Source organism: Streptomyces barkulensis, assembly GCF_002843305.1.
Taxonomy (GTDB): Bacteria; Actinomycetota; Actinomycetes; order Streptomycetales; family Streptomycetaceae; genus Streptomyces; species Streptomyces barkulensis.
In genome coordinates this window covers 1-57,671 of sequence record NZ_PGSG01000119.1, presented here as the reverse complement: position 1 = coordinate 57,671, position 57,671 = coordinate 1, and the positions used below count along the sequence as shown (strand labels likewise).

The 57,671-nt window shown below is 73.5% G+C and carries 46 protein-coding genes and 1 riboswitch (1 of these 47 running past the window's edge); of the genes, 30 read left to right on the top strand and 16 right to left on the bottom strand.

Annotated features, from left to right (window positions below):
* Window positions 1-504, top strand: the 3' portion of a protein-coding gene (locus tag CUT83_RS28200; RefSeq protein WP_240958471.1) for a MurR/RpiR family transcriptional regulator. 357 nt of this gene lie to the left of the window's left edge; the window shows 504 of its 861 coding nt (coding positions 358-861); its start codon lies beyond the left edge, outside the window; its stop codon occupies window positions 502-504.
* A gap of 192 nt (window positions 505-696) precedes the next feature.
* Window positions 697-1,323 carry a hypothetical protein gene (locus tag CUT83_RS28195; protein WP_101258638.1) on the top strand — a complete coding sequence of 209 codons (627 nt, stop codon included), beginning with the start codon at window positions 697-699 and terminating at the stop codon, window positions 1,321-1,323.
* On the opposite strand, the gene CUT83_RS28190 is transcribed toward CUT83_RS28195, so the two are convergent.
* On the bottom strand, window positions 1,304-2,851 hold the full coding sequence (locus tag CUT83_RS28190) for a type III PLP-dependent enzyme domain-containing protein (protein ID WP_101258865.1): 1,548 nt from the start codon (window positions 2,849-2,851) through the stop codon (window positions 1,304-1,306). The two genes, CUT83_RS28195 and CUT83_RS28190, sit on opposite strands and share 20 nt — an antisense overlap.
* A gap of 111 nt (window positions 2,852-2,962) precedes the next feature.
* Here CUT83_RS28190 and hutU point away from each other — a divergent pair, with 111 nt between their 5' ends.
* From hutU to hutI, 4 genes are read left to right on the top strand one after another with little or no spacing between them, the layout of a single operon-like run.
* Window positions 2,963-4,696: a urocanate hydratase gene (gene hutU, locus CUT83_RS28185; protein ID WP_101258637.1), complete on the top strand. Its 1,734-nt coding sequence runs from the start codon at window positions 2,963-2,965 to the stop codon at window positions 4,694-4,696.
* 23 nt (window positions 4,697-4,719) lie between these two features.
* A complete protein-coding gene (locus tag CUT83_RS28180; protein WP_101258864.1) occupies window positions 4,720-5,958 on the top strand; it encodes an allantoate amidohydrolase in 1,239 nt (412 codons plus the stop codon).
* A gap of 11 nt (window positions 5,959-5,969) precedes the next feature.
* A complete protein-coding gene (locus CUT83_RS28175; protein ID WP_173915168.1) occupies window positions 5,970-7,361 on the top strand; it encodes a formimidoylglutamate deiminase in 1,392 nt (463 codons plus the stop codon).
* A complete protein-coding gene (hutI, locus tag CUT83_RS28170; protein WP_101258636.1) occupies window positions 7,361-8,599 on the top strand; it encodes an imidazolonepropionase in 1,239 nt (412 codons plus the stop codon). The genes CUT83_RS28175 and hutI overlap by 1 nt, the downstream gene beginning before the upstream one ends.
* A 221-nt stretch (window positions 8,600-8,820) precedes the next feature.
* On the opposite strand, the gene CUT83_RS28165 is transcribed toward hutI, so the two are convergent.
* On the bottom strand, window positions 8,821-9,735 hold the full coding sequence (locus tag CUT83_RS28165) for an RNA polymerase sigma factor SigF (RefSeq protein WP_101258635.1): 915 nt from the start codon (window positions 9,733-9,735) through the stop codon (window positions 8,821-8,823).
* Window positions 9,736-9,991: 256 nt separating this feature from the next.
* Between CUT83_RS28165 and CUT83_RS28160 the strand changes: the two genes are divergently transcribed.
* Together CUT83_RS28160 and CUT83_RS28155 are read left to right on the top strand one after the other, a co-directional pair.
* Window positions 9,992-10,375 carry an STAS domain-containing protein gene (locus CUT83_RS28160; RefSeq protein WP_101258862.1) on the top strand — a complete coding sequence of 128 codons (384 nt, stop codon included), beginning with the start codon at window positions 9,992-9,994 and terminating at the stop codon, window positions 10,373-10,375.
* Between the two features lie 275 nt (window positions 10,376-10,650).
* Window positions 10,651-11,166, top strand: a complete 516-nt coding sequence (locus CUT83_RS28155; RefSeq protein ID WP_101258634.1) for an ATP-binding protein — start codon at window positions 10,651-10,653, stop codon at window positions 11,164-11,166.
* Between the two features lie 268 nt (window positions 11,167-11,434).
* Here the strand turns inward: CUT83_RS28155 and CUT83_RS28150 are convergent, their stop codons facing one another.
* Window positions 11,435-12,934 (bottom strand): peptide MFS transporter, encoded by a 1,500-nt coding sequence (locus CUT83_RS28150; protein ID WP_101258633.1) that lies wholly within the window; start codon window positions 12,932-12,934, stop codon window positions 11,435-11,437.
* Between the two features lie 418 nt (window positions 12,935-13,352).
* On the opposite strand from CUT83_RS28150, the gene CUT83_RS28145 reads away from it, so the two are divergent.
* Together CUT83_RS28145 and CUT83_RS28140 are read left to right on the top strand one after the other, a co-directional pair.
* Window positions 13,353-14,030, top strand: coding sequence for a response regulator transcription factor (locus CUT83_RS28145; RefSeq protein ID WP_101258632.1), 678 nt, complete (start codon window positions 13,353-13,355; stop codon window positions 14,028-14,030).
* A gap of 115 nt (window positions 14,031-14,145) precedes the next feature.
* Window positions 14,146-15,495, top strand: coding sequence for a sensor histidine kinase (locus CUT83_RS28140; RefSeq protein ID WP_101258631.1), 1,350 nt, complete (start codon window positions 14,146-14,148; stop codon window positions 15,493-15,495).
* Here CUT83_RS28140 and CUT83_RS28135 read toward each other — a convergent pair.
* Complete coding sequence (locus CUT83_RS28135) at window positions 15,421-15,963, bottom strand: GtrA family protein (protein ID WP_101258630.1); 543 nt, start codon at window positions 15,961-15,963, stop codon at window positions 15,421-15,423. The genes CUT83_RS28140 and CUT83_RS28135 overlap by 75 nt on opposite strands.
* Window positions 15,964-16,095: 132 nt before the next feature.
* Here CUT83_RS28135 and CUT83_RS28130 point away from each other — a divergent pair, with 132 nt between their 5' ends.
* From CUT83_RS28130 to CUT83_RS28115, 4 genes are all read left to right on the top strand, one after another.
* The gene (locus CUT83_RS28130; protein WP_101258629.1) at window positions 16,096-17,280 is read left to right on the top strand and encodes a 5-(carboxyamino)imidazole ribonucleotide synthase; all 1,185 of its coding nucleotides are present in this window, start codon (window positions 16,096-16,098) and stop codon (window positions 17,278-17,280) included.
* Window positions 17,277-17,828, top strand: coding sequence for a 5-(carboxyamino)imidazole ribonucleotide mutase (gene purE, locus CUT83_RS28125; protein WP_093846471.1), 552 nt, complete (start codon window positions 17,277-17,279; stop codon window positions 17,826-17,828). The genes CUT83_RS28130 and purE overlap by 4 nt, the downstream gene beginning before the upstream one ends.
* A gap of 1 nt (window position 17,829) precedes the next feature.
* The gene (locus CUT83_RS28120) at window positions 17,830-19,026 is read left to right on the top strand and encodes a dipeptidase (RefSeq protein WP_101258628.1); all 1,197 of its coding nucleotides are present in this window, start codon (window positions 17,830-17,832) and stop codon (window positions 19,024-19,026) included.
* A 284-nt stretch (window positions 19,027-19,310) separates the two neighbouring features.
* A riboswitch (cyclic di-AMP (ydaO/yuaA leader) is annotated at window positions 19,311-19,528 on the top strand.
* Window positions 19,529-19,559: 31 nt separating this feature from the next.
* A complete protein-coding gene (locus CUT83_RS28115) occupies window positions 19,560-20,843 on the top strand; it encodes a transglycosylase family protein (protein WP_338154119.1) in 1,284 nt (427 codons plus the stop codon).
* 204 nt (window positions 20,844-21,047) lie between these two features.
* Here CUT83_RS28115 and CUT83_RS28110 read toward each other — a convergent pair whose 3' ends face one another.
* Both CUT83_RS28110 and CUT83_RS28105 read right to left on the bottom strand, forming a co-directional pair.
* Entirely contained in the window at window positions 21,048-21,428 is a 381-nt protein-coding gene (locus CUT83_RS28110) for a VOC family protein (RefSeq protein ID WP_101258626.1), read from the bottom strand.
* Between the two features lie 143 nt (window positions 21,429-21,571).
* Window positions 21,572-22,912, bottom strand: coding sequence for a UDP-glucose dehydrogenase family protein (locus tag CUT83_RS28105; RefSeq protein ID WP_101258625.1), 1,341 nt, complete (start codon window positions 22,910-22,912; stop codon window positions 21,572-21,574).
* A 240-nt stretch (window positions 22,913-23,152) separates the two neighbouring features.
* On the opposite strand from CUT83_RS28105, the gene CUT83_RS28100 reads away from it, so the two are divergent.
* Window positions 23,153-24,331 carry an acyl-CoA dehydrogenase gene (locus CUT83_RS28100; protein WP_101258624.1) on the top strand — a complete coding sequence of 393 codons (1,179 nt, stop codon included), beginning with the start codon at window positions 23,153-23,155 and terminating at the stop codon, window positions 24,329-24,331.
* Window positions 24,332-24,446: 115 nt separating this feature from the next.
* Here CUT83_RS28100 and CUT83_RS28095 read toward each other — a convergent pair whose 3' ends face one another.
* On the bottom strand, window positions 24,447-25,646 hold the full coding sequence (locus tag CUT83_RS28095) for an LCP family protein (RefSeq protein WP_420882505.1): 1,200 nt from the start codon (window positions 25,644-25,646) through the stop codon (window positions 24,447-24,449).
* Window positions 25,647-25,812: 166 nt separating this feature from the next.
* Here CUT83_RS28095 and CUT83_RS28090 point away from each other — a divergent pair, with 166 nt between their 5' ends.
* Window positions 25,813-26,364, top strand: coding sequence for an acyl-CoA thioesterase (locus tag CUT83_RS28090; RefSeq protein ID WP_101258622.1), 552 nt, complete (start codon window positions 25,813-25,815; stop codon window positions 26,362-26,364).
* Between the two features lie 24 nt (window positions 26,365-26,388).
* Here CUT83_RS28090 and CUT83_RS28085 read toward each other — a convergent pair whose 3' ends face one another.
* Window positions 26,389-28,062, bottom strand: a complete 1,674-nt coding sequence (locus CUT83_RS28085; RefSeq protein WP_101258621.1) for an LCP family protein — start codon at window positions 28,060-28,062, stop codon at window positions 26,389-26,391.
* Between the two features lie 147 nt (window positions 28,063-28,209).
* Between CUT83_RS28085 and CUT83_RS28080 the strand changes: the two genes are divergently transcribed.
* A complete protein-coding gene (locus CUT83_RS28080; protein WP_439145014.1) occupies window positions 28,210-29,253 on the top strand; it encodes a glycosyltransferase family 2 protein in 1,044 nt (347 codons plus the stop codon).
* Between the two features lie 118 nt (window positions 29,254-29,371).
* Here CUT83_RS28080 and CUT83_RS28075 read toward each other — a convergent pair whose 3' ends face one another.
* From CUT83_RS28075 to CUT83_RS28060, 4 genes are all read right to left on the bottom strand, one after another.
* Window positions 29,372-31,012, bottom strand: a complete 1,641-nt coding sequence (locus CUT83_RS28075) for an LCP family protein (RefSeq protein ID WP_101258620.1) — start codon at window positions 31,010-31,012, stop codon at window positions 29,372-29,374.
* Window positions 31,013-31,140: 128 nt separating this feature from the next.
* On the bottom strand, window positions 31,141-32,961 hold the full coding sequence (locus CUT83_RS28070) for an LCP family protein (protein ID WP_101258619.1): 1,821 nt from the start codon (window positions 32,959-32,961) through the stop codon (window positions 31,141-31,143).
* Between the two features lie 252 nt (window positions 32,962-33,213).
* A complete protein-coding gene (locus CUT83_RS28065) occupies window positions 33,214-34,455 on the bottom strand; it encodes an LCP family glycopolymer transferase (RefSeq protein ID WP_101258618.1) in 1,242 nt (413 codons plus the stop codon).
* A gap of 185 nt (window positions 34,456-34,640) precedes the next feature.
* On the bottom strand, window positions 34,641-35,432 hold the full coding sequence (locus tag CUT83_RS28060) for a TIGR03089 family protein (RefSeq protein ID WP_101258617.1): 792 nt from the start codon (window positions 35,430-35,432) through the stop codon (window positions 34,641-34,643).
* A 137-nt stretch (window positions 35,433-35,569) separates the two neighbouring features.
* On the opposite strand from CUT83_RS28060, the gene CUT83_RS28055 reads away from it, so the two are divergent.
* The 3 genes from CUT83_RS28055 to CUT83_RS28045 all read left to right on the top strand — a co-directional run bounded on the left by CUT83_RS28055 (window position 35,570) and on the right by CUT83_RS28045 (window position 39,173).
* The gene (locus CUT83_RS28055) at window positions 35,570-36,913 is read left to right on the top strand and encodes a peptidoglycan recognition protein family protein (protein WP_101258616.1); all 1,344 of its coding nucleotides are present in this window, start codon (window positions 35,570-35,572) and stop codon (window positions 36,911-36,913) included.
* A 156-nt stretch (window positions 36,914-37,069) separates the two neighbouring features.
* Window positions 37,070-38,152: a mannose-1-phosphate guanylyltransferase gene (gene manB, locus CUT83_RS28050; RefSeq protein WP_101258615.1), complete on the top strand. Its 1,083-nt coding sequence runs from the start codon at window positions 37,070-37,072 to the stop codon at window positions 38,150-38,152.
* Window positions 38,153-38,219: 67 nt separating this feature from the next.
* A complete protein-coding gene (locus tag CUT83_RS28045) occupies window positions 38,220-39,173 on the top strand; it encodes a DNA-3-methyladenine glycosylase family protein (protein WP_101258860.1) in 954 nt (317 codons plus the stop codon).
* Window positions 39,174-39,198: 25 nt separating this feature from the next.
* Here the strand turns inward: CUT83_RS28045 and CUT83_RS28040 are convergent, their stop codons facing one another.
* From CUT83_RS28040 to CUT83_RS28030, 3 genes are read right to left on the bottom strand one after another with little or no spacing between them, the layout of a single operon-like run.
* Window positions 39,199-40,584: a coenzyme F420-0:L-glutamate ligase gene (locus CUT83_RS28040; protein WP_101258614.1), complete on the bottom strand. Its 1,386-nt coding sequence runs from the start codon at window positions 40,582-40,584 to the stop codon at window positions 39,199-39,201.
* A complete protein-coding gene (gene cofD, locus CUT83_RS28035) occupies window positions 40,581-41,543 on the bottom strand; it encodes a 2-phospho-L-lactate transferase (protein WP_101258613.1) in 963 nt (320 codons plus the stop codon). The genes CUT83_RS28040 and cofD overlap by 4 nt, the downstream gene beginning before the upstream one ends.
* 44 nt (window positions 41,544-41,587) lie before the next feature.
* On the bottom strand, window positions 41,588-42,121 hold the full coding sequence (locus tag CUT83_RS28030) for a cysteine dioxygenase (RefSeq protein WP_101258612.1): 534 nt from the start codon (window positions 42,119-42,121) through the stop codon (window positions 41,588-41,590).
* Between the two features lie 811 nt (window positions 42,122-42,932).
* Here CUT83_RS28030 and CUT83_RS28020 point away from each other — a divergent pair.
* From CUT83_RS28020 to CUT83_RS28010, 3 genes are all read left to right on the top strand, one after another.
* Window positions 42,933-43,196, top strand: a complete 264-nt coding sequence (locus CUT83_RS28020) for a WhiB family transcriptional regulator (RefSeq protein WP_003950432.1) — start codon at window positions 42,933-42,935, stop codon at window positions 43,194-43,196.
* A 382-nt stretch (window positions 43,197-43,578) separates the two neighbouring features.
* Entirely contained in the window at window positions 43,579-47,319 is a 3,741-nt protein-coding gene (locus tag CUT83_RS28015; protein WP_101258611.1) for a glycosyltransferase, read from the top strand.
* Complete coding sequence (locus tag CUT83_RS28010; RefSeq protein WP_101258610.1) at window positions 47,316-48,869, top strand: DUF5719 family protein; 1,554 nt, start codon at window positions 47,316-47,318, stop codon at window positions 48,867-48,869. Before CUT83_RS28015 ends, CUT83_RS28010 begins: the two co-directional genes overlap by 4 nt.
* Window positions 48,870-48,951: 82 nt before the next feature.
* On the opposite strand, the gene CUT83_RS28005 is transcribed toward CUT83_RS28010, so the two are convergent.
* Window positions 48,952-49,431, bottom strand: a complete 480-nt coding sequence (locus CUT83_RS28005) for a metallopeptidase family protein (protein WP_101258609.1) — start codon at window positions 49,429-49,431, stop codon at window positions 48,952-48,954.
* Window positions 49,432-49,884: 453 nt separating this feature from the next.
* On the opposite strand from CUT83_RS28005, the gene CUT83_RS28000 reads away from it, so the two are divergent.
* The 7 genes from CUT83_RS28000 to ahcY all read left to right on the top strand — a co-directional run bounded on the left by CUT83_RS28000 (window position 49,885) and on the right by ahcY (window position 57,671).
* A complete protein-coding gene (locus CUT83_RS28000) occupies window positions 49,885-50,280 on the top strand; it encodes a DUF3499 domain-containing protein (RefSeq protein ID WP_237880924.1) in 396 nt (131 codons plus the stop codon).
* Between the two features lie 50 nt (window positions 50,281-50,330).
* Window positions 50,331-51,689, top strand: a complete 1,359-nt coding sequence (locus tag CUT83_RS27995) for a phosphomannomutase/phosphoglucomutase (protein WP_101258607.1) — start codon at window positions 50,331-50,333, stop codon at window positions 51,687-51,689.
* A 254-nt stretch (window positions 51,690-51,943) separates the two neighbouring features.
* On the top strand, window positions 51,944-52,114 hold the full coding sequence (locus CUT83_RS27990; protein ID WP_101258606.1) for a Trm112 family protein: 171 nt from the start codon (window positions 51,944-51,946) through the stop codon (window positions 52,112-52,114).
* A gap of 34 nt (window positions 52,115-52,148) precedes the next feature.
* Window positions 52,149-53,321 (top strand): SIS domain-containing protein, encoded by a 1,173-nt coding sequence (locus tag CUT83_RS27985; protein WP_101258605.1) that lies wholly within the window; start codon window positions 52,149-52,151, stop codon window positions 53,319-53,321.
* A gap of 129 nt (window positions 53,322-53,450) precedes the next feature.
* Window positions 53,451-54,659 carry a mannose-6-phosphate isomerase, class I gene (manA, locus tag CUT83_RS27980; protein WP_101258604.1) on the top strand — a complete coding sequence of 403 codons (1,209 nt, stop codon included), beginning with the start codon at window positions 53,451-53,453 and terminating at the stop codon, window positions 54,657-54,659.
* A gap of 140 nt (window positions 54,660-54,799) precedes the next feature.
* Window positions 54,800-55,741, top strand: coding sequence for a cation diffusion facilitator family transporter (locus CUT83_RS27975; protein WP_101258603.1), 942 nt, complete (start codon window positions 54,800-54,802; stop codon window positions 55,739-55,741).
* A gap of 415 nt (window positions 55,742-56,156) precedes the next feature.
* Window positions 56,157-57,671: an adenosylhomocysteinase gene (gene ahcY / locus CUT83_RS27970; RefSeq protein ID WP_101258602.1), complete on the top strand. Its 1,515-nt coding sequence runs from the start codon at window positions 56,157-56,159 to the stop codon at window positions 57,669-57,671.

Sequence of the window (57,671 nt, the reverse complement as noted above, 5' to 3'; positions counted from 1 at the left end):
GACCCGGCCCCCGTCTCCGAGGCCGGGCGGCTGCTGGCCGCCTCCCGGCCGCTGCCCGTCCTGGGACTGCGGGCCGCCGCCGCGCAGGCCCGCGGCTTCGCGTACTTCGCCGCCAAGGTGCACCCGGACGTACGGCTGCTGGACGAGGGCGGCTCGATGCTGGACGACCGCCTCGACGCCGCGGTGCGGGCCGGGGCGAGCGCGCTGCTGTGCTTCGCGCTGCCCCGCCATCCGCGCGAGACGGTGGCGGCGCTGGAGCACGCCCGGGAGGCCGGGCTGCGGATCGTCACCGTCGCCGACAGTGTCTTCGCGCCCGTCGCCCGCCCCGGCGACCTGCTGCTGCCCGCCGCCGTCGGGACCACGCTGTCCTTCGACACCGCCTGCTCGCCCATGATGCTGGGACGGGTGCTGCTGGAGGCGATGTGCGACGAACTGCCCGACGCGCAGGCCCGGCTGGAGGAGTTCGACGCGCGCGCCGCCCGGCGGGGCCTGTTCGCCGAATGACCGGCCCCGGCCGATCGGGGCCGGCCGGGGCCCGGGCGATTTCGCCGGAAACCGGACCGGATCCGCCGCTCTCTCAGGCGAATCTCATCATCCCTCAGTACGCTTTCGCACCGAGCGAGCCGTCACGCGGTGACGCGGTGGCGGCACACAGCCGAACGGAGAACGTCGCCGGAAGGAACGAGGAGGGCTGTCGTGGGACGGGGAGCGTACGCGCTGGCGAGGGTCGCGGTGTACACGCGGACTGCGGGCACCGCGCTGTGGTGGACCGGCCTTGCGGCCGCGGGCGTCGGCCTGGCGGTGCCGGGGCTGACCGGGCGGCGCGTCGGGATCCTGGGCGGGGCCGCGCTCTTCGCCGTGGCGGCCGCCGCGGCCTTTCTGGCACGCCGCCGACGCTGCACCGGGCTGATCAAGGCGTCGACCGCGGCGGGCAAGTGGGTGGTGCTCCACGACCGGGCGGTGACCGTGCGCGCCTGGCTGCGCGGGCGCCGCTGGTGGCTGGTCGCCGCCTTCCTGGCCGCCGTGGCATCGTCCCTGGCCGCCCCGGCCGCCGGCGGCCTGCTGCTGGCCGGGGCCGGCGCGGGGCTGTGGGCCAAGGCGGTGTGGCTGGGCCGCTGGGAGCGGCGCAACGAGAAGCTGCTGTGGGTGCGCCCGGAGTGGGCGGACGGGCGCAGCCCGTCCCGCAAGGACGTGCGCGGCTGGATGACCACCGGCCCGCTGGCCGGGGACGCCGCGCCGGGCGGCGCCCGCCGCCGGACCCCGGTGCCGGGCGCCGCCCGGGAGCGCCGCCCCCGGGCGCGGGTCACGGCCGCGGCGCGGTGAGCGCGTCGCGCTGAGCGCCGCCGGACGCGGCGACGAGGTCGTCGAGGGTCTGGGGCGGGCGTACGGTCGCGAAGCGCACGGCGTCGATGTCGATGTCGATGTCGCCGTCGATGTCACCGTCTTCGCCGTCCGCCCCGCCCGTCCCGTCCGCCCCGCCCGCCGCGGCGCTCGCGGTGTCCCCGGTGGTGAAGCCGTACACGCCCGGCCTGGGCAGGCTGTTGTAGTCGAACGGGGTGGAGAAGTAGTACGCCCCCGTGTCCAGCAGCGCCACCAGATCGCCGGAGGCCAGCTCCGGCAGTTCCCGGCCGCGCGCCACGAGGTCGCCGGCGAAGCAGCAGGGCCCGGCGATGTCCTGCACCACGGGCGCGCCCCGCTTGGGCCGGCCCAGCCCGTCGTAGGCGGCGACCCGCAGCGGCCACGCCTCGGGCGCGAAGACCGTCCGCACGGCGACCTGGGCGCCCGCGTGGGTGACCGCTATCGGACGGCCCCCGGAGCTCTTGGCGTACTCCACCAGGGCCAGCACCAGCCCGCACTTGGCCAGCACCGACCGCCCGAACTCGGTGACCAGCCCGTAGCGCCCGTCGAACAGGCCGGGGACGGTGTCGCGCAGCAGCCGGGCGTACTCGGCGAAGGTGGGGGAGACCTCCTCGGAGTCGAAGTTGACCGGGAGGCCGCCGCCGATGTCGAGGGTGTCGATCCGCCGTTCCCCGGCGGCCCGGTTGATCTCCTCGGCCAGCTCGTAGGTGGCGGCCACGCCCGCGGCCATCTTCTCCAGCGGCATGCCCTGGGAGCCGACGTGGCAGTGCAGCCGGGTGATCCAGGGACGCTCCACGCAGGCGCGTACGACGAACTCGCGCGCCCCCTCGTCCTGGAGGGCGAACCCGAACTTCGAGGTGGCCGTCGCGGTGCTCATCGCGCCGATGCTGCCGCCGCCGAGCTGCGGGTTGACGCGCAGGCCGACCGGCGAGGCGGACCGGCCCCCGGGGAGGGAGGGCAGGGCCCCGGGGGCCATCAGGGCGTCCAGGCGCTCCAGCTCCTGGCGGTTGTCGGCGTTGAGCGCGATGCCCAGCTCCAGGGCCTCGCGCAGCTCGCCGGCGGTCTTGGCGGGCGAGTCCAGGACGATGCTCTCCGGCCCGACCCCGGCGGCCCGGGCCAGGGCCAGCTCGCCGGGGCTGGCGACCTCGCAGCCCAGCCCGCAGTCGGCGAGCAGCCGCAGCACGGGGACCAGGGAGGACGCCTTCACCGCGAAGGAGTGCAGCACCGGCTGGCCGGGGGCCGTCACCTCGTCGAAGGCCGCGTGCAGGGCCGCGGCCGTCTCCCGTACGGACGCCACGTCCAGCAGGGCCGCGACCGGGTGCTCGTCGGAGAGCAGCCCGCGGGCGACGGCGGCCCGTACGGCGGCGTCGCGGCGGGCGACGGCCGCGGCGGCCCGCGGGCTCCCGCAGGCGCCGGGGTCGCCGGGGGTCTCGGCGGGGTCCGGGGCCGCGGGGGACTCCGGCTGGACGGCGGCGTGGTGCGTGTAGGCCATGGACACAAGACAAACACGGCCGGAGCAGGCGGACGACACCACCCGTTGACTAGTTCTATTCAGTGCATAGAGTTGATGTAGTAACCAATTCACATCCGGAGGCAGGGGACCATGGCAGACCTCTCAGGGCCCTCAGGGCCGCGAACCGTACGGGCCCCGCGCGGCTCCGGGCTGACCGCCCGGGGCTGGCAGCAGGAGGCCGCCCTGCGGATGCTGCGGAACAACCTCGACCCCGAGGTCGCCGAGCACCCCGAGAAGCTCGTCGTCTACGGCGGCACCGGCAAGGCCGCCCGCGACTGGCGCTCCTTCGACGCCATGGTCCGCACCCTCACCACGCTGGGACCGGACGAGACGATGCTCGTCCAGTCCGGCCGCCCGGTCGGCGTACTGACCACCCACGAGTGGGCGCCGCGCGTGCTGATCGCCAACTCCAACCTGGTGGGCGACTGGGCCAGCTGGGAGGAGTTCCGCCGCCTGGAGGCGCTCGGGCTGACCATGTACGGCCAGATGACGGCCGGTTCGTGGATCTACATCGGCACCCAGGGCATCCTCCAGGGCACCTACGAGACCTTCGCCGCCGTCGCCGCCAAGCGCTTCGGCGGCTCGCTGGCCGGGACGATCACCCTCACCGCCGGACTCGGCGGCATGGGCGGCGCCCAGCCGCTGGCGGTCACCATGAACGGCGGCGTGGCCATCTGCGTCGACTGCGACCCGCGCGCCATCGAGCGCCGCATCGAACACCGCTACCTCGACGTGCGCGCCGACTCCCTCGACCACGCCCTGCGGCTGGCCGGCGAGGCCCGCGACGCCCGGCGCCCGCTGTCGATCGGAGTCCTGGGCAACGCCGCCGAAGCCGTGCCGCGCCTGCTGGCCATGGGCGCGCCGGTCGACATCGTCACCGACCAGACCTCCGCCCACGATCCGCTGGCCTACCTGCCGCTGGGCGTCGACTTCGCGGACATGGCCTCCTACGCCGCCGAGAAACCCGCCGACTTCACCGCGCGGGCGCGGGAGTCGATGGCCCGCCACGTGGAGGCGATGGTCGGCTTCCAGGACGCCGGCGCCGAGGTCTTCGACTACGGCAACTCCATCCGCGGCGAGGCACAACTGGCCGGATACGAGAGGGCGTTCGCCTTCCCCGGCTTCGTGCCCGCCTACATCCGGCCGCTGTTCTGCGAGGGCAGGGGGCCCTTCCGCTGGGCCGCGCTCTCGGGCGACCCGAAGGACATCGCCGCCACCGACCGCGCCGTACTCGACCTCTTCCCCGAGAACGAGTCCCTGGCCCGCTGGATCCGGATGGCCGGGGAACGGGTGCGCTTCCAGGGCCTGCCCGCCCGCATCTGCTGGCTCGGCTACGGGGAGCGCGACCGGGCCGGGGAGCGCTTCAACGACATGGTGGCCTCCGGCGAGATCTCCGCCCCGCTGGCCATCGGCCGCGACCACCTGGACTGCGGATCGGTGGCCTCGCCCTACCGCGAGACCGAGGCCATGCTCGACGGCTCCGACGCCATCGCCGACTGGCCGCTGCTCAACGCCATGGTCAACGTGGCCTCCGGGGCCTCCTGGGTCTCCGTCCACCACGGCGGCGGCGTCGGGATGGGCCGCTCGATCCACGCCGGGCAGGTCACCGTCGCCGACGGCACGCCACTGGCCGGGGAGAAGATCCGGCGGGTGCTCACCAACGACCCGGGCACGGGCGTCATCCGCCATGTGGACGCCGGGTACGAGCGCGCCGAGGAGGTCGCCGCCGAGCGCGGGGTGCGCGTCCCGATGCGCGAGGACGGCGCGGACGGCGCGGACGGCGCGGACGGCGCGGACGGCGACGGATCCGGGAGCGCATCATGAGGCCGGGCGCCTCCTTCCACCGGATGTGGCGGGAGCTGCTGCCCGTCGGACGGTCGGCGGCCACCGGCGGCTACCGGCGCCACGCCTGGACCGGGGCGGACGCCGAGTGCCGGGCGTGGTTCCGTGAGCAGGCCGAGGCACGCGCACTGGCCTACGAGACGGACCGCAACGGCAACCAGTGGGCCTGGCTGGAAGGCCCCGACGGGGCTGCCGGGAACGCCGGGAACGCCGTGGTGACCGGCTCGCACCTGGACTCCGTGCCCGACGGCGGAGCCTTCGACGGACCGCTGGGCGTGGTGTCGGCCTTCGCCGCCCTCGACGAGCTGCATGGCAGGGGAGCGCGCCCGGCCCGGCCGCTGGCCGTGGTCAACTTCGCCGACGAGGAGGGCGCCCGCTTCGGCCTCGCCTGCGTCGGCTCCCGGCTGGCCGCCGGACAGCTCACCGCCGAGCAGGCCCGGGAGCTGCGCGACGACGACGGCGTCTCGCTGCCGCGGGCCATGGAGCGCGCCGGGCACGATCCCGAAGCGATCGGGCCCGACCCCGAACGGCTCGCCCGTATCGGCGCGTTCGTCGAGCTCCACATCGAGCAGGGCCGCAACCTCGCCGCTGAGGACGCGCCGCCCGGCGCGGCCGGCGCGCCCGCCGCCGGGCGCGCGGTGGGCGTCGCCTCCGCGATCTGGCCGCACGGCCGCTGGCGGTTCGACTTCCACGGCGAGGCCAACCACGCCGGGACCACCCGCCTGGAGGACCGCCGCGACCCGATGCTCACCTACGCCAACACCGTCCTGGCCGCCCGGAAGAAGGCCCGGCTGGCCGGGGCGCTGGCCACCTTCGGCAAGGTCGCCGTCGAGCCGAACGGCGTCAACGCCATCGCCTCCCTGGTGCACGGCTGGCTCGACTCCCGCGCCCCCGACGAGGAGACCCTGGCCGCCGTCGTCGCCGAGATCGAACGCTCGGCCGCCGAGCGCGGCGCGCGCGACGGCGTGCGGGTGGCCGTCACCCGGGAGTCCGCCACGCCCGTGGTGGAGTTCGCCCACGGGCTGCGCGACCGCATCGCGGCCCGGCTCGGCGGCGCGCCCGTGCTGCCCACCGGCGCGGGGCACGACGCGGGGATCCTCTCCGCCGAGATCCCCACCGCCATGCTCTTCGTACGCAACCCCACCGGCGTCTCGCACTCGCCCGCCGAGTCGGCCGAGGAGGACGACTGCGTCGCCGGGGTGCGGGCACTGGCCGACGTGCTGGAGGACCTGGCGTGTCCCTGACCCCCGACGCCCTGACCCCCGACGCCCCGGCCCCCGACGCACCGCCCCCCGAGGCCGTGTACTGGGCCGAGTACGCCTGGATCGGCGGCACCGTCGAGCCCGGCACGGTGATCGGGACGGCCGGAGGCCGGATCACCGCCGTGCGCACCGGGGAGCCCGCCCCGCCGCCCGGCGCCGAGCCGCTGCGCGGCCTGACCGTCCCCGGCCTGGCCAACGCGCACTCCCACGCCTTCCACCGCGCCCTGCGCGGCACCGTGCAGATCGGCTCCGGCACGTTCTGGACATGGCGGCAGGTGATGTACTCCGTCGCCGACCGCCTCACCCCCGACAGCTACTTCGCCCTGGCCCGCGCCGTGTACGCCGAGATGGCGCTGGCCGGCATCACGGCCGTCGGCGAGTTCCACTACCTGCACCACGCCCCCGGCGGCACCCCCTACGAGGACCCCAACGCCATGGGGCACGCCCTGATGGCGGCGGCCGCCGAGGCCGGCATCCGCATCACCCTCCTCGACACCTGCTACCTGGCCTCCGGCCTCCTGTCCGCCCGCCGCGGCGGCGCCCTGGACCGCCACCAGCTCCGCTTCGGCGACGGCAGTGCCGCCGCCTGGGCCGAGCGGGCCGCGGCCCTGCGGCCGCCGGGCGACCGGGCCCGCGTGGGCGCCGCGATCCACTCGGCGCGCGCCGTGCCCGCCGCCGAACTGGCCGCCGTCGCCGACTGGGCCCGGGAGCGGGACGCGCCCCTGCACGTCCACCTCTCCGAGCAGCCCGCCGAGAACGACGCCTGTCTGGCCGTCCACGGCCGCACCCCCACCCGGCTGCTGGCCGACCACGGCGTGCTCGGCCCCCGCACCACCGCCGTCCACGCCACCCACCTCACCGACGCCGACATCGTCCTCCTGGGAGACTCCGGCACCCGGGTGTGCATGTGCCCCACCACCGAACGCGACCTCGCCGACGGCATCGGCCCGGCCGCCGCGCTGATGCGGGCGGGCTCGCCGCTGTGCCTGGGCAGCGACAGCCACGCCGTGATCGACCTGCTGGAGGAGGCCCGCGCGATGGAACTGGACGAGCGGCTGCGCACCCGCGCCCGCGGCCACTGGACGGCCTCTCAACTACTGCGTGCCGCAACCGAGTTCGGTCAGGCGGCCATCGGCTGGCCGGAGGCGGGACGGCTGGAGGCGGGCCGGCTCGCCGACTTCGCCACCGTCGCCCTGGACACCGTGCGCACCGCCGGGCCGCCGCCCCGGCTGGGGGCGGAGACGGCCGTGTTCGCCGCCACCGCGGCCGACGTACGCCACACGGTCGTCGGTGGTCGCCATGTGGTGCGCGACGGGGTACACCGGAGCGTGCCGGACGTCCCCGCGGCCCTGGCGGAAGCCATCCAGCAAGGAGCAGCCCGCTGATGAGCAACCCGAACACCCCCCTCGACACCACCACCGCCGGCACCACCGCAGGCACCACCGCAGGCACCCTCGTCACCAACATCGCCACCCTGGTCACCAACGATCACCACTCCTCCGAGGCCGCCCAGGACACCCCCCTCGGCCTGATCCGGGACGCGGCCGTCGTCATCGAGGGCGACCGCATCGCCTGGGTCGGTACGGAAAGTGAAGCACCCGCCACCGACAGTCGCGTCGACGCGGGCGGCCGGGCGATGATCCCCGGCTTCGTCGACTCCCACTCCCATCTGGTCTTCGGCGGCGACCGCACCGAGGAGTTCGGCGCGCGCATGTCCGGCCGCCCCTACTCCGCCGGCGGCATCCACACCACCGTCGAGGCCACGCGGAAGGCCACCGACGAGCAGCTCGCCGCGAACCTGGCCCGCCACGTACGCGAGGCGCTGCGGCAGGGCACCACCACCCTGGAGACCAAGTCCGGCTACGGCCTCACCGCGAGGGACGAGGCGCGCGCCCTGCGCATCGCCGACGACCACGTGGACGAGGTCACCTACCTCGGCGCCCATGTGGTGCCCCCCGAGTACGCCGGTGACCCGGACGGCTACGTGGACCTCGTCACCGGCCCGATGCTGGCCGCCTGCGCCCGCTGGGCCCGCTGGGTGGACGTCTTCTGCGAGCGGGGCGCCTTCGACGGCGACCAGGCCCGCGCCGTCCTCACCGCCGGGATCGCCCACGGCCTGGTCCCGCGCGTCCATGCCGGCCAGCTCGGGCCCGGCCCCGGCGTACGGCTCGCCGTGGAACTGGACGCGGCCTCCGCCGACCACTGCACCCATCTCACCGACGCCGACGTGGACGCCCTGGCGAACAGCCGCACCGTCGCCACGCTGCTGCCCGGCTGCGAGTTCTCCACCCGCTCGCCCTACCCCGACGCCCGCCGCCTGCTGGACGCCGGCGTCACCGTCGCGCTGTCCACCGACTGCAATCCGGGCTCGTCGTACACCAGCTCCATGCCCTTCTGCGTCGCGGTCGCCGTCCGCGAGATGGGCATGACGCCCGACGAGGCCCTCTGGTCCGCCACCGCGGGCGGCGCCGCGGCCCTGCGCCGTATCGACATCGGCCGGATCACCCCCGGCGCCCGTGCCGATCTGGTGCTCCTGGACGCGCCCTCGCACGTCCACCTGGCCTACCGGCCCGGCGTGCCACTGGTCGCGGCGGTCTGGCAGCGCGGTGCGCGCGTGCTGTGAGCGGGCCTCCCGCGCCGCCGTACGCGCCCGTCGCACCGGGGCCCCGTCGCACCGGACCCCGGCACGCCGACGGGCCCGTACGGGGGTGTGGTTCCCGTACGGGCCCGTCGGCGTGTGAAGGCCGTTCCGAGGTCAAATGCGGGTCAAAAAACCGGAAGGGTGATCCCCGTAGGCCATAGGAGTGATGGAACGGGGCACTCGTCCGGTTGGACGGGGGTGGGTCACTCCTCGACCAGCAGACCCTTGCGGAGCTTGCCCAGCGTCCGCGAGAGCAGCCGGGAGACGTGCATCTGGGAGATGCCCAGCTCCTCGCCGATCTCGGACTGGGTCATGTTCGCCACGAAGCGGAGGGAGAGGATTCTGCGATCACGCGGCGAGAGTTCGGCGATCAGCGGCTTGAGGGACTCCACGTACTCGATCCCCTCCAGGCCGTGGTCCTCGTAACCGATGCGGTCGGCGAGCGCGCCCTCGGTCTCGTCCTCGTCGGGCTGGGCGTCGAGGGAGCTGGCGGTGTACGCGTTGCTCGCGGCCATGCCCTCGACCACCTCCTCCCGGCTCAGCCCCAGGCGGTCGGCCAGTTCGCCGACGGTCGGGGAGCGGTCGAGCTGCTGGGCCAGTTCGTCCCCGGCCTTGGCCAGGTCCAGGCGGAGTTCCTGGAGGCGCCTGGGGACGCGCACCGACCAGGAGGTGTCGCGGAAGAAACGCTTGATCTCGCCCACGATCGTCGGCATGGCGAAGGTCGGGAACTCGACCCCGCGGCCGATCTCGAACCGGTCGATCGCCTTGATCAGGCCGATGGTGCCGACCTGGACGATGTCCTCCATGGGCTCGCTGCGGGAACGGAACCGCGCGGCGGCGAACTTCACCAGCGCGAGGTTCAGCTCGACCAGGGTGTTGCGGACGTACGAGTATTCGTGCGTGCCCTCCCGGAGCGTCTCCAGGCGCTCGAAGAGGGTCTTGGAAAGGGCTCGCGCGTCCAGCGGCCCCACCTCGTCGTACGGCGGGACCTCGGGCAGGCCGAGCAGGCCGGACAGGTTCTCCGCCTGCTCCGGACCGGCCTCCGGGAACCCGCTCCCGAACGGTTCGGGTGGGACGACCGACGAGGTGACGGGCGATCCGTCGAGCCGGGGTGACATGGTGCCTCCATCGTTTTCGGCGTATGGCTGCCGAAGCCGTTCCTGCACTACGGGGTGCGGCGCCTCCAAGCCGACGTGTTTTAGTGGTCCCTCCTACGCCTACCTGCTCCCGAGGGAGGATGGCAAGTGCTGGATGCCCGAATATGCCCCGATGTGCTGGTTGCGCGGCTACCGGTTGCGGCTGTAAGGGCGTAGGGTTCGAACGTCCATCTCCGGACGGCAGTGATCGGTTACTGGGAATGTTGAAGGGGTGTACATGGACCGCGGGGTGCCCGGCAGCACCAGCCACCGGGGTCGACTGACGGTCGACGTACAGCGCCACGGCGCGAGCCTGGTGGTGACGCCTGACGGCGAGCTCGACCACCACACCGCCGATCTGCTGCGAGAACCGCTGGAGCGCTCGCTGGAGGACGGGGACAGGCTGCTCGTCGTGGACTGCTCGAAGCTGGAGTTCTGCGACTCCACCGGACTCAACGTCCTCCTGGGCGCCAGGCTCAAGGCCGAGGCGGCAGGAGGCGGGATCCACCTGGCCGGAATGCGGCCGGTCGTCGCGAGGGTGTTCGAGATCACGGGCGCCGACGGCGTGTTCACCCTGCACGAGAGCCTGGCCGAGGCGCTGAAGGAGACCGCGCGGCCCTGACCGCGCGACCGCCCCGGCGACGCGGCCCCCGGCGACGCGGTCCCGGCCGCGTGGTTTCGGCGGAGCGCTTCTCCGGTCGTACGGGCGCGAGGTCGTGCGGACCGCCCGCGTGCCGGCCCGTGACCAGAGTGTTACGTCCGAGCACGATTCCGTCCCGACAGACGGGTGTTCTCCCGCCCGCGCAGGGCAGGAGACTCCCTGGAATCCCTCCGAAACAGTTGTTCGCAGACCAGGCGAAGACCGACGAACTGGTCAACCGGTGAGGTGAAGCACTGATGAGCACCACCCGGCCGCAACCGGCGGGCGACCGCGGCCCGGAGCCGGAGGGCACCGCCGCGGCCGCGGCCGCACCGGTCGGTCAGGTGCGCGAGATGCGCCAGGTACGGAGGCTGCGACTCATGGGGGCGAGCGGTGCGGTCCCCCGTGCACGTGACTTCACCCGCCAGGCGCTTCACGACTGGGGTTGGCTGCCCGCGGCCGGCCCCGAGCAGCGCGCCGCCGCCGAAGACGCCCTGCTCGTGGTCTCCGAGCTGGTGACGAACGCCTGCCTGCACGCCGACGGGCCGGAAGAGGTGCGCATAGGCTGCGGCCCCAAACTGCTGAGGATCGAGGTGGCCGACCGCGGCACCGGCCTCCCCTCGCCCCGCACCCCGCACCGCCCCGGGCGGCCCGGCGGGCACGGCATGTTCATCGTCCAGCGGCTCTGTCTGGACTGGGGCGTGGTGCGCCATCCGGACGGTACGGCCGGGAAGACGGTCTGGGCCGAACTGGCCGGGCCGGACGCGGACTGAGGCCGGGTCCGCCCCTTCGGCCGGCCCCCGCCGGAAGTACGCCCCCCACCGCCGGGTCCCGCTCGGGACTCGGCGCACTCGTGTCCGGACACGCCCGGCCGGGATGCGGACCGCGGACGACCAGGGGTGGGGCACACGGAGGGGACGGCGGCCCCGCACACAGCCGTCGAGCCGGGGCCCGGTCCTGTCACAGGACCGGGCCCCGGCTCGTCCGTGCGGGTGGGCAGGCGCCCGGAACCCCCGGAGACCCCGGGAGGCCCCGGGAGCGTTACCTCACGCCGCCCATCAGGGCCCGGATCCGCTTCCCGGCCGTCATGAAGGCGAGGCCCGCGGCCACGGCGACCACGCCCCACATGGTGTAGTAAGCCGCGTCGCCCATCGGCTCGTTGAGCTGGGTCGCCCAGCCGTTGAGGGCGTTGCCGGTGGCGGTGGCGAGGAACCACAGACCCATGATCTGGCCGACGAACTGCTTCGGGGCCAGCTTCGTCGACAGCGACAGGCCCACCGGGGACAGGCACAGCTCGCCGAGGGTCTGCAGCAGGTACACGCTCAGCAGCCAGAAGACGGTGACCCTGCCGGTCTCGCTGTTCGCCGCGGCGGCGCCCGCCAGACCCATCAGACCGAAGGAACCGCCGATGAGCAGCATCGCCAGGGCGAACTTCATCGGGGCGCCGGGCTCGCGGTTCCGCTTGGCCAGCCACACCCACATGGTCGCGAACAGCGGCGCCAGAACGATGATCATGACCGGGTTGACCGACTGGAACCACGAGGCCGGGAACTCCCAGCCGCCGATCGTGCGGTCGGTGTCGTTGTCCGCGAAGATCGTCAGCAGCGAACCGGACTGGTCGTAGATCATCCAGAACAGCACGGCGGTGGCGAAGAACCACACGAACGCCTTGACGCGCGGGCGGTCCTGCTCGGTCAGCTCCGGGTTCCGGTACATCGAGGCGAAGTACAGGACGGGGACGACGACGCCGAGGACGGCCAGGAAGTTGACGATGTGCTCGATGTCGTACGTGCCCAGCGCCAGGTCCACCAGCAGCGCCGCGGCGGCCAGACCGGTCCACAGCGCCACCTTGCGCAGCACCGCGCGCTTCTCCTCCGGCGTGGCCGGGGTGCCGGGGTGGCGGCCCACGTCGCCGAGGTAGCGGCCGCCCAGGACGTACTGGATCACGGCCAGCGTCATGCCGACGCCGGCGACGGCGAAGCCCAGGTGCCAGTCGACGTTCTCGCCGAGGTAGCCGACCACCAGCGGCGCGAACATGGCACCGATGTTGATCGACATGTAGAAGATCGTGAAGCCGGCGTCGCGGCGGGCGCTGGACTGGCCCTCGTAGAGGCCGCCGACCATCGCGGAGATGTTCGGCTTGAGCAGGCCGGTGCCGACCGCGATCAGGCCGAGCCCGGCGAAGAACGCCACATCGGACGGGATCGCCAGCGTGTAGTGGCCCAGCGCGATGACGATGCCGCCGACCAGGACCGCCTTGCGCGCGCCCCACAGGCGGTCGGCGACCCAGCCGCCGGGCATGGCGGCCATGTAGACGACGGCGTTGTAGACGCCGTAGATCGCCGCGGCGAGGGCCTCACGGCCCGCGAGGGGGCCTTCGAGTACGCCCGCGATCAGGTAGAGGACGAGGATGGCGCGCATTCCGTACCAGGAGAAGCGCTCCCACATCTCCGTCATGAAGAGTGTGGCCAGACCGCGGGGGTGGCCGAAGAAGGTCTTGCCGGTGCTGCCGGCGGGGTCCTTCGTCAGGCTGGACGCCATGGTGGTGGTTCCTTGCTCGGTCGGGACGCGCGCGATGTGGTGCGCACGCGCCCGGGCGGGTGGTCGGCCCGGCTCCGCGCCCCCGTCCGCGCGTGTCCGTTCCCGGCCGACAGTTCCTGCGGCGCCGCCGCGCGTCCGTGACCTCGCGGGCCACGGACGGACCGGCTTCCGGGACGCCCCCGCGTACGGGGTGTGTACAGGGGGTTCCTCGGCGACGGGCCCCGGCGCATCACCGCGCCAAAGGCCGCCGGATTCCGGGCGGCGCCTCGGCCAGAGTACGACACCGTCTCCCGCGCACCCGGCCGACGGGGGACGGCGAGAGGCGCATGTCACACGTCCTTCCGGGAACCGGGGCGGGCGCCGCCCGGGTTCCCGGCGGCCCCGCCGGGGCCGCCGGGGCGAGGTCTACCATCAGGCCATGACCCGAGTACTGCTCGCCGAGGATGACGCCTCCATCTCGGAGCCACTGGCCCGAGCCCTGCGCCGCGAAGGGTACGAGGTCGAGGTGCGCGAGGACGGTCCCAGCGCGCTCGACGCCGGCCAGCACGGCGACATCGACCTGGTCGTGCTCGACCTCGGTCTGCCCGGTATGGACGGACTGGAGGTCTGCCGCCGGCTGCGCAACGAGGGGCACACCTTCCCCGTTCTGGTGCTGACCGCGCGTGCCGACGAGGTGGACACCGTCGTCGGCCTGGACGCGGGCGCCGACGACTACGTCACCAAGCCGTTCCGGCTGGCCGAGTTGCTCGCCCGGGTGCGGGCCCTGCTGCGGCGGGGCGCCGTCGAGCCCGTCCAGCCCGCCGCCACCCACGGTGTGCGCATCGACGTCGAGTCGCACCGGGCGTGGATGGGCGACGAGGAGCTGCAGCTCACGGCGAAGGAGTTCGACCTGCTGCGGGTGCTGGTGCGCGACGCCGGCCGCGTCGTCACCCGCGACCAGCTGATGCGCGAGGTCTGGGACACCACCTGGTGGTCGTCCACGAAGACCCTCGACATGCACATCTCGTGGCTGCGCAAGAAGCTCGGCGACGACGCGGCCAACCCCCGCTACATCGCCACGGTCCGCGGCGTCGGCTTCCGCTTCGAGAAGGACTGACGGCGGCCGTCTCCCGGACGGGCCCGCCGAAGAAGCCGAAGGCACGCGAAGGCACCGAGAAGACACGCGAAGACACGCGAAGACCGCAGCGACACCACGAAGGGCCGGCGCCGCCATGCGCAGACGTCTGATCAACTCCACGCTGGCCGTGGTCCTCGTCGTGATCACGGTCTTCGGGGTCTCCCTGGTGATCGTCGAGACCCGCACCATCGAGGAGAGCGCCCACGAGAGCGTCCGCTCCGACGCCGCGCGGCTGGTCTCGGTCGTCGAGAGCCGCCTGGTCGCCGAGGAGAGCGTGACCGCCGCCTCCATGCGCTCCCAGGTCCCCCACGACCGCCACGTCCGCATCGAGCTGCCCGGGCAGCCGCCCATCGAGCTGGGCGAGCGCCCCGGCGAGGGCGCCATCGAGGGGCGCGCCACCGAGCCGGGCGGCGTCACCGTCACCGTCCGGCAGGACGACGACCGGGTCCGCGAGGAGGTGGGCCGCACCCTGCTGATCATCCTGGCGGTGGCGCTGCTGGCGGTGATAGCGGCGGTTCTGCTGGCGGTGCAGCAGGCCCGCCGTGTCGCGGCCCCCCTCACCGACCTCGCCGAGACCGCCGAACGCCTCGGCTCCGGCGACCCCCGCCCCCGCCACCGGCGCTACGGCGTGCCCGAGCTGGACCGGGTGGCGGACGTGCTGGACGCCAGCGCCGAGCGCATCGCCCGGATGCTCACCGCCGAGCGGCGGCTGGCCGCGGACGCCTCCCACCAGCTGCGCACCCCCCTGACCGCGCTGTCCATGCGGCTGGAGGAGATTGTCGCGGCGGCCGACGCCATCGAGACCGCCGGCACCACGGATGCCGCGGGCACCACAGGTACCCGGAGCACCACCGGCACCACCGGCACCACCGGCGCCGACAGGGCGGCCGCCTCCACCATCCGGGAGGAGGCGCTGGTCGGCCTCGCCCAGGTGGAGCGGCTGACCGACGTGGTGCAGCGGCTGCTGACCAACTCGCGCGACCCCCGCTCGGGCTCCGCGGTGGGCTTCGACCTGGACGAGGTGGTCAAGCAGCAGATCGAGGAGTGGCGCCCGGCGTACCGCAAGGCGGGCCGGGCCGTCGTCCGCTCCGGCCGCCAGGGCCTGCGGGCGGTGGGCACCCCGGGGGCGGTGGCACAGGTGCTGGCCACGCTCATCGAGAACGCCCTGATGCACGGTGGCGGCGCGGTCGCCCTGCGCACCCGGATCGCCGGGAACCAGGTGGTGGTCGAGGTGACGGACGAGGGACCGGGAGTCGACCCGGAGCTGGGGTCGAGGGTTTTCGAGCGCACGGTCAGCGGGCGCAACTCCACGGGCCTGGGACTGGCCGTCGCCCGCGACCTGGCGGAGGCCGACGGGGGACGCCTGGAGCTACTTCAGCAGCGCCCGCCGGTCTTCGCGCTCTTCCTCAGCCGTGAGGCCGACGAGCCGTCGGCGGGGGATTGACGCCGTACGCCCCTCGCGGCCGCAGGGAACCCGGCGCTCCCCGCGGAAGACCCAGGTGCGGTACGCCCAGAAGCGGAAGACCGTGGCGACGCCGAGCCCGACGACGTTCTTGGCGATGTTGTCGGCCAGTGGCGAGGTCAGGTCCAGCCCGTAGTGCGAGACGGCCAGCGCGCCGTTCTCGATCACCAGGCCGATGCCGCTGAACAGCATGAACAGGCCGGCCTCGCGGTGCATCCGGCTCTTGTCGGTGTGCCGGTAGGTCCAGTAGCGGTTGCCCAGGTAGTTGGTCCCGATGGCGACCGCGGTCGCTATCACCCCCGAGCGCACCGGCGCCAGGCCCAGGCCGTGGATGCAGAGGTTGAAGACTGCCACGTTGACGAGGAAGCCGAGGGCTCCCACCGCGCCGAACTTGGCCAGCTCGCGCCGTAGCCGCAGCAGCCTGGAGCGCAGTACGCGCCGTTCACCCATAGTGACCCACTCGCCCCGTTCTCTCGGCTCTCGCGCGGCCCTGCGGGGCCCGCCGTCGCGTCTCGGTCCGCCATGCTAGTCACGGCCCCGTACCGCGCCGGGTACCCGCCGTCCGGCCGATAGGCTACGGACGTGACATTTCCTGTGATCGGCATGGTCGGCGGCGGGCAGCTCGCGCGGATGACGCACGAGGCGGGCATCCCCCTCGGCATCAGGTTCAAGCTGCTCAGTGACACTCCGCAGGACTCCGCGGCCCAGGTGGTCCGCGACGTCGTCGTCGGCGACTACCGCGATCTGGACACCCTGCGCGACTTCGCCCGCGGCTGTGACGTGATCACGTTCGACCACGAGCATGTGCCCACCGGGCATCTGCGCGCCCTGGAGGCGGAGGGCATCCCGGTGCGGCCCGGGCCCGAGGCGCTGGTGCACGCGCAGGACAAGGGCGTGATGCGGGCGCGGCTGAGCGAGATCGGCGTCCCCTGTCCCCGGCACCGGATCGTCGCGGACCCGGCCGACGTCACGCGGTTCGCGCGGGAAGGAGCCGCGTGTGAAGGAGCCGCGCGGACAGGGGAGGCGCGGGAAGGGGAGGGCTGGCCGGTCGTCCTCAAGACCGTCCGCGGCGGCTACGACGGCAAGGGCGTGTGGGTGGTGTCCTCCGAGGCCGAGGCCGCCGAGCCGTTCCGGGCGGGCGTGCCGGTGCTGGCCGAGGAGAAGGTGGACTACGTCCGTGAGCTGGCGGCCAACGTGGTGCGCTCCCCGCACGGCCAGGCCGTGGCCTACCCGGTGGTGGAGTCGATCCAGGTGGACGGCGTGTGCGACACCGTGATCGCCCCGGCCCCCGGCCTGTCGCCGGAGCTGTCCGCCCACGCCCAGGAGATGGCGCTGACGATCGCGGCGGAGCTGGGTGTGATCGGGCACCTGGCGGTGGAGCTGTTCGAGACCCGTGACGGCCGCGTCCTGGTCAACGAGCTGGCCATGCGCCCCCACAACAGCGGCCACTGGACCCAGGACGGCGCGGTCACCTCCCAGTTCGCCAACCACCTGCGGGCCGTGCTCGACCTGCCGCTGGGCGACCCGCGCCCCCGCGCGCCGTGGACGGTGATGGCCAACGTGCTCGGCGGCGACTACCCCGACATGTACCAGGGCTATCTGCACTGCATGGCCCGCGACCCGCGGCTGAAGATCCACATGTACGGCAAGGACGTGAAGCCCGGCCGCAAGGTCGGCCACGTCAACACCTACGGCGACGACCTGGCGGACGTACGCGAGCGCGCCGCCCACGCCGCCGCCTATCTGCGAGGGACCATCACCGAATGAGCAACGCCCCCAGCCCCGCGTCCGCCCCCGCCGTGGGGATCGTCATGGGATCCGACTCGGACTGGCCCGTCATGGAGGCCGCGGCCGAGGCCCTGGACGAGTTCGAGATCCCCTACGAGGTCGACGTCGTCTCCGCCCACCGCATGCCGCACGAGATGATCGCCTACGGTGACGAGGCGGCCGGACGCGGGCTGAAGGCGGTCATCGCGGGCGCCGGGGGAGCGGCCCACCTGCCGGGCATGCTCGCCTCCGTCACCCCGCTGCCGGTGATCGGCGTGCCAGTGCCGCTGCGGCACCTGGACGGCATGGACTCCCTGCTGTCGATCGTCCAGATGCCCGCCGGGGTCCCGGTCGCCACGGTCTCGGTCGGCGGCGCGCGCAACGCGGGCCTGCTGGCGGTCCGCATCCTGGCGGCCCACGACGAGGAGCTGCGCGAGCGCATGGAGCGGTTCCAGGCGGAGCTGAGGGAGCAGGCACGGGAGAAGGGCAGGCGGCTGCGGAGCAAGGCCGCCGCGGGCGGCGCCGGGTTCGGCTTCGGAGGTCGGTGAGATGGGTCACTCCGCCGAGCTGCTGGCCCGGGCCGGGGCGCTGCTGGAGGCCCACCCCGTCGCCGACGGCCACAACGACCTGCCGTGGGCGCTGCGCGAGCAGGTGGCCTACGACCTCGACCGGCGCGACATCGCCGGCGACCAGTCGGCCCATCTGCACACCGACATCCCGCGGCTGCGCGCGGGCGGGGTGGGCGCGCAGTTCTGGTCGGTCTACGTGCGCACCGACCTGACGGGCGACGCCGCCGTCAGCGCCTGCCTGGAGCAGATCGACGTGGTGCGGCGGCTGGCCGACCGCCACCCGGCCGACCTCAGGCTCGCCTTCACCGCCGACGACATGGAGGCGGCCCGCGCCGAGGGCCGCATCGCCTCCCTGATGGGCGCCGAGGGCGGTCACTCCATCAACAACTCCCTGGCCACACTGCGAGCCCTGTACCGGCTGGGTGTGCGCTACATGACACTCACCCACAACGACACCATCGACTGGGCGGACTCGGCCACCGACGCCCCGCGTCACGACGGCCTGACCCGCTTCGGCGAGGAGGTCGTGAAGGAGATGAACCGGCTGGGCATGCTGGTGGACCTCTCCCATGTGGCGCCCGCCACCATGCGCGACGCCCTGCGCGTGACGACGGCGCCGGTGGTCTTCTCGCACTCCTCGGCCCGCGCGGTGTGCGACCACCCGCGCAACATCCCCGACGACGTGCTGGAGCGGCTTCCGGTCAACGGCGGTGTGGCGATGGCCACATTCGTGCCGAAGTTCGTGCTGCCCGCCGCCGTCGCCTGGACCGAGGCCGCCGACGAGAACATGCGCGCCCACGGCCTCCACCCCCTGGACGGCACGGAGAGGGGCCTGGCGGTCCAGCGCGCCTACGAGGAGGCCAATCCGCGCCCGGTCGCCACGGCGGCGACGGTCGCCGACCACCTGGACCACATGCGCGAGGTCGCGGGCATCGACCACATCGGCATCGGCGGCGACTTCGACGGCACGGCCTTCACCCCGTCCGATCTGAGCGATGTGTCCGGATATCCGCACCTGGTGGCCGAGTTGCTGGACCGCCGCTGGTCCGAGGCCGACCTCGCCAAGCTCACCTGGGGGAACGCGGTGCGCGTGCTGCGCGACGCGGAGACGGTCGCCCGCCACGAGCGGACCAGGCGCGGCCCGTCCATCGCCACCATCGGACAGCTCGACGGGTAGTCCCTCGACCTCCTCGTGATTCAACTCACGAGCCGGCCCTCCCCGGTACGTCGCTCTGCGTACCGGGGAGGGCCTTTCTGTGTCATAGCTCCTGGCAGTGGCGGGAGGTGACACGACGTCAGGGCGGGGATCCGCCACTCTTCGAGAGGTGAACACAGCGGACAGTGATGATCGGACGATCATCAAAGCCTTCGAAACGGGCGTCCTGTGACCCATCGGCTTGTATCGGCGGAAACGATATGTCTACCGTTCTGGCCGTGCCGTACGAATGTGCGGCGGCCCGCTGTCGAACGCCGAATCCTGTCAACGGCGGCGGGCTGGACCATCCACACCACCCGATGGCAGGAGCGGGGGACCCAAGGTAAGTCGCCGTCCCGGGCCCAGGGCCCGTACGGGACGGCTTGGGGTGAAGCCATGTCGCGGCACACGCCGCGGCGCACATGGCCGGGCAACTCCAGCCCGAACCCGACAGCTCACCTCGCAGGCGTAGGAGAAGGAGCACACCTATGTCCGCACGCGGACGTCACCGTCGTATGCGCAACAGCCGTCTCACCCGCCTGTCGCTGGCCATCTCCGTGGGCGGCGCCGGTATGGCCCTTCCCCTGGTGACCGCCGGCGGGGCCAACGCCGCCTCCGTCGACACCTGGGACAAGGTCGCCCAGTGCGAGAGCACGGGCAACTGGTCCATCAACACCGGCAACGGCTTCTACGGCGGCCTGCAGTTCACGCAGAGCACCTGGGCCGCCTTCGGAGGCACCCAGTACGCGCCGCGTGCCGACCTCGCCACCAAGGACCAGCAGATCGCCGTCGCCGAGAAGGTGCTGGCGGGACAGGGCCCGGGCGCCTGGCCCGTGTGCTCGGTCAAGGCCGGCCTGACCAAGGGCGGCCCCGCCCCGGCCGTCTCCCCCGACGGGGGGAGCAACCCGACCGAGCAGAAGGAGCAGGCCCCGGCCGCCGCTCCGAAGGCGGAGTCCAAGCCCGAGAGCAAGCCCGAGCCGAAGCGGGAGAAGAGCGAGCCCGAGGCCGCGCCGCAGCGCGCGGACCGCGGTGAGCGCGCCCACGGCCACAGCCACGACCACGGCGCCGGCAAGGGCACCTCCTACGAGGTCGTCGGCGGCGACACCCTCTTCAAGATCGCCGACGCCCAGGGTGTCCAGGGCGGCTGGGAGCGCATCTACGAGGACAACCGCCAGGTCATCGGCGACAACCCGAACATGATCTTCCCGGGCCAGGAGCTCACCCTGGGCGGTGCCGCCGCCCAGCAGAAGGCCGCGGCCAAGCCCGAGGCCAAGCCGGCTCCCAAGGCCGAGAAGGCCGCTCCGGCCCCGAAGGCCGAGAAGGCCAAGCCGGCCGAGAAGACCGAGCCCGTGCGGCAGTCGGCCGAGCGTGCCGACCGCAGCGACCGCGGTGCGGTCACCGGCTACACCGCCCCGGTGAACGCCGCCCCGTCCGGCTCCTACAAGGCCTCGGGCGCCCGCTGGTCCAACGGCCACACCGGTGAGGACTTCGCCGCCGCCTCCGGCACCCCGGTGAAGGCCGTCACCAACGGCACCGTGGTCTCCGCCGGCTGGGGCGGTGCCTACGGCAACCAGATCGTCATCCGCCACGAGGACGGCCGGTACAGCCAGTACGGCCACCTGTCCTCGCTGTCGGTCAGCGCCGGCCAGTCGGTCAGCGCCGGCCAGCAGATCGGCGCCGTCGGCTCCACCGGCAACAGCACCGGCCCGCACCTGCACTTCGAGATCCGTACCGCCCCCGGCTACGGCTCGGACATCAACCCGCTGGCCTACCTGCGGGCCAACGGCGTCAGCATCTGAGGGTCCCGACCCTCACCGACCCGGCCGCCCGGGTCCGGCCTCCGGGCCGGACACGGGCCCGGAGCCGGTCATGAGGCGGGCGGGGCAGGGGAGTTCACTCCCCTGCCCCGCCCGCCTCTTTTCGGTTCCTTCTCCGCCGCGCGTCCCGCTCACCGGTGTGCCCTGCCCCGCCCCTCGCACCTCAGCGCCCCGCGGGCGGCCGGGTCAATCGACGCAGAGGCAGAAGGGGTGCCCGGCCGGGTCGCGGTAGACGCGGAAGTCGCGCTCGCCCCCGTCACCCCGGAGGAGTTCGGCCCCCAGCTCCAGAGCCTCCCGCTCGGCCGCGTCCAACTCCTCGCGGGGCACGTAGAAGTCGAGGTGGAACTGCTGCGACCGCTCGGCGCTCGGCCACTGCGGCGGCACGTACCCGCGCGCCTCCTGGAAGGCGAACGTCCGGCCCTTCAGGGAGCCCGAGTCGAACGTCACCTCCACCCACCGGCCCTCGCCCTCGGTCCTCCCGCCCAGCAGCCGTGCGTAGAAGTCGGCGAGCTTCCCCGGCTCGGGGCAGTCCAGTACGACGACGTCCCGCAGTGCGGTGATGGCCATGGTGCTCTTCCCTCCTGTGTCGCGGATCACTGCTTCTGCTACCCGGCCCGTCACCTGTCGACGACTCCGGCCGGGAGCGCGCACCGCAGTGGCCGACGGCACCCGGCCCCGCCCGCCCGGGACCGGCGAAGCGGGGGCGGGACCTACGCCGCCGGCCGGCCCAGCGCGCGGAAGGACCAGCCGGCCTTGCGCCACAGGGCCGGGTCGAGGGTGTTGCGGCCGTCCAGGATGCGCTTGTGCGCCACGGCCTGGCCCAGCGCCTCCGGGTCGAGCTCCCGGAACTCGCGCCACTCCGTCAGGTGCAGGACCACGTCCGCCCCGCGGACCGCGTCCGGCGCGCTGCCCGCGTAGCCGAGGGTGGGGAAGACCCGCCGGGCGTTCTCCATGCCCTTGGGGTCGTAGACCGTCACCTGCCCGCCCTGCAGATGGATCTGGCCGGCGACGTTCAGCGCCGGGGAGTCCCGTACGTCGTCGGAGTCCGGCTTGAAGGTCGCCCCCAGCACCGCCACGCGCTGCCCCAGGAAGGTGCCGCCCACCGTCTCGCGGGCCAGCTCCACCATGTGGGAGCGGCGGCGCATGTTGATCGAGTCCACCTCGCGCAGGAACGTCAGCGCCTGGTCGGCGCCCAGCTCGCCCGCCCGCGCCATGAACGCGCGGATGTCCTTGGGCAGGCAGCCGCCGCCGAAGCCGATCCCGGCGCGCAGGAACTTCCGCCCGATCCGGTCGTCGTACCCGATGGCCTCCGCCAGCTTCACCACGTCGCCGCCGGCCGCCTCGCAGACCTCGGCCATGGCGTTGATGAACGAGATCTTGGTGGCCAGGAAGGAGTTCGCGGCGGTCTTCACCAGCTCCGCCGTCGGGAAGTCGGCGACGACGAACGGCGAGCCCTCGGCCACCGGCTTGGCGTACACCTCGCGCAGCAGCTCCTCCGCGCGTGCCGAGCGCACCCCCACCACGATGCGGTCCGGGCGCAGGGTGTCCTCGACGGCGAACCCCTCGCGCAGGAACTCCGGGTTCCAGGCCAGCTCCGCCGCCCCGCCCGCCGGGGCCAGCTCCGCCAGCCGCCTCGCCAGCCGGTCCGCGCTGCCCACCGGCACCGTGGACTTGCCCACCACCAGGGCGGGCCGCGTCAGGTGCGGGGCCAGGGAGTCCACCGCGCTGTCCACATGGGACATGTCGCAGGCGTACTCGCCCTGCTTCTGGGGGGTGTTCACACAGACGAAGTGGACGTCCCCGAACGCGCCCACCTCCTCCCAGGAGGTGGTGAAGCGCAGCCGCCCGGTCGAGCCCTCCACCCCGGAGACATGGCGGCGCAGCAGCTCCTCCAGCCCGGGCTCGTACATCGGGGCCCGCCCCTCGGCCAGGGCCTCGATCTTCTCCGGCACCACGTCCAGGCCCAGCACCTCGAAGCCCAGCTCGGCCATGGCCGCGGCGTGCGTCGCGCCGAGGTAGCCGGTGCCGATCACGGTGATTCTGAGGGCCATGGACTGCTCCTGGGATACGGGCGAGATGCTGCCCGCGAGCATATCCGGCCACCGCCGGGGCGGGCGGGGCAGTCCCCGGGCGGTGCGGAGCGGTGCGGGGGACGGTCGTGCGCGACGGTGTGCGGGGGCCGGTGCGCGGGGCCGGTGTCGGCAAACTCATGTATCCGCGGCGACGGCGGACCACTAGAATTGTGTTACTTAACGGTAGTTAGCAGCAGTGCGATCAGGGAGTGAGACACCGTGGCGGGATCGACCGACTTCGACCTCTACCGTCCGTCGGAGGAGCACGACATGCTCCGTGAATCGGTGCGCTCGCTCGCCGAGGCGAAGATCGCGCCCTTCGCGGCCGAGGTGGACGAGCAGGGCCGCTTCCCGCAGGAGGCCCTGGACGCGCTGGTCGGCAACGACCTGCACGCCGTCCACGTACCCGAGTCCTACGGCGGCGCGGGCGCCGACGCGCTCGCGACCGTCATCGTGATCGAGGAGGTCGCCCGCGTCTGCGCCTCGTCCTCCCTGATCCCGGCCGTCAACAAGCTCGGCTCCCTCCCGGTGATCCTGTCCGGCTCCGAGGAGATCAAGAGCAAGTACCTCGCCCCGCTGGCCAAGGGCGACGCGATGTTCTCCTACTGCCTCTCCGAGCCGGAGGCCGGCTCGGACGCCGCGGGCATGAAGACCCGCGCCGTGCGCGACGGGGACTTCTGGGTTCTCAACGGCGTCAAGCGCTGGATCACCAACGCCGGCGTCAGCGAGTACTACACCGTGATGGCCGTCACCGACCCGGAGAAGCGCTCCAAGGGCATCTCGGCCTTCGTGGTGGAGAAGGGCGACGAGGGAGTCTCCTTCGGCGCCCCGGAGAAGAAGCTCGGCATCAAGGGCTCCCCGACCCGCGAGGTCTACTTCGACAACGTCCGCATTCCCGCCGACCGCATGATCGGCGAGGAGGGCACCGGCTTCGCCACCGCGATGAAGACCCTGGACCACACCCGCATCACCATCGCGGCCCAGGCCCTCGGCATCGCCCAGGGCGCACTGGACTACGCCAAGGGCTACGTCGCCGAGCGCAAGCAGTTCGGCAAGCCGATCGGCGACTTCCAGGGCGTGCAGTTCATGCTCGCCGACATGGCGATGAAGCTGGAGGCCGCCCGCCAGCTCACCTACGCCGCCGCCGCCCGCTCCGAGCGCGTCAGCCTCGGCGCCGACGGCAGGGCCGAGGACCTGACCTTCTACGGTGCCGCCGCCAAGTGCTACGCCTCCGACGCCGCCATGGAGATCACCACGGACGCCGTCCAGCTGCTGGGCGGCTACGGCTACACCCGCGACTACCCGGTCGAGCGCATGATGCGCGACGCCAAGATCACGCAGATCTACGAGGGCACGAACCAGGTGCAGCGGATCGTGATGGCCCGCAACCTGCCGTAAGGCGCCTTGCCCGGGCGGCGCGCCCGGGAGAACGCGTGTGGGCTCCCGGACCGGACGGTCCGGGAGCCCACACGTTCACATGGCCATGGTGTCGGTGTTCCCCGCGCGGGCGGGTTCAGTCGGCGCGGACGGTGACCTTCTCGCCGTTGTTCAGCTGCCCGACGAGCTGCTTGACCCTGGTCATGTCCCACTTGAGCGAGCCCTGCGGCGCGGAGCCCGCTATCGGCATGTTCATCGAGGTGCCCTCGCCGCCCGAGACGCCCTTCATGGCCCAGAACATCGAGGCGAGGTCGAACAGGCCCATGTCCTCGTCCACGATCAGGGTGTCCAGGCCGGCGCCCAGCGTCGGGTAGAGCCTGAAGGGGTTGATGACCGTCGAGGGGGTGGCCGCCTGGTTCGCCAGGGCGGAGAGGAACTTCTGCTGGTTCTTGGTGCGCTCCAGGTCGCTGCCGGCCTCGTAGCGGTTGCGGACGAAGGCCAGGGCCTGGGCCCCGTCGAGGGTCTGGCGGCCCTTCTTGAAGTCGGCGCCGGAGTTCTTGTCCTTGATGTCGCGGGGGATGTCCATCTCCACGCCGCCGAGGGCGTCCACGATGGAGGCGAAGCCGCCGAAGCCGATCTCCGCGTAGTGGTCTATGCGCAGGCCGGTGTTGTACTCGACGGTGCGGACCAGCAGGGTGGCGCCGTCCATGGCGTAGGCGGCGTTGAGCTTGCGCGCGCCGGGGGAGGGGAAGGTCTTGCCGCTCTCGGAGCCCTTGAACTCGGGGATGGTGACCCAGGAGTCGCGCGGCAGGGAGACCATCGTGTTCCCCTCGGGACCCACATGCAGGATGATCATGGAGTCGGTGCGCTTGCCCTCCGCCGAACCGGTGCGCAGCTCCTTGCGCTCCTCGTCCGACAGCCCTTCGCGGCTGTCGGAGCCGACTATGAGGTAGGTGGTGCCCTCGCCCTTCTCGGGCCGGTCCACGACCGTGCTCAGGTCGACCTCCCGGCGCAGCTTGGAGTCTGCCCAGAAGTACGTGCCGACCGACCACACCAGCAGCACGACGAGCAGTGTGACGAGCCCCGCCTTGACCCGGCGGCCCCAGTCCGGCGCGGGTCTCGCGTCGCCGTATCCGGGCCCGGCGGGTCCGGCCGGGCCGCCGCCCGCGTAACCGGAACCGGCGTAGACCTGGCCCGTGTTGTAGCCGGAGTCGTAGCTCGCCTGTCCGCCGTAACCGGAGCCGCCGCCGGGGTCGTTGCCGTATCCGGTCGTCGGTACGGCGCGGTTGGGAACCGGGCGCGGGCCGACGCCGCCGCTGTTGGGCCAGTCAGTCATGGGAGGCAGTGTGCCCTCCCGGACCGGGCGTGCCATAGACAGGGGAGCGGAACAGAAGCGCGGCTGTTGCAGAGCTGATGCATTGCGGGGCGGATCCGGCGGGGAGCGTACGGGATCACACCGGGCCGTGCCGTTCCGCCCGTGACGGGCGGCTTAGGGTGGAAGCATGACCACTCAGGCCCAGGCCACCCCGCACGAACTGCCGGGCAAGCCCACCGCGGCGTCCCGCACCACCCTGTCCCACATCATGACGGGGAACGACACCAACCTCCTCGGCACCGTCCACGGCGGTGTGATCATGAAGCTGGTCGACGACGCGGCGGGCGCGGTCGCCGGACGGCACTCAGGGGGGCCGGCGGTCACGGCGTCGATGGACGAGATGGTCTTCCTGGAGCCGGTCCGGGTGGGTGACCTGGTGCATGTGAAGGCCCAGGTGAACTGGACCGGCCGGTCCTCGATGGAGGTCGGCGTGCGGGTGCTGGCCGAGCGGTGGAACGAGTCCACGCCCGCCACCCAGGTCGCCTCCGCCTATCTGGTGTTCACCGCGGTCGACGAGAACGGCCGGCCGCGTCCCGTACCGCCGGTGGTTCCCGAGTCCGAGCGCGACAAGCGGCGTTGGCAGGAGGCGCAGATCCGGCGTACGCACCGGCTCGCCAGGCGCCGCGCCATCAAGGAGCTGCGCGACCGGCGGGCGGCCGAGGGCATGACCGAGGACTGAGGGCCGTACGGCCCGGCCCCGCGGTCACGGGCAGACGACCTCGTCGCCCGTGACCGCCTTTCCGTCCGCGCCCTCGTCCTCCGGGCGCGCGGACTCCCCTGCCTCCCCCGCCTTCTTGGCCTTCTCCGCCTCCCTGGCCTCCTTGGCCTCCTTGGCCTCCTTGGAGTCCGGCGCCGGAGACGCGGAGGACTCGGGAACGTGGCGCACCCGCAGCACCTCGCGGTGGTCGGAGCCCAGCACGACCTCCATCACCCGTCCCTGCCCCTCGACCTCCTCCAGCTCCGCGCCGGGCAGCGCGGTGGCCAGGGCACGCGCCGAGCGGTCCCACTCGGGGTCGTGGCGGATGACCGTGTGCCGTACGTCCTGCTTCTCCGCGCCGCGCGGAGTGCCGGTGGTGTCGAAGCCGATGGCGCGCAGCTCGCGGTCCACCCGCGCCCCGAGGGCGGCGATCGGTGTGCCGTTCTCGATCTGCACCCGGATCCTGCCCGGGTCCACCCGGACCGGGAGGGGGCCGGAGGGACGCGCCGCCGCGCCCGGTTCCTCGTCGAGGTTCTTGCCGTCGGGCCCCGTCCCGTGCCCCGTCCCGTGCCCCGTCCCGTGCCGCCCCGTCCCGTGCCGCCCCGTGCCGTCTCCCGTGCCCGCCGCGGCGCCGGGCGACAGCGGCCGGTCCCGGCGCAGCGCCGCGAACAGCTTCCCGGCCTTCTCCTCGTCCCAGGTCACGGTGGAGCCGATGCCGGGCACGCTGTGGTCGGGGTCCTCCAGGGGCACCGAGGCGAACTCCGAGGAGGCCGCGGTGAAGCCGCGCATCGCCCGCCCCAGGGTCAGCAGTTCGTGGGCGCCGAAGTCCCGGTCGGCGCGCACCGAGCCCAGGAGCGCCGAGGCGACCCGGCGCAGCCGGGCCGGGTCGGTCAGCACGCCGCTCCCGGTCGCCTCGTCGATCACGGAGGCCAGGAAGCGCTGCTGGCGCCTGATGCGGCCGAGGTCCCCCTCGGCGTCCACGTGCCGGGCGCGGACGTACTGCAGGGCCCGGCCGCCGTCGAGCCGGGTGGTGCCGGCGGGCAGGTCGAGGCCGCTGCGGCTGTCGGTCAGCGGCCGGGTGGTGCACACCGGGACGCCGCCCAGGGCGTCGACGGTCCGCATGAAGCTGGTGAAGTCGACCTCCAGGTAGTGGTCGACGCGCACCCCCGTCATCTTCTCGACGGTGCGGACGGTCAGGTGCGGGCCGCCGAGCGAGTAGGCGGCGTTGATCTTCCCGGTGCGGCCGGTGCGGAGCTCGCCGGTGGCGGGATCGGTGTGCGGGGGGAACTCGGTGTACGAGTCGCGGGGGATGCTCACCACGCTGGCCCGGTCGCGGTCGGCGGACAGGTGCACCAGCATGAGCGTGTCGGTGCAGTTGCAGGGCGTCCCGCCCAGGGAGTACCGCCGCCGCTCCTCCTCGGTGACGGTGTCGCGCCCGTCGGTGCCGACGACCAGGAAGTTGAGGCCGTCGCCGCTCTGGGGGCGGTGGCTGAGCCCGTGGAAGGGGTCCACCCGCTTCAGCCGGCCGTCCAGCCCGGAGACCAGCGCGTGGCCGATGCCGCCGGCCATCAGCACCATCACCGAGACGGCGGTGGCCGCCCGGAAGCCCCAGCGGGACGGACCCCGCCGCTTCGGCCGGGGACGGGCGTGGCGACCGCGCTGACGGGACCGTGCGGGCATCGGGGAAGCACCTCCGTGGCGGTGGGGGCCAGGAAGCGGCCAACATAGGCCCATACGATCTACCGACCGCCGGTCCCACGCCGCCCGCCGCCCGCGGCCACCCGGCTGCCGTGCGGGCGGGTCACCCGATCGCGGTACCGTGACCCGGTGAGCTCTCCTGTCGAACCCACCTCCCCGGCCGCGGCGCCGCCCGCGGTCTCCGTGATCATGCCGGTGCTCAACGAGGAGCGTCATCTGCGCAGCTCGGTGCGGCACATCCTGGAGCAGGACTACGCCGGTGAGCTGGAGGTCGTGATCGCGCTCGGCCCCTCCGGGGACCGCACCGACTCCATCGCCGCCGAGCTGGTCCGCGAGGACCCGCGGGTGCGCACCGTGCCCAACCCCACCGGCCGCACCCCCGCCGGTCTCAACGCGGCCATCGCGGCCTCCCGCCACCCGGTCGTGGTGCGGGTGGACGGGCACGGGATGCTCTCGCCGAACTACATCGCGACCGCCGTGCGGCTGCTGGAGGAGACCGGCGCGGCCAACGTCGGCGGCATCATGCACGCCGAGGGCGAGAACGACTGGGAGAAGGCCGTGGCCGCCGCCATGACCTCCAGGATCGGGGTGGGGAACGCTGCCTTCCACACCGGCGGCGGGGCGGGCGAGGCCGAGACGGTCTACCTGGGCGTCTTCCGCCGCGAGGTGCTGGAGCGGCAGGGCGGCTACAACGAGGAGTTCATCCGGGCGCAGGACTGGGAGCTGAACTTCCGCATCCGCCAGGACGGCGGGCTGATCTGGTTCTCGCCGGAACTGCTGGTCTCCTACCGCCCCCGGCCCAGCGTCCGCGCGCTGGCCAAGCAGTACCGCAACTACGGCCGCTGGCGGCACGTGGTGGCCCGCTACCACTCGGGCTCGATCAACCTGCGCTACCTGGCGCCGCCGGCGGCCGTGCTGGCCATCGGGGCGGGGGTGGTGGCGGGCGCGCTGGTCACGCCGTGGGCCCTGGCCGTCCCGGGCGGCTACCTGGCGGCCATCACCGCGGGATCGGTCCCGGCGGGGAAGGGGCTGCCGTTCGGGGCGCGGGTGCGCATCCCGCTGGCGCTGGCCACCATGCACATGTCCTGGGGCTGGGGCTTTCTGACGAGCCCTCGGAAGCTGGCGGAGAAGGTGAAGGCCGGCCGCCGGGAGCCGGTGACGGCCGGCGGCTGACCGGGGACCGCCGCACACGCCACGGGCCGCGCCCCCGTTCCCCGGGGGCGCGGCCCGTTCCCGTTCCTCCGTTCCCCCTCCCGCCTCGTCGGGGCGGGAGGGGGAACGGAGGAACGGATCACCAGGTGTGGGCGGGGTTGACGTTCATGCACTTCTTCTCGTCGCCGTTGAGCGCGTTCGCGCTCTCGGGGGCTCCGCGCTCGTCGTCCTCCTCGGGGGCGGGCTGCTCGGGGTAGGCGTTCCCCTCCCGCCAGTCGGCGCCGATCACCACGGTGACCTGTTCGACGCCGGCGGACTGGCGTACGGAACGCTCGGGCAGGCCCAGGGCCTTGGCCACGGCCAGGGCGTCACCGCGCAGGTCCTCGCTCGGGTACGACACGGTGGTGTCGGCCTGGGGGGCCTCCTCGGGGTCGGTCCCGGCCTGGGTGAAGCCGAGCCGCCGCAGCTCCTCGGTGATGACGCCCGCGCGGCCGTTGACGGGGCCGAGGGTGACGGTGCGGGTGCCGTTGCGGACCTGTACCGGGATCTCGTCGGCCGGAGCGGCGGGGTCGGAGGTCTTCTTCTCCTTCTTCGGCTTCTCGTCCTTGCCGTCGAGGGCGATGTCGTCCCGGATGAGGGAGAAGACCTTCTCGGCGTCGCCGGGCTTGGGCACCACATAGCTGCCGCCGTCGGAGTACTCCCACGGCATGGTGACCATGGTGATCCGCTCGGTGGGGACCTGCTTGAGTTCGTTGCCCAGGTCGTAGAGGTCCTTGACGCCCTCGATGCCGTCGTCGACGGTGAGTGCCTTGGTGGCGGCCTCGGCGAGCGACCTGAGCTTGCCCGGGTCGGTGAGCTTGGTGCCCGCCTTGAGCTGGCGCACCATCGAGTTCATGTACATGTGCTGGGCCCGCGCCCGGCCGATGTCCGTGCCGTCCCCGAAACCGTGCCGGGTGCGCAGCCACTGCAGGGCCTGCTCGCCGCGTACGGTGGTCTCGCCCTTCTCCAGGCGCAGACCGGACCTGCTGTCGTGGATGTTGGCGTCCACGCAGACCGGGACGCCGCCCACCGCGTCGGCCATGTCCACCACACCCGCGAAGTCGATCATCATGAAGTGGTCGATGGGGATGCCGGTCAGCTCCATCCAGGTGGCGACCGTGCAGCCCGGTCCGCCGTACTGGAGACTGGAGTTGATCTTTCCGGTGCTCTGCGGGTGGACCGACTCGTCCTCTGGGTCGGTGCACTCGGGGATGGTCACCTTGGTGTCCCGGGGGATGCTGAGCACCGAGAGGCTGTCGCGGTCGGCCGAGAGGTGCAGCAGCATCTGGACGTCGGCCAGCGGCTTGCGCCCCACGTCTCTCCGGGAGCCGCCGAGTTCGAGGTTCCGCTCGGAGTTACGGCTGTCGGAGCCCAGCAGCAGGATGTTGAGGGGGGTGCGGCCCTCCGCGTTCTGCCGGTGTTTGAGCTGGTTGTCGCCGAGGGTGAGGGGCTTCTTGGTGAGGTTGCCGTTGAGGTGCTCGTAGTAGAGGTAGCCGGCACCCGCCGTGCCGAGTATCAGCACGGCCAGGGAGAGCGCCGTCCAGCGCAGCACCCGTCTGCCGCGGCCTGCCCGCCGCCTCGGGCCACCGGCGCGGTGGCCCGGCCCGCCGGACGCGGGCGCCGTGTCCCCGGGGCCGCCGGCCCCGCCCTCCCCGCCCTCCCCGCCCTCCCCGCCTTCCCGGCTCTGCCCGGACCTCACGGATCCCTCCGGTTCCCCGGATGAGTCCGGCTCGTTGTACATACTGTCGTTCCAGCCGAAGTCCTCCGGCCGAGGGGCGCGTTCGTGCGCGCCTCTCCCCCCTGCGGTGCGCTGCCCCAACGGGCCTTCTCCCTACGACTCGGCCCGTGCGCGGAAGCGGCGCGCGGGATTCACTTGGCGCATATCTTCTTGTCGGCCTCTACCTTCCCGAGGTCCTCCGGAGCCTTCGCCGGGGCGGCGATGGGAACGCCGGCCTCCTTGAAGTCGGCGCCGAGCGTCAGGACCATCGGCTCCATCGGCCCGGCGTCCACGGAGCCGGGCTTCAGGGCCGAGGCGGGCAGACCCATGATGTCGGCGAGCTTGCGGGCCTGGTCGGCCTGGTTGGGCCCGTACTCCAGGGTCGTTCTGTCGAGCTGCTCGGGCGCGTTGCCGCCGTTGCTGGACTTCAGCACGCTCTGGGTGTTCTGCAGCCAGGTCAGCGTCGTCTGCGCGGCCCCGGCGATCTCCCCGCCGTTGAGGATCTCCACACGTACGTCGGAGGCCGCGGCCCGCTCGCCCTCGAGCAGCGCCTCCTGCTCCTTCTTCGCCTTGTCCTTGGCGGCCTTCTCCTTCTTCTCCACCTCGGTGAAGGACACGTCCTCCCGCAGCATCGCGAAGACCTGGGGGGCCTTGGACTGGTTGAGGACGACCGTGGACTTGACCTTCTCCGCTGGGTTGTCGACCACCGGGACCGTCAGGAAGGAGATGTTCTTGGTCTTGATGCCGCTGAGCTCCCTGCCCAGGGCGCTCAGCTTCTTGATGGTGCCTATGCCGGTGTCGACGGTGAGCGCCTTGGTGGCCGCGTTGGCCAGGTCCCACAGCTTGCCCGGGTCGGTGAGGGTGTCGTTCGACTTGAACTGGCGGATCATCGAACTCAGGAACTGCTGCTGGACTTTGATGCGGTCCAGGTCGCCCTTGTTCCCGAAGCTGCCGCGGGTGCGGACGAAGGCCAGGGCCTGCTCGCCCTCGACGACGCTCTCGCCGGCGGGGAGTTTGAGGTGGGACTTGGGGTCGTCGACCGGTTTCTCCAGGCAGACCGGAACGCCGCCGACCGCGGTGGTCAGGGTCTTGACGGCGTTGAAGTCCGCCATCATGAAGTGGTGGACGTCCAGCCCGGTCATCTCCTTGACGGTGCGCATGGTGCAGCCCGGGTCCCGGCCCGCCTGGCCGAGGCTGACGTTGAAACGGACGTTCTGCTCACCCGGGATGACCTCGGTGGTGCCGTCCTCCTGCTTGGTGGGGCAGTCGGGGATGTCGGTCTTCAGGTCCCGGGGGATGCTCATCACGGTGGCGTTGGTGCGGTCCGCCGAGACATGGAAGAGGAACGTGGTGTCGGCGTGGCCAGGGCTGTTCTTGTCTCCGTAGCCCTTGTTGCCCTCGCCGGTGCGCTTGTCGGTGCCGATCAGCAGGATGTTGAGCGGACCGTCACTGCCGAAGCCGCCCTCGGCGGCGTCACCGACGTCGACGGTGTTGATGTTGCTGTTGAAGTGCTCGTAGGCGAGGTAGGCACCGACCGCGGTGCCGGTGATCATGAAGGCCGTCACACCGCCCGTCCACAGCAGTGCCTTCTTCTTCGTGGACTTCTTCGGCCTGGCCTTGCGCCGGGCGGCCGCCCTGCCACCGGCTGCCTGGCGCGCGGCCGCCCGGCCGCCGGCCGCCTTGCGCGCCGCGGCCCGTCCGGCCGGCTTCTCGGCGTCCGCCGCGCCGTCCTTCGGCGTACCGCCGTCCTCCGGACGCCGTCTGCGCTGCCGGGGCACCTCGCCGTTCGGCGGGACCTGCCGACGGCCGGCGCGGGGCGACGGGCCGCCGGCCGGCGAGGACGGGCGGGAAGAGGGGGACGGTCGCGCAGCGGGGGCCGCCGGTCGCAGCTTGTAGTCGCCCGTCTCCGGGTCGAACACCCACTGGTCTGCGGGATCGATGTCACCCGCCCGCCCACGGCTTTGCGCGTCCACGGTTGCCTGAGTCCTCCGTCGTGCCACGCAGCGCCTTCCCTGCCAGGCATCAAGGCGCTCGGTCGGTCTCCGGTGGTGCGCAGCGTTCATGGGCGAGCGCACCGGATTGCTCACACTATCTGCCGCGGCCCGGTGTCAAGCACCCCCGCAGGCAGGTTACTTTCTTCCTCAAGCGGACATTTCATTCCAATCCCTTGGGCGGTTCCCTGTGCTGTTTCTCTCGCGTTCTCCCGCGTTCCGGAGCGCCCGCGCTCATCCGCACGGGCCCCCTGCCGTGTCGTCCGCGGACTCCCCGGCGGACGGCGAACCGGACGGTGAGCCGGTGGGCGAACCACTCGGCTCCGGTGCCTCGGCGCCGGCATCCGACGCGGGGACCCCGGCCCCGGCGGACGGCCCGGTCAGCGGCCCGGTGGAGGGGGATCCGGAAGGGCGCCGCCCTTCCTCCGGCACCGGCCGGTCCTCGCGCAGCGCCTCGAACAGCAGGTCCGCGTCAGGCTGCACCAGCTCGTCGCGGTTGGGGTCGTAGGTGTACGGCCGCCGGGGCGCGGTCATGAACCGCACCCGCTCCTCGGGCATGCCGCGGACGCCGCTGATCAGGTCGTACAGCTCGGAGAGGGAATCCAGCCCGGGGTCGGCCGTGAGCGACGACGTCGCCGCGTCCAGCACCCGGTAGAGCTCGGCCGGATCGGTCAGGAGCCCGTCCTCGCGCACCTGGCGCAGCATGGTGGCCAGGAACTCCTGCTGCCGCTCCATCCGCTGGGTGTCGCTGCCGTCGCCGATGCCCTTGCGGGCGCGTACGTAGCCGAGGGCCTGCTCGCCGTCGAGCCGCTGGGGCCCGGCGTCCAGAACGAGGTGCGCCTCGGGGTCGTTCACGGGCTCGGCCAGACACACCTCGACGCCGCCGACCGCGTCCACCAGCTTCTCGAAGCCGGTGAAGTCCACGATCAGATGGTGGTCCACGCGGATGCCGGTCAGGTTCTCGACGGTGCGGATCGTGCAGGCCGCCCCGCCCATCTCATAAGCCCAGTTGAACTGCGCGAACAGAGGCCCGGCGGCCGTGCCGTCGGGCCGGGAGCACTCGGGTATGTCCACCATCAGGTCACGCGGTATCGACACCCCGGTGGCGCTGGAGCGGTCGGCGGACAGGTGGAGCAGGATCGTGGTGTCGGAGCGCTGGGTGCCGCTGTCCCGCCCGTACCTGCCGTTGTCGCCACTGCGGTCGTCGGAGCCGATGAGCAGGATGTTCTTCGCCTCGTGCACGACCGCGGCGGGGCGCTCCCGCTCGAAGCGCCGCAACTGCTCGACGGCCTCCGTGTCAGTGCGGATGTTGCCGTCGAGTCTGTTGTAGAGGAACCAGGCCGCGCCGCCCGCCGCGAGTACGGCGAGCGACGCGCCCAGCGCGGCCCAGCGCAGCCACCGGCGGTGCGGCCGGGACGGCGGGTGGGGGAGGCCGGTCTGCTGCGCGTCCTCGGGTTCGGTCACGTATGTGTTCATCCCTCAGCGGTCGGCGGCGATTGCGCGCACAGCCGTGCGGTCGCCGGTCTTCTGTACAGACCTCCGAGAGGGGCCGGTGGTTGTACCGGAGGGAGGGAAAACCTCCGCGCGACCGGAGACCGGGGGGATGTGTTCGGTTGTGGGATGAATGCCGGACCGGGGCGGGCGGGTGCGCCGACGGCGGGTCAGTCGGCCGTGTGGGTGATGCGCTCGCTCCGCCCGCGCTCCTCCAGCCCCGCCGCGTCCAGACGGTCCAGGTGGCGGCAGAGCACGACCGAGCCTCCGGCGGCCAGCGGGGCGAACAGGCCTGCGGACAGCCCCTCCCAGGTGCCGTACGGCAGTCCCGACAGCAGGCGTGCGCCGGGGCCGAGTCCGCGCGCCCCGGCGTCGGCGCGGGCGCGTTCGACGACCTGCGCCCCGGTCAGCTCCTGGCCGCCGACGACCAGTGCGGGCGCGTCCGGGGCGACGGGGGAGAAGGGGGCGAAGTGGTCGCCCTGGCCCGGCACCTCGACGGCGTAGTCGGTGAAGCCCTCGGGCGGCCGGGGGAAACGGCCGCCCAGGGGGCGCAGGCTGAGCGCGATGCGCTCGCCGGTGCAGGCGCGGGCCGCCTCCAGGGTGTCCGGGCCGCTGACGACGAGGTCGGCGGCCGCGGCGAGGGAGGAGGCCGAGTCCGCGCCGGTCGTGTCCGCGGTGTCGGCGGGCAGCTCGGCGACGACTCCGGTGGAGGAGCAGGCCAGCAGCCAGACCGCGGTCTGCCAGTGGGCGGGCAGCAGCAGCGCGAGCCGGTCGCCGGGCTCCGCGGACAGTTCGCCCTGCAGGAGGTTGGCCGTCTTCGCCACCCAATTGGCGAGGGTGGCGACGGAGAGTTCGACGCGCTCGCCGGTGGCGTCGTCGTAGAAGGTCACCAGCGGGCGGGCGGCGTCCGCGGCGAGCGCGGATCGCAGCAGGTCGGCAGGGGTGCGATCGGTGGTGTTCATCGGCGCCAGGGTACGCGGGCCGCCGCCCGGAGGCGGCGGAACGGGGGTGCTTTCGGTGCCCGGTGAGCACAACTCAGGGCGACCGGGCGTCAGCTCCCCGTTAGACAGCCATATCCCCTGTGTCCAATATCAGATTTATGCGTGCATTCATTGCGTCATCGATCGGCGTCGCGTGCGCAGCGGCCGCGGTGCTGCCGCTGACCGTGCCCGGCGGCCTGGCAGGCAGCGCCTCCGCGGCCCCCGCACCCGTCTCCGAGTCCGTGGCGGCCCCCCGGCTGCCCGGCAGCACCCAGTCGCTGCCGCTCGTCCCCCTCACCCCGCCGCCCACGACCACCCCGCCCGGCTCCTCCGACTCGGTGTCCCTCGGCCTCCCGGCCCGCGAGGTCGAACCCTTCTCGCTGCTCGGCGTGGTCTGGGACGACCCGGAGGAGGAGCTGCACGGCCGGATCCAGGTGCGCACCAAGTCCGCGGCCACCGGAGAGTGGTCGTCCTGGCAGGACCTGGAGACCCACGCCGACCGGCCCGACCCCGACTCGGCCGAGTCCCGCGGGGACCAGGTGCGCGGAGCGACGGCACCGCTGTGGGTGGGCGACTCCAACGGCGTACAGGCCCGTGTCCTGCCGGAGGAGGACGCCTCCGGAACGCACCGGCTGCCCGAGGGGCTGCGCCTGGATCTGGTCAACCCCGGCGACGACCCCGCCGCCGGGACCGGGAAGGAGAGCCCCGCGGGCGAGGCGAACTCCGCGCTCGCACCGGCCGGAGCCCTGGAGATCCCGGCCCTGGACCGGCAGGAGGCCGGCGAGGACCTGCTCGCGGTACGGACCCCCGGGCAGGCCGGCCAGGTCGAGCAGACCGAGCAGTTGAAGGCCGGGGCCGACGCCCCCATCGGCCCCCGCCCCGGCATCGTCACCCGCAGAGGGTGGGGGGCCGACGAGCGGCTGCGCGGACCGTTCCTCTACACCAAGACGGTCAAGATGGCCTTCGTCCACCACACGGCGATGAGCAACAACTACTCGTGCGGCCAGTCCGCCTCCATCATCCGGGGCATCTACCGCTACCACGTCCAGAGCAACGGCTGGCGGGACGTGGGCTACAACTTCTTCGTCGACAAGTGCGGGAAGATCTACGAGGGCCGCGCGGGCGGTGTGGCCAACCCTGTGATGGGGGCCCACACCTACGGCTTCAACCACAACAGCACCGGTATCGCCGTCCTCGGCTCGTACAACAGCACCAACCCCTCCGGGGCCGCGGTGAACGCCGTCTCCAAGCTCGTCGCCTGGAAGCTGGGCCTGCACGGCGTCGACCCGCGCGGCACCGCCGCCATGACGTCCGGCGGCGGCAAGTACCGCAAGGGCACCACCGTCAGGCTCCGCACCGTCTCCGGGCACCGGGACGGCTATGTCACCGGCTGCCCGGGCGACCGGCTCTACTCCAGGCTGGGCACCATCAGGGCCACCGCGGCCCGGCTGCAGGGCAGGTAGCGGCAGACAGCGGTGGGCGACTTCGGCCCCGCGCCGTACGCGCCGCCGGCGCGTCCCCGGGTCGGCGGACCGCCGCACCGGGGACCGTGCCGGCCGGGCCGCCTACACTGGCCCGGCCACCAGGCACGGTCCCCAGCAGGAAGCAGAGAAGAACCGGTGACAGAAGCGATCCTCCTCGTCGGGGGCAGGGGAACCCGGCTGCGGCCGCTGACGGTCCACACCCCCAAGCCCATGGTCCCGGCGGCGGGAGTTCCCTTCCTCACCCACCAGTTGGCCCGTGCCCGCGCGGCCGGGGTGGAGCACGTCGTACTCGCCACCTCCTACCTCGCCGAGGTCTTCGAGCCGTACTTCGGCGACGGGTCGGACCTGGGGCTCCACCTGGAGTACGTCACCGAGGAGGAGCCGCTGGGCACCGGCGGGGCCATCCGCAACGTCGCCTCCCGGCTCCACTGCGGCCCCGGCGACCCGGTGCTGGTCTTCAACGGCGACATCCTCACCGGCCTCGACATCCGCACCCTGGTGGAGACCCACACATCCTCCGGCGCCGACGTCTCCCTCCATCTGACGAGGGTCGCGGACCCGCGCGCCTTCGGCCTGGTCCCCACCGACGCCGACGGCCGGGTCACCGCCTTCCTGGAGAAGCCGCAGACTCCCGAGGAGATCGTCACCGACCAGATCAACGCGGGCGCGTACGTCTTCGACCGGTCCGTGATCGACACCATCCCCGCCGGCCGCCCGGTCTCCGTCGAGCGCGAGACCTTCCCCGGGCTGCTCGCCGAAGGCGCCCGGCTGCGGGGCATGGTCGACTCCACCTACTGGCTCGACCTCGGCACCCCGCAGGCCTTCGTCCGCGGCTCGGCCGATCTGGTGCTCGGCCGCGCACCCTCCCCGGCCGTGCCCGGACGCCGCGGCGAGTGGCTGGTGCTGGACGGCGCGGAGGTGGCCCCCGGAGCCAAGCTGTCCGGCGGTACGGCGGTCGGCGCGGGCGCGGTGATCGCTGAGGGGGCCCGGGTGCACGGCAGCACGGTGCTGGACGGCGCCGTCGTCGGGCCGGGCGCCGTGGTGCGCGACTCGCTCATCGGCACGGGGGCGCGCATAGGGGCGCGTACGGTGTTGGAGGGCGCGGTCATCGGAGACGGTGCGGTCGTGGGCGAGGACAACGAACTGCGCGACGGCATCCGGGTGTGGTGCGGCGCCCGCCTGGAGGCGGGCTCGGTCCGCTTCTCCTCCGACCGCTGACCCGGAGCGCCGAACCGTGACCGACTCCGATCCCGACGATCCCGGCAGCCCCGACGGCCCCTGCCCCGTGTCCGGTCCCTGCCCCGGTCCCGCCCCCGCCGTCCGCCGCTGGTCCCCGCCGCGGCCGTTCGGTCCGCACGACCTGCGCCGCAATCTGCGGGTGCTCCGGCGCGGCCCGTACGACCCCGCCTACCGGGTGGCCGGCGGCGCGGTCTGGCGGGCCACTCGCACCCCCCTGGGCCCGGCCACACTGTGCGTCGCGCCGGACGCGGGCGCGGGCGAGGTGGTGGGCGAGGCGTGGGGGCCGGGCGCCGAGTGGATCCTCGACCGCCTCCCGGCGCTGCTCGGCGCCGGCGACGACCCGTCGGCCTTCGTCCCCCGTCACCGGCTCGTGGCGGAGGCGCACCGCCGCCACCCCGGACTGCGGCTGGTGCGCACCGGACTGGTCCTGGAGTCGCTGATCCCCTCGATCCTGGAGCAGAAGGTCACCACGGACGAGGCGTACCGCGCCTGGCGGCTGCTGCTGCGCCGCCACGGCGAGCCCGCGCCGGGCCCGCCCGGCCGGCTGCCGGAGCACATGTACGTGATGCCCGGGCCGCGCACCTGGGCGCTGATCCCCTCCTGGGAGTGGCACCGGGCCGGGGTGGACGACATGCGCTCCTCGGCGATCCTGCGCGCGGTGGCGCGCGCCCGGCGCATGGAGGAGGCCGCGCGCATGGACCCGGCCGCGGCGGTGGCCCGTCTGACGGCGATCCCCGGCATCGGCCCGTGGACGGCGGCCGAGACCCTCCAGCGCGTCAGCGGCGCGGCGGACGCGGTGACGGTCGGCGACCTGCACCTGCCGGGGATCGTGGTCCACGCGCTCACCGGCGAACGCGGCGGTGACGACGCGCGGATGCTGGAACTGCTCGCCCCTTACGCGGGCCAGCGCCACCGCGCCACACGGCTGATCCTGGCCACCGGCCGCACCCCGCCCCGCCGCGCGCCGCGCTTCCCACGCGGTGACATCGCACGCCTGTGACCGCTTCCGCTCCCGAAGCCGCGTGTCAGCGGACGACGGTGAAGTCCTCCGCCGGCCGCGGCGGGCGCGCCTTCGGCGGGGCGGCGGGACGGCCCACGGCCACCGCGCCCATCGGATCCCAGCCGCCGGGCAGGTCCAGCACCTCGCGCACCACGTCGCGGCAGAACATGGTGGACGACACCCACGCCGACCCCAGCCCCTCGCCCGCCAGGGCGACCAGCAGATTCTGCACCCCGGCCCCGGCCGCGACCACGAACATCTCGCGCTCGGCGGCAGAGCGCCGCGCGTCCGGGTAGTCGTGCGCCCCCTCGGTCACCAGGCACGGCACCACCAGATACGGCGCGTTCCGCAGCACGTCCCCGCGCCGGACCCGCTTCGTGACGCTCTCCTCGCTCTTCCCGTCGGCGCGCAGATCGGCGATCCACGCCTCCCGCATGGCGTCCAGCAGCCGGGTGCGCGAGGCGGCCGACTCCAGCAGGACGAAGCGCCACGGCGTCGTGTGGTGCGGCGCCGGGGCCGTGACCGCCGCGGCCACCGCCCGCCGCACCGCCGCACCGTCCACCGGCTCGCCGGTGAACTCCCGCACGGTGCGCCGCAGCGTCACCGCCTCCCGTACGGCCTCGGAGGCGCCCAGGCGGAACATGTCGTCGGCCGCCGCGCGGACCAGCGCCCGGGCTCCGGTCTCCGCGTTCTCCCCGCTCGCCTCGTTCTCCCCGCCCTCGCCGTCGGCCCCCGCCTCGGGGGAGTCCCACAGCACGTGCTGCGGCAGGCCCCGCACCACCGCGACCGGCAGTCCGTCGGCCTTGCCCTTCACCAGCTCCCCGGCCCCGGCCAGTTCGTCGCCGACGGCCGTGACCGTCACGCCCAGCGGGTTGCCGTACATGTCGGTGCCGCCGCGCAGGTCCTGAAGGACCCGGACCCCGGCGGCGCCGATCGCGACATCGGTCTGCCCCGTGCGCCACGGCCGCCCGAAGGTGTCGGTGACCACGACCCCCACCGTCACGCCCAGCAGCTCCCGCAGGCCCGCGCGGATCCGGCGCGCGGAGGCGTCCGGGTCCTCGGGCAGCAGCAGCACCGTCCCGGCCGGGGTGTTGGAGGCGTCCACCCCGGCGGCCGCCATCACGAAGCCGTGCCGGCTCTCGACGATCCGCGCCGGACCGCGCCGGGCGACCACCCGTACGGTCTCGGCGTCGATCGCGGCCTCCCGGTCGGCGGCCTCGACCACCCGTCCCTCGGCCTTGCTGACGATCTTCGACGTCACCACCAGCACGTCGCCGTGGGCCAGACCGGGCAGACCCGGGGCGGTGGCCGCGTCCGCGATCAGCTTCACCAGGTCGTCGCCGGACCGCACCTCGGGAATCCCCGGCAGTGCCCACACCCGGTACGCCGGGGGCGTGTCCGCGCCGGTCACATCCGCACCTCCCCGGCGAGGGCGAGCGCCTCGCGCGCCATCCGGGCGGTGGCCCCGACGTCCGTCATCAGCAGCGGCACGGCCCGGCAGCGGATGCCCGCCGCCTCCACCCCGGGCACCGCGCCGGAGTCGGCGGTGTCCACCAGCCAGCCGTCCAGCAGCCCGGACCCGTAGTGCCCGGCCACCGCCTCGGCCGTGGTCTCCACACCGATGGCGGCCAGCATCCTGTCGGCCATCCCGCGCACCGGGGCGCCCCCGATGACGGGGGACAGGCCGACCACCGGCACCCCGGCGTCGGCGATCGCCTCGCGGATGCCGGGCACGGCGAGGATGGTGCCGATGCTGACCACCGGATTGGACGGCGGGAAGAGGACCACGTCCGCCTCCGCGAGGGCCTCCAGCACGCCCGGAGCCGGCTTGGCCTGCTCGGCGCCCACCGGGATCACCGCCTGCGCGGGCACCGAGGCCCGCAGCCGCACCCAGTACTCCTGGAAGTGCACGGCCTTGCGGCCGCCGTCCTCGGCCTCGATCACCACATGGGTCTCGACCCGGTCGTCGGTCATCGGCAGCAGCCGCACCCCCGGACGCCAGCGCGCGCACAGCGCCTCGGTGACGGCGCTGAGCGGATAGCCGGCGCCGATCATCTGGGTGCGCACGATGTGGGTGGCGAAGTCGCGGTCGCCCAGACCGAACCAGTCGGGGCCGACGCCGTACGCCGCCAGCTCCTCCTTCACGGTGAAGGTCTCGTCCGCGCGGCCCCAGCCCTGCTCCTCGTGGATGCCGCCTCCCAGGGTGTACATCACCGTGTCGAGGTCCGGGCAGACCTTGAGGCCGAACAGGTGGATGTCGTCGCCGGTGTTGCCGACGACCGTGATCTCGGCGTCGGGTGCGGCCTCCTTCAGTCCACGCAGGAAGCGGGCACCACCGATGCCCCCGGCCAGAACCACAATGCGCTGCATGCGGACAGTCTCTCAGTCCGGAGCCGGTCTGCCCGGCCGGGGCGTCAGCCCGGCAGCGGGCTGCGGGGCGCGTCCGGGGCCGGGCTGACGCCCCGCCGCGCCGGAGCGCACGAGACGGCGTGCGGGGCGTGCATCGGCATCTCGGTGAGGCCGGGGAAGTACACGTGCAGGCTGACGGCCGGCTCGAGGGTGTCGTTGACGACCTCGTGGACGTAACCGGGCGCGAACACCCGCTGCGCGCCGGCGCGCAGCGCGCGCTCCCCGCTCGCGGTCCGCTCGGTCAGCTCGCCGTCCAGGACGGTGAGGACCCCGGAGGAGGGGCCGTGGCCGTGCGGTCCGCTGCCCTGGCCCGGCACCCAGCTCAGCAGCCAGACCTCGTAGCCGGGCCCGGTGCGCAGCCGGTGGTACCAGCGGGTGGTGGCGTCGTACCGCACCAGTGGGGCCCATGCGGTGCGGTCGGCGGCGATCGTACGGGCGAGGCCGGCGAACCCGGCGACGGTGGAGGGGTGTTCGGGGACGGGCGGCAGGAGGTGGGGGACGGCGAGCGGGTCGCCGGCGATCTCGACGTCACTGTTCACGGTGGGGAGTTCCTCTGGGGCGCGGTCGGAGCGGGGAAGGGCGGAGCCCGGGGAGGCACCGGGGCCGGGAAGGGGAGGCGGGAGGGAGGAGGGGGCGGAAGACCGCGGCGGAAGGGTGCTCCCGCGCAACCGGCCGGCCACCGCCGGTCCCGGCCGTCCCGGCGACTCGGTGCGCCTCGGAAACGCCGGAGGCCGGTGGACCTCAGGACTCGGGAGACCTCAGAGCCCGGGGAGCCTCGGAACCTCGACCCAGGACCTCAACGACGGCAACAGCGACAGCGGGCCCGGGCAGCGCGAAGGGCCCCGCGGTGGCGGGCCGGGCTGAACGAGCGGATCGCTGGCATGGCACCAAGGAGAACGGGTACATCGTCCCGCTGTCAAACGGCCGTCAACCGGACGGCCCGTTTGGCAGGCGGGTTTCACCACTTCCGGTTGTCGGGGCCGGCGAAAGGTTTATGCGCGCCGGGAGCGGACAAGTGGCGCAACATCCGCACGTACAAACGTCGTTGTGGATCTGTGATCAGAGTGTGATCGAGGTCGCTTCGGAGCGTGGAGGGCAACGCGGCCGGTCTCGGGCGCGTCCTTCCGGACGGGAGGGTCGGTTGGGCGAGATGTCCGATCCGGCTGTCATGGTTTGTGATGATTTAAACACTTAATGCAAGGGTTTGGTTCCGCAGAGTGAATAACGGGCCCAATAGCAGATCTCGGCTTGACTCGCGTGGATGTACACACTTGTAATTTCACTCGTGTCGTTCGGCCGGGATCGATAACGACAGCATCACGGGGACGTAAAGACAGACGAGGGGCGCGCATGACCGAGCTGTTCGAACAACTGCTGGTCGAAGAGGCGGACGAGGAGCTCGGCTGGCAGGAGCGCGCGTTGTGCGCCCAGACCGACCCCGAGTCCTTCTTCCCGGAGAAGGGCGGTTCCACCAGAGAGGCCAAGAAGGTCTGCCTCGCCTGCGAGGTCCGCTCCGAGTGCCTCGAGTACGCCCTCGCCAACGACGAGCGCTTCGGCATCTGGGGCGGCCTGTCGGAGCGTGAGCGCCGCCGCCTGAAGAAGGCCGCCGTCTGACGGACCGGCACCGCCCGTCCCCGCCCTCCCGGCGAAGGCTCGCACAACACCCCGGCCGTGCGGCCGCCTGACGAAGCGGCAGAAGAAGCAGAAGCGGCGGAAGAGGAGACACAGGGAACCGGCGGACGAAACGGCACGGAACGCCGCACGGACCACAGAGCACCCGATCCGCCCCCGCGCACCGCGCGGGGGCGGATCGCTGCGCGGGTATCCACTACCTGGGACCCCGGACGCCGGGGCGCGTACAGCCATTAGTGTGGGGAGCCGTCCACGACGCGGCCGCCGAGCGCACGGCACCCGCGTCCAGCACACTTCCAGCAGTCCGACGCAGCAGCCTTCCGGGGGGCGACCCCCGGACCCCGGCCGGAGGGCCCCTACCCCGATGTCCGTGCACAGTCACCCGGCGGCCCAGTACGAGGCGGCCACAGCAGCGTTCGCCTCACCACGGCCCGAGGCCGACCCCGGCGGGCCGCCGGAGTTCCCCCGGCACGTCGTCACCGCCGTACTCGTCTCCCACGACGGCGAGCGCTGGCTGCCCGACGCCCTGGCCGCGATCACCGGTCAGGAGCGGCCGGTGCAGGACGTGATCGCCGCCGACACCGGCAGCGCCGACGACTCCGCGCGGCTGGTCGCCGAGGCGCTCGGCCCCGACCGCGTACTGCACCTCGCCCGCCGCACCGGCTTCGGCGCGGCGGTCGGCGAGGCGGCCCGCACCGCGCCCGTCCTCGGCCCCGAGGACCTGCCCTACCTGAAGCGGCCCAGCGGCTGGGACCCGGTCACCCGGACCTGGCGCGACGACGCCTACGACATGCCCGAACTGCCCTACGGCGAACCCGTCCAGTGGCTGTGGCTGCTGCACGACGACTGCGCGCCCGCGCCGGACGCCCTCGCCGAGCTGCTCCGCGTCGCCGACGCCGACGAGTCGGCCGCCGTCGTCGGCCCCAAGCTGCGCAGCTGGTACAACCGCCGGCAGTTGCTGGAGGTCGGCGTCTCCATCGCCGACAGCGGCCGGCGCTGGACCGGCCTGGACCGCCGGGAGCAGGACCAGGGCCAGCACGACCAGGTGCGGCAGGTGCTGTCCGTCTCCACCGCCGGCATGCTCATACGGCGCGACGTCTTCGAGCGGCTCGGCGGCTTCGACCGCTACCTGCCGCTGATGCGCGACGACGTGGACCTGTGCTGGCGGGCCCAGGCCGCCGGGTACCGGGTGCTCGTCGCGCCCGACGCCGTCGTCCGGCACGCCGAGGCGTCCTCCCGGGAGAGGCGGCCCATCGACTGCGTCGGGCGCTCGGTCGCCGGCCCGCACCGCGTGGACAAGGCGGGCGCGGTCTACACACTGCTCGTCAACGCCCCGGGAAAGAAGCTGCCCTGGGTCCTGCTGCGCCTGGTCGTCGGCACCCTGCTGAGGATGCTCGCCTATCTGGTCGGCAAGGTGCCCGGGCAGGCGCTCGACGAGTTCAGGGGGCTCATGGGCACCCTCCTGCGCCCCGAACGCGTCCTCGCCGCCCGGCGCAGGCGCGGCAGACCCGCGGTCGCGCACTCGGAGCTGCGCCCCCTCTTCCCGCCCCCGGGCGCGACCGTACGCGCCACCGCCGAGCAGGTGGCGGGCAGTCTCGCCCGGCGCTCCGACCCCGACGCCTCCTCCGGCGCGCGGCACGGCGCCGTCGAGACCGGGCCCGGCGACGACGACGCCGACTTCCTGGAGGTCGAGCAGTTCGCCCGGCTGAAGCGGATCGCCCGCAAGCCGGGGCCCGTGCTCTTCGCCGTGCTCCTCCTGGCCTCCCTGGTCGCCTGCCGCGACCTGCTGGGCGGCGGGGCGCTGGCCGGCGGCGCACTGCTGCCCGCGCCCGGCTCCGCCGCCGAGCTGTGGTCGCGCCACCTGGAGACCTGGCAGCCGGTGGGCACCGGCGCCGCCGAGTCCGCCCCGCCGTACCTGGCGGTCCTCGCCACGCTCGCCACCGTCTTCCTCGGCAGCACCGGATTCACCCTCACCCTGCTGCTGGTCTGCTCGGTGCCGCTGGCCGGACTCACCGCCTACTTCGCCTCCCGGCCGCTGGTCGCCTCCCGGCTGCTGCGCGCCTGGGGCGCGGTCGCCTACGCCTTCCTGCCCGCCGTCACCGGCGCCCTGGCGGGCGGCCGGCTCGGCACCGCCCTGCTCGCGATCGTCCTGCCGCTGATGGCCCGGGCCGCGGTCGCGGCCTCGGGGCTGCGGACGGCCGGGGACGGCCGGCCGGGCTGGCGCCCCGTGTGGGCCCTGACGCTGCTGCTCACCCTCACCACCGCCTTCACCCCCGTCCTCTGGCCGGTCGCCGCCGTACTCGCGGTGACCGTACTGGCCCTGCGGGCCCGGCAGCGCGCCCACACCGGGGCGTACGCGGTCCGCGCCGCCGTACTGCTGGTGGTGCCGATGGTGCTGCTGGCGCCGTGGTCGCTGGAACTGCTCACCAGCCCCTCGGCCTTCCTGCGCGAGGCGGGGCTGCCGTACGGCGAGGGCAGCGCCTCCGCCACCGGACTGCTGACCCTCGACCCCGGCGGACCAGGGACGGTGGGCGGGATGCTCTTCGCCGGCGTCGTGCTCGCCGCCCTCGCCGCGCTGCTGCGCTCCGAGCGGCGCACCGCGATCCTGGCCGCCTGGGCCACCGCCCTGACCGGCCTGCTCTTCGCCGCGCTCACCGGCGGCTCCGGCTGGGCCGGACCCGCCACCCTCGTCTACGGCCTGGGCCTGCTGGCCGCGGCCGTGCTCGGCGCCGAGGGCGCACGCGGCCGGGTCGCGGCCCAGAGCTTCGGCTGGCGGCAGCCGGTCGCGGCCCTGATCGGCCTCGCGGCCGCCGTGGCGCCCCTGGTGGCCGCCGCCGTCTGGACGGCGGCCGGCGCCGACGGACCGCTGTCGCGGCGCAGCCCGGTGCAGGTCCCGGCGTTCGTCGCCGAGGAGAGCGGCACCCGGGACCGGCCGCGCACCCTCGTCCTCGACGGGGACACCGGCGCCGGGAACGCAGCGAACGCCGGAAACAGCACCTCGTCCGCGGCGGCCCGGGTCTCGTACACCCTCGTCCGCGGCTCCGGCGCCCGGCTGGGCGACGGTGACACGGCCCGCGAGGCCGGGAGCGACCGGCGGCTGGACGGGATCGTCGCCAATCTGGTCGCGGGCTCCGGCGCCGACCAGGCCGAGCAGCTCAGCGGCTACGCCGTCCGCTACGTCCTGGTGCGCGACGGCGCCCCCCGCGAGATGAGCGCGGTGCTGGACGCGACACCGGGCCTGTCCCGGCTCAGCCAGGAGGACGGCAGCGCGCTGTGGCGGGTGGACGCCCAGGTCGCCCGGATCACCGTCGTCCCCCCGGAGGGGAAGGACGGCGCGGCGGCCGAACCGGTGACCGTCGCGGCCGGGCCGGTCGAGGCGCGCGCCGACGTCCCCGCCGGACCCGCCGGGCGGGTGCTGCGGATCGCCGACACCGCCGACCCCGGCTGGCGGGCCACGCTGGACGGGCGTCCGCTGAAGCCCGTCACCGTGGACGGCTGGGCGCAGGGCTTCGAACTGCCCGCGCAGGGCGGCCGGCTGGAGCTGGTCCACGAGACTCCCGTGACGCACACCGCATGGGTGTGGGCGCAGGGCTTCCTGATGCTGGTGGTGCTGGTCATGGCGCTGCCGGGACGCCGCCGGGAGATCGACGACGACCTGCCCGAGGCGGCCGAGACGGTACCCGCCCAGCCGGTGGAGGGCGAGGGCCGGCGGGCCCGCAGGCTGCGCGCGGCGCAGGAGGCGGCGGACGGTCCGCCGCCGGGGGCCGAGCCGGGGGCCGAGCCGGAACCGGCACCCGGACCGGAGTACGAGCCGGCCCCGCAGCCCCAGCCCTCGTACGCGCAGCAGCAGGGCTGGGACGGCTGGGACGGGCAGCGGTACGAGCAGTACGCCGGCCAGGGCGACCCGTACGCGCAGGGCGGGCGGCCTCCGCAGGGCGACTCGTACGGCGACACATACGACGGCGGCCCGCACGGCGGCGCGTACGGCGACACATACGACGGCGGCCCGCACGGCGGCGCGTACGGCGACACGTACGACGGCGGCGCGTACGGCCACGGCGCCCAGGACGGCACGACGTACGGCGACAGGAGCGACCGCGCATGAACCGCACCGCCAACCCCCTGATCGGCGTGGTCGCCGCGCTGGCCGCCGTCACCGGTCTCGCGGCGCTGACCGCCCCCTCCGGCGAGCCCGCGGCCGGTCCCGCCGCCGCCCGGCTCCCCGTGGAACGCTCCACACTGGTGTGCCCGCAGCCGGCCTCCTCGGAGGTGGGCGAGACCACGTACACGGCCTACACCCCCAAGGGCGACACCGAGCGGAAGGGGAGCGCGGGGAGCGGGGCCGGACTGCTGCCGGCCGGGAGCACCCTGGAAGGCGGCGGCCGCGGCGGCGAGGACGGGAAGGACGGAAAGGACGGAAAGGGGGCCGACGGGCCCGACCCCGTCGTCCCCCTGGAGAAGCCCGGCGTCCCGGTCACCACCGAGGCGGACAGCAGCGGCTCGCCCGCGCTGACCGGCTCGGCCGACGGAAGCCTCGCCCCCGGCTGGACGGTCCAGCAGACCACCCTCGTCACCGCGGGCACCGGCCGCGGGCTGCTGGGCGTGTCCTGCACCGTACCCGGCACCGAGTTCTGGTTCCCCGGCGCGAGCACCGCGAAGTCGCGCCACGACTACATCCACCTGACCAACCCCGACGACGCCCCGGCCGTGGTCGACCTGGAGCTGTACGGCAAGGACGGCTCGGTGAAGACCGAGAGCGGCGAGGGCCTCAACGTCCCCGGCCGCTCCACGGTCCCCGTGCTGCTCTCCACGCTCTCGCGCGAGCCGGTCACCAACGTGGTCCTGCACGTGGTGGCGCGCAGCGGACGGATCGGGGCCCAGGTGCAGTCGCTCGACGAGAAGCTCGGCGGCGACTGGCTGGCGGCCTCCGCCGAATCCCGCGGCTCCCTGGTCCTGCCGGGCATTCCGGCCGACGCCACCGCCGTACGCCTGGTCGCCTTCGCGCCCGGTGAGAAGGACGTGGACCTGAAGGTGCGGCTGGCCACCCCCACCGGCGCCATCACCCCCGCCGGCCAGGAGACCCTCCACGTCAGGAGCGGCACGACCGTCGCCGTCGACCTCGGCGACGTGACCAGGGGCGAGCCGGGTTCGCTGATCCTCTCCCCGGCCGAGGAGGGCGGCGGCGCCCGGGTCGTGGCGGCGCTGCGCGTGCTGCGCGGCGAGGGGGCACGGCAGGAGACGGCGTTCGTCCCCGCCACCGGCCCTGTCCGGGAGCGGGCGTCCGCGGCCGGGAGCGACGCGGGAGCGAGGAGCGGCGAGGACGGCGGTACGGTCCTGTCGCTGGTCGCCCCGGAGAAGGCCGCCAAGGTGCGGGTGACCGCGTCGGCGGGCAGCGGCGGCGGCGAACCGGTCAGCAAGACGTTCGACCTCAAGGCCGGCACCACCACGGCCGTCGACGACCTGCGGCCCGAGGGCGGGAAGGGGCGTTACGCGCTCACCGTCGAGCGGCTGTCGGGCGGGACGGTGTACGCGGCCCGGACGCTGTCCCTGGAGGACGACGGCATCCCGATGTTCACCGTGCAGACGCTCCCGGACGACCGGGGGACGGTGGCGGTGCCACGGGCCGGGCAGGATTTGTCGGTACTCGTCGACTGAGCGGGCCTACGGCGAAAAGGGCCCGGGTGGCGCCCCCGGAGAACGGGGGCGCCACCCGGGCCCGTTCCGCTCCCGGCCGTCCTCAGTCCTGCCCGTAGCGCGGGTCGATCGACTCCGGGGCCAGCCCGAGGAGTTCGGCGACCTGCTCGACGACCACCTCGTGGACGAGCAGCGCCCGGTCGTCGCGCGTCCTGGCGCGCAGCTCGATGGGCCGCCGGTAGACGACGATGCGGTCGGGGCGGCCGTCCCGCGCGGCCGCGTACCGGCCGAGCGGCACGCTGTCCGGTCCGCCGAGCCAGCCGTCGATCCAGCTGTCGGGCCCGCTCCCGCCCCCCGGCGCGGTCGGCGGCACCTCCTGCACCACGAACTCCACCCCGGACAGCTGCGGCCACTGCCTCTCCAGCCGGTCGGCGGAGTCGCGCACCAGGTCGTCGAAGGCGTCGGCGCGGCTCATGGCGAGCGGCACCTGGGGCGGCGCGATGGGGCCGCGCATGCCGCGTCCATGGCGATCCCGGCGACGCGGTCGCGGATCGGGCCGGCGGGGCGGTACGGGGTTGCTCATCACCTTGAGAGTAGCCGTCCGGAGGGCGCCGGGGAGCGGGGACGACGCGACCCCGCACTTTCCGTGACGCGCCTCCCGCACCGCCGGACGCGGCCGCGCGCCGTCGCCCGCGGTCCGCGCGCCGTCCCGCGCTCCCCGGGGCACGGGACGGCGTTCACCACCGGCCGCCGGAAACCGACCGGTTCCGTTCTCCACGTTTTCCCACGGTCTTTTCCACGGTCCCGTTTCGGACAACTCCCCGATCGATGATCGCTCCTCGATGACGGAATCCGAACGAAGGGGTAACGGTGCCTATGTCCGGCTTCCGTCCCGCCGCCAACCGGACTTTTCCGGCCCGTGCCAGGTCAGCCGGTCCGCCGCCGCCTCGCGGGATCCCGGTGGGCCGGCACGACACAACAGGGTGACCTCCCGGAGAGTCGTCGCGGCCCGCTCAAGAGTGCGGTACCGTCCAACATCGTGAGCCCTGTACGTCGCTGTTCGCGCACCGCGTGCGGCCGCCCTGCCGTGGCGACGCTGACGTACGTCTACGCGGACTCGACGGCCGTCCTCGGCCCCCTCGCCACCTACGCCGAGCCCCACTGCTACGACCTGTGCTCGGAGCACTCGGAACGGCTGACCGCCCCGCGCGGCTGGGAGGTCGTCCGCCTCGCCGTGGACGCGGGCCCCGCCCGCCCCAGCGGCGACGACCTCGAAGCCCTGGCCAACGCCGTTCGCGAGGCCGCCCGCACCCCGCAGCGCAGGAAGCCCGCCCCCACCGAGCAGCCCGGCTCCGGCGGTGTGCGCGAGACGGATCTGATGGAGGTGGCTCGACGTGGCCACCTGCGGGTACTGCGGTCCCCCGAGAACTGATCGCCCCGTTACATTTGGGGCGTCGCCAGATACTCCAGAAGGGGTGGACCGTGCCTGACCTGTCACACATCGTGAAGGCGTACGACGTACGTGGTGTGGTGCCCGACCAGTGGGACGAACCCCTAGCCGAACTGTTCGGCGCGGCGTTCGCGACGGTCACGGGCGCGAGCGCGATCGTGGTCGGACACGACATGCGCCCCTCCTCACCGGGCCTGTCGCGTGCCTTCGCCCGGGGAGCGGCCGCCCGAGGCGCCGACGTCACCGAGATCGGCCTGTGCTCCACCGACCAGCTCTACTTCGCCAGCGGCCGGTTCGGCCTGCCCGGCGCGATGTTCACCGCCAGCCACAACCCCGCCCGGTACAACGGCATCAAGATGTGCCGGGCCGGCGCCGCCCCCGTCGGCCAGGACACCGGCCTGGCCGACATCCGCGCGCTGGTGGAGGAGTGGGCCGCCGCCGGGGCCCCCGAGCCGGCGGAGAAGCCGGGGACGATCACGCAGCGGGACGTGCTGGCCGACTACGCCGCCCATCTGCGCTCGCTGGTCGACCTCACCGCCGTCCGCCCGCTGAAGGTCGTCGTCGACGCGGGCAACGGCATGGGCGGCCACACCGTCCCCACCGTCCTCGACGGCCTGCCCGTCGAGCTGGACGCGATGTACTTCGAACTCGACGGCACCTTCCCCAACCATGAGGCCAACCCGCTGGATCCGGCCAACATCGTCGACCTCCAGGCCCGGGTGCGGGAGACCGGCGCCGACATCGGCCTGGCCTTCGACGGCGACGCCGACCGCTGCTTCGTCGTCGACGAGCGAGGCGAGCCCGTCTCCCCGTCGGCGATCACCGCCCTGGTCGCGGAGCGCGAGCTGGCCAAGCACCCCGGCTCCACCGTGATCCACAACTGCATCACCTCCTGGTCCGTCCCCGAGGTCGTCAAGGAGGCCGGCGGCACCCCGGTGCGCACCCGGGTGGGCCACTCCTTCATCAAGGAGGAGATGGCGCGCACCGGCGCGGTCTTCGGCGGCGAGCACTCGGCGCACTACTACTTCCGCGACTTCTGGAACGCCGACACCGGCATGCTCGCCGCCCTCCACGTCCTGGCCGCGCTCGGCGGACAGGGGGGCACCCTGTCGGAACTGGTCGCCCGGTACGACCGCTACGCCGCCTCCGGCGAGATCAACAGCACCGTCGAGGACCAGGCCGGGCGCGCCGCCGCGGTGAAGGCCGCCTACTCCGGCCGCGAGGGCCTGACGCTGGACGAGCTGGACGGCCTGACGGTCACGGCGCCGGACTGGTGGTTCAACCTCCGCCCCTCCAACACCGAGCCGCTGCTGCGCCTGAACGTCGAGGCGCGTGACGCGGAGACGGCCGCCAGGGTCCGCGACGAGGTGCTGGCGATCGTCCGCGCCTGACGGCCGGCCCGCCGGACACCGCACGGCGGCGCCGGGACCGGCCACCGGTTCCGGCGCCACCGCGCGGCCCGTGGCGCCACCGCGCGGCCCGTGGCGCCACCGCGCGGCCCGTGGCGGCGGGCCGGCCCGAGGGGCCGCCGCCACGGCACCCGCCGACGGAGAGCGGCCTCCCGGCGGTACGCTGACCGCACGACAGCACCATGCACGACAGCACCACGAAGCAGCACAGCACACGCCCCGAAGGGACGCACCCCATGCCGCTCGAAGCCGGTCTCCTGGAGATCCTCGCCTGCCCGGCGTGCCACTCCCCCCTCCACGAGGAGGGCGACGAACTGGTCTGCGAGGGCAGCGGGTGCGAACTGGCGTACCCCGTCCGGGACGGCATCCCCGTCCTCCTCGTCGACGAGGCACGCCGTCCCGCCTGAGCACGACCGCCCCCGGCGACCGGAGAGGCCGCACATGCTGGACGAGACCCTGCTCGACGCCCCCGACGCCCTGGCCGGAGCCGACACCCACGGCCTGCTGCGCGGGGCCGCCGCCTCCGGCGCCCGCGCCCGTACGGCCCTGCGGCACGCCACCGAGGCGGGACTGACCGAACTGCGTCCCGACGGCCGCCCCCGCGCCGTCCTCGTCGCGGGCACCGGACCGGCCGTCGCCTGCGTCGCCGACCTCCTCGCGGCCTTCGGCAACGGAGCCGTACCCGTCACCCTGCTCCACCCCGCGGGCTCCCTCCCCGACCCCGGCGCACTGCGCTGGACGCTGCCGGGCTGGGCCGGTCCGCTGGACCTGCTGCTGCTCGCCACCCCGGACGGCCACGAGGGCGGCCTGACCGCACTCGCCGAGCAGGCGTACCGCCGGGGCTGCACCGTCGTCTCCGTCAGCCCCGCCCCCGCCCCGCTGGCCGAGGCGACCATCCAGGCCCGCGGCCTGGCCGTACCGCTGGCCGAGATGCCCGGCGAACACTACGAGGGCCCCGACCCGCGTGACGCCTACGAGCGGCAGCCCCCGGCCCCGCCCGCCGCCCCCGGCCTCCTGTGGGCGCTGCTCACCCCGCTCCTGGCCCTGGCCGACCGGCTCGGCCTGGCCGCCGCCGGCCCCGAAGGGCTGGCCGCGCTCGCCGACCGCCTCGACCAGGTCGCCGAGCGGTGCGGCCCCGCCGCCGCCACCTACGGCAACCCCGCCAAGACCCTGGCCGCGGAGCTCTCCGACGCGCTGCCGCTGCTGTGGAGCGAGGGCACCGTCGCGGCCGCCGCCGCCCGCCACTTCGCCACCACCCTCACCTCGCTCGCCGGCCGCCCGGTGCTGGCCGCCCTCCTTCCGGAGGCGCTCACCGCACACGGCGCGCTGCTGACCGGCTCCTTCGCGGGAGCGGAGGACACCGACGACTTCTTCCGGGACAGGGTGGAGGAGCCCGAGGCGATGCGTGCCCGGATCGTCCTGCTGCGCGAGGGCCCTCCGGCCGCCCACTCCGCCGCCGTCGCCGCCCGCGACCTGGCGTACGGGCACGGCACCCCGGTCAGCGAGCTGGAGCCGGCCGAGGGCAGCACCCCGCTCGAAGCCACCGCCGAACTGCTGGCCACCGTGGACTTCGCCGCCGTCTACCTCGCGCTCGCCGGCGGCGAGCGGCGCTGACGGAGTCACCCGAGCCGCCGGAACGGCCGGAGTCGTCGGAACAGTCGGAACAGTCGGAGTCGTCGGAGCCCGGACGACGAGGCCCGGGCCCGGAACCAAGGACCCTAGAACCCAAGGACACCATCCCGCATGGACCTCCTCACCAACACCGTGCGCCCCTACGCCTGGGGCTCCACCACCGCCATCCCCGAACTGCTCGGCACCGAGCCCACCGGCGAGCCGCAGGCCGAGCTGTGGATGGGGGCCCACCCCGGCGCGCCGTCGCTGATCGACCGCGGAGGCGGGACACCCCTGTCGGAGGCGATCGCGGCCGACCCCGAGGGCGAACTGGGCCCGGCGGTCATCGAGGCGTTCGGACCGCGGCTGCCGTTCCTGCTCAAGGTGCTGGCGGCCGCCTCCCCGCTCTCCCTCCAGGTACACCCCGACCTCACCCAGGCCAGGGAGGGCTTCGCCGACGAGGAGGAGCGCGGCATCCCGGCCGACGCCCCGCACCGCAACTACAAGGACGCCAACCACAAGCCCGAACTCGTCTGCGCCCTCACGCCCTTCACCGGCCTGTGCGGCTTCCGCGCCCCCGCCCGGACCGCCGACCTGCTGGAGGCCCTGGACGTCGGCGGCCTCAAGCCGTACGCGGACATCCTGCGCGCCCGGCCCGAGGACGAGGCGCTGAGCGAGGTGCTGACCGCCGTGCTCTCCGCCGACCGGGAGGCGATCGCCGAGACCGTCGCGGCGGCCGCCGCGACGGCGCGGCGACTGGCGGCCGGGGAAGGGCCGTACGCCCGGGAGTACGCCGCCTACGCCGGCATCGCAGGCCACTACCCCGGCGACCCGGGCGTCCTGGCCGCGATGCTGCTCAACGTCGTGCACCTGGAACCCGGTGAAGCCCTCTACCTCGGCGCCGGCGTCCCGCACGCCTACCTCGGCGGCCTGGGCGTGGAGCTGATGGCCAACTCCGACAACGTGCTGCGCTGCGGTCTGACCCCCAAGCACGTGGACGTCCCCGAACTGCTGCGCGTCGTCCGCTTCGAGCCGATGGCGCCCGAGGTGCTGCGGCCGCGCACCACATCCGCGGGCGAGGAGGTGTACGCGGCGCCCGTCGACGAGTTCCGGCTCTCCCGGTACGTTCTTGCGCCCGGGGCCGAGCCGCACGACCTGGACGACCGAACCCCCCAGATCCTGCTGTGTACGGAAGGGGAGATCCTCCTGCGGGAGGTGACCGCGGGCGGTGCGGGCGGCGAACTCGTCCTCCCCCGGGGCCGGTCGGCCTTCGTACGGGCGGGCGAGCGCGTCGCGGTCCTCGGCAGCGGTACTCTCTTCCGCGCGACCGTGGCCGTATGACCGCGATGTGACCGCACCACCGCACCACCGCACCACCGTGCCGCGAGGCCCGGGAGCCGCAGGGAAACGAGCCCCGCACCGGCCCCCGGGCCCGGCCGCGCGAACAAACCCTGCCGTCTTCCCAGGAGAGCCGACCTTCCATGAGTGCATCAGGCGGAACCAAGGCGATCGTCGCCGCACTGGGCGCCAACCTGTCCATCGCCGTGGCCAAGTTCGTGGCGTTCGCCTTCAGCGGCTCCTCGTCGATGCTCGCGGAGGGCGTCCACTCCGTCGCCGACTCGGGCAACCAGGCGCTGCTGCTGCTCGGCCACAAGAAGGCGAAGAGGAAGGCGAGCGAGGAGCACCCCTTCGGATACGGGCGCGAGCGCTACATCTACTCCTTCCTCGTGGCCATCGTCCTGTTCTCGGTCGGCGGCCTCTTCGCCCTCTACGAGGGCTACGAGAAGATCAGGCACCCGCACGAACTCTCCCACTGGTACTGGCCGGTGGGCGTCCTGGTCTTCGCGATCATCGCCGAGATCTTCTCCTTCCGGACCGCGATCAAGGAGTCCAACGAGATCCGCGGCACGCAGTCCTGGACGGCGTTCGTCCGGCGGGCCAAGGCACCCGAACTGCCGGTCGTGCTCCTGGAGGACCTCGGCGCCCTGGTCGGTCTCATCCTGGCCCTGGCCGGCGTCGGCCTGGCGCTCCTGACCGGCGACCCGGTCTGGGACGGCATCGGCACCATCTGCATCGGTGTGCTGCTCGTCGTCATCGCGATCGTCCTCGCCGTGGAGACCAAGTCCCTGCTGCTGGGCGAGTCCGCCGACCCGGAGGCGCTCGGGAAGATCCGTGAGGCGATTGTCGACGGCGAGCGGGTCACCCGGATCATCCACATGCGCACGCTCCACCTCGGCCCGGACGAGCTGCTGGTCGCCGCCAAGATCGCGGTGGAGAGCCACGAGTCGGCGGCCGAGGTCGCCCGCGCGATCGACGAGGCCGAGCACCGCATCCGCACGGCGGTCCCGATCGCCCGTGTGATCTACCTGGAGCCGGACATATACCGGGGGAGCGAGACGGAGGAAGCCGCCAAGACCCTCTGAGCGGCGGTACGGCGACGCCGGTACGGCGAGCGGCCCGGGACGAGATCCGTCGTCCCGGGCCGCTCGCCGTACCGCGGCCGCGCCCGCCCCCATGGCCGGAATCCCACGGTGCCGCCCCGTGCCCGCAACCCTGCCCCGTCCCTGTCCCGCCCGGGCGGCGCACCGAACGTGTAGCCTCGGGAAGGCACAGACGTCGCTGCTGATGGCGGTCGGGCGGCCAACACGGGCCGGCCGAGGGAGAGAGGGCCTCCGACGGACTGCGCTGCGGCCAGGGGACACGTACGTTCGTATGGTGCGTACGGTGACGACGGCACACGACGGCGGACCGCCGGAGTGCCCGTCTCCCGCACGCCTGCCCGCTGCCGCAGACCAGCCAGCCGTACCACCTCGACCGATTCCGAGGAGCAGCTCTCATATGACGACGACCGACGCGTCCACCGGCGCATCGACCGACGCGACCGCCACTTCGACCGGCGCTTCGACCGGCACAGCACGGGACTTCAAGGTGGCGGATCTGTCCCTGGCGGCGTTCGGCCGCAAGGAGATCACGCTGGCCGAGCACGAGATGCCCGGTCTGATGGCCATCCGCCGCGAGTACGCCGCCGCCCGGCCGCTGGCCGGGGCGCGGATCACCGGGTCGCTGCACATGACGGTGCAGACGGCCGTGCTGATCGAGACGCTGGTGGCGCTGGGCGCGCGGGTGCGCTGGGCGTCCTGCAACATCTTCTCCACCCAGGACCATGCCGCCGCCGCGGTCGCGGTCGGTCCCGGTGGCACTCCCGAGGATCCGCGGGGGGTGCCGGTCTTCGCCTGGAAGGGCGAGAGCCTTCAGGAGTACTGGTGGTGCACCGAGCAGGCGCTGACCTGGCCGGGCGAGCCCACCGGCGGGCCGAACATGATTCTGGACGACGGCGGGGACGCCACGCTGCTGGTGCACAAGGGCGTGGAGTACGAGAAGGCCGGCGCGGTGCCGGACGTCTCCACGGCCGAGTCCGAGGAGCACGCGGTCATCCTGGGCCTGCTGGCCCGCACCCTGGCCGAGCAGCCGGGCAAGTGGACGGCGCTGGCCTCGGAGATCCGGGGGGTGACGGAGGAGACCACCACCGGGGTGCACCGGCTGTACGAGATGCAGCGCGACGGCGTGCTGCTCTTCCCGGCGATCAACGTCAACGACTCGGTGACGAAGTCGAAGTTCGACAACAAGTACGGCTGCCGCCACTCGCTGATCGACGGGATCAACCGGGCCACCGACACCCTGATCGGCGGCAAGGTGGCCGTGGTGTGCGGTTACGGGGACGTGGGCAAGGGGTGCGCGGAGTCGCTGCGCGGGCAGGGCGCGCGGGTGATCGTCACCGAGATCGACCCGATCTGCGCGCTGCAGGCGGCGATGGACGGCTATCAGGTCGCCACGCTGGAGGATGTGGTGGAGAGTGCGGACATCTTCGTGACCACCACCGGCAACAAGGACATCATTCTGGCCTCCCACATGGCGCGGATGAAGCACCAGGCGATCGTGGGCAACATCGGCCACTTCGACAACGAGATCGACATGGCCGGTCTGGCGGCGATCCCCGGGATCGTCAGGGACGAGGTCAAGCCGCAGGTGCACACCTGGACCTTCCCGGACGGGAAGGCGATCATCGTGCTGTCCGAGGGGCGGCTGCTGAACCTGGGCAACGCCACCGGGCATCCGTCGTTCGTGATGTCGAACTCCTTCGCCAACCAGACGATCGCCCAGATCGAGTTGTTCACCAAGCCGGATGCCTATCCGGTGGGGGTGTATGTGCTGCCCAAGCATCTGGACGAGAAGGTCGCCCGGCTGCATCTGGAGGCGCTGGGGGCGAGGCTGACCGTGCTGAGTCCGGAGCAGGCGGCCTACATCGGGGTGCCGGTGGAGGGTCCGTACAAGCCCGACCACTACCGCTACTGA

Coding starts and splice junctions, on each gene's coding strand:
- CUT83_RS27975 (WP_101258603.1), top strand. CDS start 54,800: ATGAGTGCATCAGGCGGAACCAAGGCGATCGTCGCCGCACTGGGCGCC.
- CUT83_RS28075 (WP_101258620.1), bottom strand. CDS start 31,012: ATGTACAACGAGCCGGACTCATCCGGGGAACCGGAGGGATCCGTGAGG.
- CUT83_RS28055 (WP_101258616.1), top strand. CDS start 35,570: ATGCGTGCATTCATTGCGTCATCGATCGGCGTCGCGTGCGCAGCGGCC.
- CUT83_RS28060 (WP_101258617.1), bottom strand. CDS start 35,432: ATGAACACCACCGATCGCACCCCTGCCGACCTGCTGCGATCCGCGCTC.
- CUT83_RS28135 (WP_101258630.1), bottom strand. CDS start 15,963: ATGGGTGAACGGCGCGTACTGCGCTCCAGGCTGCTGCGGCTACGGCGC.
- CUT83_RS28180 (WP_101258864.1), top strand. CDS start 4,720: ATGTGGCGGGAGCTGCTGCCCGTCGGACGGTCGGCGGCCACCGGCGGC.
- CUT83_RS28005 (WP_101258609.1), bottom strand. CDS start 49,431: ATGAGCAACCCCGTACCGCCCCGCCGGCCCGATCCGCGACCGCGTCGC.
- CUT83_RS28150 (WP_101258633.1), bottom strand. CDS start 12,934: ATGGCGTCCAGCCTGACGAAGGACCCCGCCGGCAGCACCGGCAAGACC.
- CUT83_RS28095 (WP_420882505.1), bottom strand. CDS start 25,646: ATGACTGACTGGCCCAACAGCGGCGGCGTCGGCCCGCGCCCGGTTCCC.
- CUT83_RS28120 (WP_101258628.1), top strand. CDS start 17,830: ATGGGTCACTCCGCCGAGCTGCTGGCCCGGGCCGGGGCGCTGCTGGAG.
- hutI (WP_101258636.1), top strand. CDS start 7,361: ATGAGCAACCCGAACACCCCCCTCGACACCACCACCGCCGGCACCACC.
- CUT83_RS28165 (WP_101258635.1), bottom strand. CDS start 9,735: ATGTCACCCCGGCTCGACGGATCGCCCGTCACCTCGTCGGTCGTCCCA.
- CUT83_RS28065 (WP_101258618.1), bottom strand. CDS start 34,455: ATGAACACATACGTGACCGAACCCGAGGACGCGCAGCAGACCGGCCTC.
- CUT83_RS28160 (WP_101258862.1), top strand. CDS start 9,992: ATGGACCGCGGGGTGCCCGGCAGCACCAGCCACCGGGGTCGACTGACG.
- CUT83_RS28085 (WP_101258621.1), bottom strand. CDS start 28,062: ATGCCCGCACGGTCCCGTCAGCGCGGTCGCCACGCCCGTCCCCGGCCG.
- CUT83_RS28140 (WP_101258631.1), top strand. CDS start 14,146: ATGCGCAGACGTCTGATCAACTCCACGCTGGCCGTGGTCCTCGTCGTG.
- manA (WP_101258604.1), top strand. CDS start 53,451: ATGGACCTCCTCACCAACACCGTGCGCCCCTACGCCTGGGGCTCCACC.
- CUT83_RS27990 (WP_101258606.1), top strand. CDS start 51,944: ATGCCGCTCGAAGCCGGTCTCCTGGAGATCCTCGCCTGCCCGGCGTGC.
- CUT83_RS28015 (WP_101258611.1), top strand. CDS start 43,579: ATGTCCGTGCACAGTCACCCGGCGGCCCAGTACGAGGCGGCCACAGCA.
- hutU (WP_101258637.1), top strand. CDS start 2,963: ATGGCAGACCTCTCAGGGCCCTCAGGGCCGCGAACCGTACGGGCCCCG.
- purE (WP_093846471.1), top strand. CDS start 17,277: ATGAGCAACGCCCCCAGCCCCGCGTCCGCCCCCGCCGTGGGGATCGTC.
- CUT83_RS28020 (WP_003950432.1), top strand. CDS start 42,933: ATGACCGAGCTGTTCGAACAACTGCTGGTCGAAGAGGCGGACGAGGAG.
- cofD (WP_101258613.1), bottom strand. CDS start 41,543: ATGCAGCGCATTGTGGTTCTGGCCGGGGGCATCGGTGGTGCCCGCTTC.
- CUT83_RS28190 (WP_101258865.1), bottom strand. CDS start 2,851: ATGGCCTACACGCACCACGCCGCCGTCCAGCCGGAGTCCCCCGCGGCC.
- ahcY (WP_101258602.1), top strand. CDS start 56,157: ATGACGACGACCGACGCGTCCACCGGCGCATCGACCGACGCGACCGCC.
- CUT83_RS28110 (WP_101258626.1), bottom strand. CDS start 21,428: ATGGCCATCACCGCACTGCGGGACGTCGTCGTACTGGACTGCCCCGAG.
- CUT83_RS28145 (WP_101258632.1), top strand. CDS start 13,353: ATGACCCGAGTACTGCTCGCCGAGGATGACGCCTCCATCTCGGAGCCA.
- CUT83_RS28115 (WP_338154119.1), top strand. CDS start 19,560: ATGCGCAACAGCCGTCTCACCCGCCTGTCGCTGGCCATCTCCGTGGGC.
- CUT83_RS28090 (WP_101258622.1), top strand. CDS start 25,813: ATGACCACTCAGGCCCAGGCCACCCCGCACGAACTGCCGGGCAAGCCC.
- CUT83_RS27985 (WP_101258605.1), top strand. CDS start 52,149: ATGCTGGACGAGACCCTGCTCGACGCCCCCGACGCCCTGGCCGGAGCC.
- CUT83_RS28010 (WP_101258610.1), top strand. CDS start 47,316: ATGAACCGCACCGCCAACCCCCTGATCGGCGTGGTCGCCGCGCTGGCC.
- CUT83_RS28155 (WP_101258634.1), top strand. CDS start 10,651: ATGAGCACCACCCGGCCGCAACCGGCGGGCGACCGCGGCCCGGAGCCG.
- CUT83_RS28105 (WP_101258625.1), bottom strand. CDS start 22,912: ATGGCCCTCAGAATCACCGTGATCGGCACCGGCTACCTCGGCGCGACG.